The organism is Streptomyces sp. NPDC004721 (assembly GCF_053601495.1).
This window is the reverse complement of sequence record NZ_JBSGBZ010000011.1, coordinates 55,669-112,891: the sequence shown is the minus strand read 5'-3', so window position 1 is coordinate 112,891 and position 57,223 is coordinate 55,669. Positions and strand designations below refer to the sequence as shown.

Below are 57,223 nucleotides of genomic sequence, written 5' to 3'. Positions count from 1 at the left end.
TCGGCCGCGGCGTGGATGACGGGCTCGACGTCGACGCCCTTGATGTTGACCTTGGCGATGGAGTGCAGTTCGATGCGCCGGTACTCCAGGATCCGGGACATGGCGCCGCGCAGCACGCTGTAGAGCGTGACCGGATTGGGCCACTGCCGGCCGGGGCGGCCGCCGCCGATGACGGAGACGGAGTCGGCCAGGCGGCCGATCAGCGCGGTGCCGTGGTCGATGCGCAGCAGGTCGTCGAAGACCTCGGGGCTGCGGCCGTGGTCCTCCTCCATCTCCCTGAGTTCCCTGGCCTGTTGGTGCACGATCGCCTGGACGCGCCGGGCGATGCTGACGAAGGCGCGCTGGGTGGAGTCGCGGATGTTCTCCTCGTCGTCCACGATCTTGAGGATCATGCGCACCACCGCGCGCTGCGACTCGGGGATCCGGTGCCACTCGGGGTGGCCGTCGACGATGTCGCGCATCACCTCGGGAGGTGTGTGGCTGCCGCGCAGGTGGTCGATGGCGGCGGGGAGGATGTCGGAGGCGAGACGGTGGATCTCCCGGTCGTGGGCGGCCAGGCGCCCCTCCAGGTCCGCGGTGCGCCGGGCGTGCTCCGCCCGCTGGTCCCGGATGGCGCGTCCGCGGCGCACCGCTTCGGCGCCCGTGCCGAGCACCAGCAGGGTGGCGACGGCGCCGCAGCAGACGACGGCGAGGCGGGCCGAGTCCGTCACCAGGGCGACGGCGGACCCGGTGGCCGCCGCCATCACCAGGGCGGGCAGCAACAACACGCGCGCGTAGGGAAGTTCACGGCCACCGGGGGGCGATTGAACACTCACCATGTAAGCCCTCTGAGAAGAATCGGCTGGGTTCGGGCAGCTTCCAGTGGGGGTACGTCATGAAACTGACGGGACTTTCGACACGTTTGAGGACGCTTGGGAGCAAGCTCACGAACAACCTCAACTCGCTGCGCCGCGGGCGAGCATAATCCGGTCGGATCATCGCCATGTCATATTCAGCAAGGGCCTGAAACGGGGCGCACGGCAGGAGTACGCTCGGGGGATTTACACGCCGCGGATTGATTCGAACACGCACGGTGACGCAGTGCGGGCATACGAAAATCACATGGTCCCGGCGGCAGCCACCGGGGCCATGTGATCGATGCGATCGTCCTGCTCCGCCTACCCGACCGAGGAGTAGGCCACGACCCCCCGGAGCAGCCCGTCCACGGCCTTGCGCGCGTTCCTGGCCACCGACGAGCCCTCCACCGGCGCCGCCGCCGAGATCTGGCCCAGCACGTCGATCACCTGCTTGCACCAGCGCACGAAGTCGCCCGCCGGCATCTCCGCCTCGCGCAGCACCTCGTCCAGGCCCTTGCCGGAGGCCCACATGTACGCGGCCCAGGCGAAGCCGAGGTCGGGCTCGCGCTGGCCGACCCCCTCGCTCTGGTTGATGCGGAAGTCCTCCTCCAAGGCGTCCAGCCGGCCCCAGATCCGCACCATCTCGCCGAGCGCCGCCTTCGCCTTCCCGGAGGGCAGCTTGGGTGCCATGGCGTCGTCACTGACCCGCGCCTCGTACACCAACGCGGAGACGCAGGCGGCGAGTTCGGCCGGGCCCAAGCCCTCCCAGACGCGCTCGCGCAGGCATTCGCTGGCCAGCAGGTCGAGTTCGCCGTACAGCCGGGCGAGCCGCTTGCCGTGCTCGGTGACCTCGTCGCCGCGCAGGTAGTCGAGCTCGGTCAGCAGCGCGACGATCCGGTCGAAGGTGCGCGCGATGGTGTTCGTGCGGCCCTCGATGCGGTGCTCCAGCTGCTTGGTGTCGCGCAGCAGCCGGTGGTAGCGCTCGGCCCAACGGGCATGGTCCTCGCGTTCGTCGCACCCGTGGCAGGGGTGGGCGCGGAGCGCGGTGCGCAGCCGGGCGATCTCGCGGTCGTCGGCTGCCTGGGAGCGCCGCTTGCGGTGCCGCTCCGCCGGGATGTGCCCGGCCTTGGTGCGCAGCGCGGAGGCGAGGTCGCGGCGGGACTGCGGGGAGCGCGGGTTGAACGACTTCGGGATCCGCATCCGCTCCAGCGGCTCCACGGGCACCGGGAAGTCGATGGCCGCCAGCCTCTTGACCTGACGCTCGGCGGTCAGCACCAGCGGGCGCGGGCCGTCGTGGTACTCCAGGCCGCGGTGGCCGTTGGAACGGCCCGCGGGCAGTCCCGGGTCCAGCACCAGCGCCAGACCCGCGAACTTGCCGGTGGGGACGTGGATGACATCGCCCGGCTTGAGCTTCTCCAGGGCGACGGCGGCCTCCGCACGCCGCTGGACCGCGCCCTGCCGGGCCAGATCCGTCTCGCGGTCCTTCAGTTCCCTGCGCAGCCGCGCGTACTCCGTGAAGTCGCCGAGATGGCAGGTCATGGACGCCTTGTAGCCGTCAAGGCCCTCCTCGTTGCGCTGGACCTGCCGGGAGATCCCGACGACCGACCTGTCGGCCTGGAACTGCGCGAAGGAGGTCTCCAGCAGTTCGCGCGAGCGGTGCCGCCCGAACTGCTCGACCAGGTTGACCGCCATGTTGTACGACGGCTTGAAGCTGGAGCGCAGCGGGTAGGTGCGGGTGCCGGCCAGGCCCGCCAGGTGGTCGGGGTTCATGGCGCGCTGCCACAGCACCACCGCGTGGCCCTCGACGTCGATGCCGCGGCGGCCGGCGCGACCGGTGAGCTGGGTGTACTCGCCGGGGGTGATGTCGGCGTGCTGCTCGCCGTTCCACTTCACGAGCTTTTCCAGCACCACCGAGCGGGCCGGCATGTTGATGCCGAGGGCGAGGGTCTCGGTGGCGAAGACCGCCTTGACCAGACCGCGCACGAACAGCTCCTCGACGACCTCCTTGAAGGTCGGCAGCATGCCCGCGTGGTGGGCGGCGATACCGCGCTCCAGGCCCTCCAGCCACTCGTAGTAGCCGAGGACGTGCAGGTCCTCGGCCGGGATGGCGGCGGTGCGCTCCTCGACCAGGGCGCGGACCCGCGCGCGTGCCTCCTCGTCGTTGAGCCTCAGGCCCGCGTACAGGCACTGCTGGACGGCGGCCTCGCAGGCGGCGCGGCTGAAGATGAAGGTGATCGCGGGCAGCAGGCCCTCGGCGTCCAGGCGCTCGATGACCTCGGGACGGCTCGGCGTCCAGATCCGGGACCGCTGTCTGCGCTCCCGCTCGCGGTCGGCCTCGCGCATCGCGCGGCCGCGCCGACGGTCCTGGAACGAAGGGCGGCTGGCCTCCATGCGGGCCATGCGCGTGAGGTCGGGGTTGACGGCCTTGCGGTGGCCCTCGCCCTCCTCGAACAGGTCGTACATCCGGCGCCCGGCCAGCACGTGCTGGAACAGCGGAACGGGCCGGTGCTCGGAGACGATCACCTCGGTGTCGCCGCGGACGGTGTCCAGCCAGTCGCCGAACTCCTCGGCGTTGGACACGGTCGCCGACAGGGACACCAGGGTCACCGACTCGGGCAGGTGGATGATCACTTCCTCCCACACGGCGCCGCGGAAGCGGTCGGAGAGGTAGTGCACCTCGTCCATGACCACATAGCCGAGGCCGAGCAGGGTCTGGGAACCGGCGTAGAGCATGTTCCGCAGCACCTCGGTGGTCATCACGACCACCGGGGCCTCGGAATTGAGGCTGTTGTCGCCGGTCAGGAGGCCGACCTTGCCGCTGCCGTAGCGGCGGCACAGGTCGGCGTACTTCTGGTTGGACAGCGCCTTGATCGGCGTCGTGTAGAAGCACTTCCTGCCCTGCTGGAGGGCGAGGTGGACGGCGAACTCGCCCACGATCGTCTTGCCGGAGCCGGTGGGCGCGGCGACCAGTACGCCCTTGCCCGCCTCGAGCGCCTGGCAGGCCTCGATCTGGAACGGGTCGAGGCCGAAGTCGTACATCTCGCGGAATCCCGCGAGCGCGGTGGCCTGCTCGGCAGCTCGCCTGCGCGCTGCCGCGTACCGCTCGGCCGGTGAGAGGTCCTCTGTCATCGTGCTTTCGAGCGTACCGGGCCGCACCGACAACAGGACGATCATTATCCCGATCGTCCCGGGAGCGGAAAAAGCCGGCCGCTCGCGGTGCGAGCGGCCGGCCGGGAAACCTGCGGTGGTGATCAGGTCGCGTCGTCGTACCCGTTGACCCGGTCCGTCTGCTCGGGCAGGGCGCGGCGGGTGGTGACGGGTTCGACCTCGCCGATCTCCTCGGGGGTGAGGTCGAGTTCGGAGGCCTCGTCGTCCGACGGTCCCAGGGCCGCCAGGCGGTCCTTTCGGCGGTCGTTGAACAGGGCGATGATCACCGCGATGAAGTACAGCCCCCAGATCGGCGCCGCCAGCGCCAGCATCGTCAGGGGGTCGGCGCTCGGCGTGGCCACCGCCGCGAACGCCGTGATGCCGACGACCATGCCGCGCCACCAGCCGAGCATGCGTTTCCCGGACAGGATGCCGGTGAGGTTGAGCATGACGAGCAGGAGCGGCATCTCGAACGAGAGGCCGAAGACGACCACCATGCGCGAGACGAGGTCGAGCAGGTCGTCCAGCGGCAGCAGGTTGTCGACGCCCGAGGGGGTGAAGCCGATCAGCACCTTGGCGGTGGTGGGCAGCACGTTGTAGGCGAGGAAGCCGCCCCCGAGGAAGAGCGGCACGCCCGCGCCGACGAAGGCGTAGGCGTACTTCCGCTCGTGCTTGTGCAGGCCGGGAGCGACGAACGCCCACAGCTGGTAGAGCCAGACCGGCGAGGCCAGCACCACGCCGGCCATCAGCGACACCTTCAGTGCCAGGGTGAAGGGTGCCAGCAGACCGTTGATCGTGAGGTGTGCGCAGGTGGTGCTGTTACCCGATTTGGACAGTTCCTCGAAGGACTGCCCACACCCCACCGAGCTCAGCACCGGCTTGGTGATGAAGTTGACGATGTCCTTGTAGAAGAAGGCGGCGACGATCGTCACGACCAGGATCGCCAGGACACCTTTCCCCAGCCGGTTGCGCAGCTCACGGAGGTGATCCGCGAGCGACATCCGCCCCTCGGGGTCCTTCTCCTTCTTGCGGGCGGACTTGAGCAACCCACATCCTCATCTCGTGCAGCGGACCGGAAGGGCTCCGGTCCTCCCGTCAGCGCTGAGTCGTGTCCGTCGGCTCGTTGACCGGGCGCGAGCTGGTCACGTCACCGGGCGCGGCCTGGATGGTGCGCTGGGCCGGGGACTGCTGCTCCTCACCGGCCGGAGTCGCCGAGTTGGCCGCGGTGTTCGACTTCGCTTCGTCCTTCATCGCCTTGGCCTCGCTCTTCAGGATGCGCGCGGACTTGCCGAGCGAGCGCGCCATGTCCGGAAGCTTCTTCGACCCGAAGACCAGGACGATAACCAGAACCAGGAGCACCAGATGCCACGGCTCAAGTGCGTTGCGGAACATAAAGTCTTCACCTTCTCACTGAGGCGGGGCGTCGGGCATGTCCGACCACTCGGACAGGTGTCTGACCATCGTGCTGGCAGCGATCGTAACGTCCGGGGGTGAACGCTGGGCAATCCCCGTGCGTACTCCTGCTGGGCGACCCGTGCCTCTTGGTGCGGGCCATGACCAGCAGCGTACCCGGCCATAGGGGCTGGATGGCAGGGCGAGACGATCGAAAGCGCACGATGTTCGGGACTTCCCGGACTTTCCCGGCAGGACTCACCGCGACTCCAGCGACCGGGCGGCGCTCAGGCTCGCCCGCTCCAGGTCCTCGGCGGCCCGGTTGATGCGCCGCGCCGACTCCGAGACCTGCCGGCCGAGGCGCTGCGCCTCGATGAAGACCCGCACGGCGAGCACTCCGAGGACGGCCATCCCCACGAACCCCGCGGCCACCGCGAACATCGCCCAGAACATGAGCCGAGCCTAGAGGGTCGAGTGCAGGCGCAGCGTGCTGACCCCGCCGCCGGTGAGCAGTTCGACGATCCGCTCGCCGGCCGGCTTGCGGACCGCGGCCCCGCAGTCGGGGCAGGTGAACGAGTAGAAGGTGGTGCGGCTGCTGGCGCCGACGACCAGGCGCAGCGCGCTCGCGCCGAGATCGAACCGGCCCCGGCAGTCGGGGCAGGCCGCCCGGAACACCACCGGAGTCACGCTCCGCATCCCGGCGAACGCCGCCGCCACCGACATCTCGCGCACCCCAGCCGTCGCCGACTCGCTCAAAGCCCCTGCTCCTGCCTGTCGTACCGACCGTCGTGAACCACGTCCGCACCCCGGGGCTCTCCCGCCGCCACGGCGTCCGCGGGGGCCCCGGCCCCGTCGTTGTTCGCCGGCTCGTAGGCCGCCAAGGCCTCACGGGCCGCCTGCCGGGCGCTGTCGGCCAGCTCCCGCGGGGCGACGATCCGGCCGTCCCGGCCCAGGCGCAGCGCCAGCCGCCTGAGCGACGCCGGATCGGGCGTGCGCAGAGTGATACGCAGCCCGCCGTCGGGAAGCTCATCGGCGCTGTCGTGCGGGTAGTACTCGGCGACCCAGCGGCCACCGGGACCGACCTCGACGACCACCTCCGGATCCTCCGCGGCCGGCTGGACCAGGGCCTGCGACAGGTCGCGCAGCTCCATCTCCGGCGGCGCCGAGGGCTCGTCGAGGATCTTGATCTCGGCGACCCGGTCGAGCCGGAAGGTGCGCCGCGCCTCGGAGCGGCGGCACCAGGCCTCCACATAGGTGTGCCCGACGCTGACCAGACGGATGGGGTCGATCTCGCGCTCGGTGACCTCGTCGCGGGCCGGTGAGTAGTAGCGGATCCACAGCCGGCGGCGCTCGGAGATCGCCCGGTCCACGTCGGCGAAGACCCCGCCCTCGGACTCGAAGGTCACCGACAGCCGGGAGCTGGCCCCGGCGGCCTCCCCGGCCGCGGCCTCCACCTTGGCCGTGGCCCGCAGCAGGGCCTGCCGGTCGCTCTCCCGCAGTCCGGGCAGCATGGCCACCGCGCGGGCCGCCACCAGCAGCGCGGTCGCCTCGTCGGCGGCCAGCCGCAGCGGCTCGGCCGCCTCCGCCCCGAGCGCGGCGGGGTTGTGCCACCAGATGCGCTCGCCGTCGGTGTCGATGTCGAGCAGATCGCCGCCCCGGAAACTCGTACCGCACATGGGCAGTACGTCGAGGTCGGAGACCAGTTCGTCCTCGGTGATGCCGAAGGCGCGCGCCACGTCCTCGATCCGGGCGCCGGGGCGCTCCCTGAGATACGTCACCAGGGAGAGCATCCGCCGGGTCTGGTCGATGGCGCTCGCGGGCCTGACCGGTTTGCCTGCCACAGTGTCGCTCCGCTCCCCCTCAGCCCCCGGCCACGGCACGCAGCCGGTCCAGCACGTCCGCCCGCAGCTCGGCCGGCTCCAGAACCACCACGTCCGGTCCGAACTCCACCAGCCAGGCGTCCAGCCCGTGCCCGTACGGGATGTCCAACTCGTCCCAGCCGTCTCCGAGTTCCCGCACAGCGGTGGCCTTCGCCCGAAGGGGGTACCCGGCATCGGCGCGCAGCCGGATCCGCGCGGAGCGGTCGGCGCTCTCGCCCGCCCAGCTCGCCACGGTCTCGCGGACGGTGACGACGTCCGGGACCGGCGCGGTGAAGCCGCTGCCCCGCGAGCGGACCCTGCCGGTGATCCTGGAGAGCCGGAAGACCCGCTCGGCGCCCCGGTCGCGGTCGAAACCGGCCAGGTACCAGTGACCGCGCCAGCACTCCAGCGCCCACGGCTCGACGTGCCGGGTCCCGGGCTGGGCGGCGTTGGCCTTGCGGTAGTCGAAGACGACCGGCCGGCGGTCGCGGCAGGCGAGCATCAGCGGCTCGAAGGCGGCCTCGTGCACCGGGATGCGCGGCTCCAGCGCGCCGTGCGCCTCGTAGGGGTCGACGTCCTCGGGCAGCCCGGCGGCACGCAGCTTCTGCAGGGCGCCGCTGGCCGCTCCGGCCAGCCGGGCCTGCTGCCAGACCTTGGCGGCCAGACCGAGCGCGGCGGCCTCCTCGGCGTCCAGGGTGATGGGCGGCAGCCGGTTGCTGTCCCGGCGGGCCAGGTAGCCGACCTCGCCGTCCAGGCCCTCGACGGTCTCGATGACCAGCCCGAGCTCACGCAGGTCGTCCTTGTCCCGCTCGAACATGCGGTTGAAGGAGTCGTCGGACGCCGCGGCGGCACCCTTCTCCGACCCAGGGGCCACGCCCCTGTCCCGGCCGGAGGCCACGCTTCTGTCGCGGCCGGAGGCCTCGACGTAGGCCTCGATGGACTCCCGCAGCTCCCGCTTGCTCAGCGGCCGCCGCGTCCCGAGCAGGCACAGCGCCAGGTTCATCAGCCGCTCGGCCTTGGCAATGGCCATCGACGCCCTTCACCTTCCGTATGGTCCTTACGACCGATGACCGTACCGCCCCGCAGCGTACGGACAAAAGCCGAGGCCCATGCCCGGACAGGCATGGGCCACGGATGATCGGATCCCGCACGGATCCGATGCGCGACGATCAGACCGCGACCAGGTCGCAGACGAAGATCAGCGTCTCGCCCGGCTTGATCCGGCCACCCGCGCCGCGGTCGCCGTAGGCGAGGTGCGGCGGGATGGTCAGCTGACGGCGTCCGCCGACCTTCATGCCCTGCACACCCTGGTCCCAGCCGGCGATGACCTGGCCGACACCCAGCTGGAAGCGGAGCGGCGTACCGCGGTTCCAGGAGGCGTCGAACTCCTCGCCGCTGGAGAAGGCCACGCCGACGTAGTGGACGGCGACGGTGTCGCCGGCCTTGGCCACCGGCCCGTCGCCCTCCCAGATCTCCTTGATCTCGAGATCCGCCGGGGGCTCGCCGCCCGGGAAGTCGATCTCGGGCTTCTCGATGCTCACGTGTTTCTCCTGCTCATCTACGACAAGGCAACCTGCACAGTCTTACATCCCCGCCGCCTGCGCGCCCGCGCCGGGAGACCGTGGCGCGGCGCTACATCGCCGCCAGGATGTCCACCGTGAAGACCAGCACCGAGTCCTTCTTGATGCCGCTGTTGGGGGGCGGGTTGTCGCCGTAGCCCAGGGCCGGCGGGACGACGATCAGGACCCGGCTGCCGACCTTCTTGCCGGCCAGTCCGTCGGCCCAGCCCTTGACGACCTGCTGAAGGGAGAACGAGGTCAGCGCATCGCGCTTGTACGTCGAGTCGAACTCCTTGCCGCCGTCCCACAGCACGCCCTTGTACTGGACGAGCACGGTGTTCTGCGGCTTGACCACGGGACCGTCGCCCTCGATCACGTAGTCGGCCACGAGCTTCTTGGGCGCGGCCGTCTTGGGCACGGTGACGGACGGGGCCGCGCCGTCGGTGTTGGTGCCGACCTTCGGCAGGTCGGCGTTGTCCTGGGCGACCGTCTTGCCCTTGGCCGAGCTCTTGGCGTTGAAGGTGTCCTGGATGTCGACGACGAACACCAGCGTGTCGGTGCCCTTGATCCCGGCCTGGGCGTTGCCCTGCGTGCCGTATCCCCAGGTGGGCGGCACGGAGAACAGGACGCGGCTGCCCACCTTCTTGCCCGCGAGGGCATAGCGCCAGCCGTCGATGATCGTGCCCTGGGCGAGCTGGATGACCAGGGGGGCCTTGCGGTCGTAGGAGTTGTCGAAGAGCTTCGCCGAGTTCCAGATCTGGCCCAGGTAGTGCGCCTGGACGTAGTCGTTCTCCGCGATGGTGCGGCCGCCGCCCGCGATCACCGTCTTGACGGCGATGTCCTTCGACGGGTCACCACTGCCCTTGGCGACGGTCGGCTTCTCGCCGAACTTCGTGCCCGCGGTGATCGCCGGCAGCGGCCCGGAGACGATCTTCGGCGAAGGCGCCGCGGACGGCTCGGAGGGCGACGGCGACGGCGACGCGCTCTCGCTGGCCTTGCTCGAATCGGTCTTGTCGTTGCCGCAGGCGGCCAGGGTGACAAGTCCTGCGGGTACGGAAAGAAGAAGTGAGCGTCGGCGCACGGTGGGAGCCTCGTAATCGGTCGATCTTCTGATGGCGTGCGCGCAACTCTACGTCGTGAGCGGGGCGCCGTACGGTGAACGTACGGCGCCCGTGTGGCGTTCCGGTTCTCGTGCCGAACCGCTGTCCTCGTCCCGCCGGGCTCACATTCCGGCGATCAGCTTCTCCACCCGGTCGTCCACCGAACGGAACGGGTCCTTGCACAACACCGTCCGTTGTGCCTGGTCGTTGAGCTTGAGGTGCACCCAGTCGACGGTGAAGTCCCTGCGCTGCTCCTGCGCCCGCCGGATGAAATCGCCGCGCAGCCGTGCCCGAGTGGTCTGCGGGGGGACCGACTTGCCCTCGAAGATCTTCAAGTCGTTGCAGATCCGGGTGGCTTGGCCCTTCTTCTCCAGCAGGTAGTACAGGCCACGACGGCGGTGGATGTCGTGGTAGGCGAGGTCTATCTGGGCGACCCGCGGGTGCGACATGGTCATGTTGTGCTTGGCCCGGTACCGCTCGATGAGCTTGTACTTCATCACCCAGTCGATCTCGGTGCCGATGCGGTCGAGGTCCTCGCTCTCGATCGCGTCCAGCGTGCGGCCCCACAGCTCCAGCACCTGCTCCACCGTGCCGGTGCGGATACCGCGCCGCTCGCAGAAGTCCACGGCCTTCTCGTAGTACTCCCGCTGCACCTCGAGCGCGGAGGCCTCCCGGCCGCTGGCCAGGCGCACCTTGCGGCGGCCCGTGATGTCGTGGCTGACCTCGCGGATCGCCCGGATCGGGTTCTCCAGGGTCAGGTCGCGCATCACCGTGCCCGCCTCGATCATGCGCAGCACCAGATCGGTCGCGCCCACCTTGAGCAGCATCGTCGTCTCGGACATGTTGGAGTCGCCGACGATGACGTGCAGCCGCCGGTAGCGCTCCGCGTCCGCGTGCGGCTCGTCGCGGGTGTTGATGATGGGCCGCGAACGGGTGGTCGCCGAGGAGACGCCCTCCCAGATGTGCTCGGCCCGCTGGCTCACGCAGTACACCGCCCCGCGCGGGGTCTGCAGCACCTTGCCCGCCCCGCAGAGCAGCTGCCTCGTGACCAGGAACGGGATGAGGATGTCCGCGAGACGCGAGAACTCTCCGTGCCGTGCCACCAGATAGTTCTCGTGGCAGCCGTAGGAGTTGCCCGCCGAGTCGGTGTTGTTCTTGAAAAGGTAGACGTCGCCCGCGATTCCCTCCTCGTGCAGGCGTCGCTCCGCGTCCACCAGGAGTCCTTCGAGAATGCGCTCGCCGGCCTTGTCGTGGGTGACCAGTTCGATCACATTGTCACACTCGGGTGTCGCGTATTCCGGGTGTGACCCCACATCGAGATAGAGCCGGGCGCCGTTTCGCAGAAAGACATTGCTGCTGCGGCCCCATGACACGACACGGCGGAAGAGGTACCGCGCCACCTCGTCAGGCGACAGGCGGCGCTGTCCCCTGAACGTGCACGTGACGCCGTACTCGTTCTCCAGCCCGAAAATGCGGCGGTCCATGACTGAACATTACGCCCGATCCTCTGCGCTCAAACGGGGTTCGGCAGCACGATTTGGATCATTTTCCGATGAAGCGGCAACCACCGCCCGTCCAGCGGGAGCTGTGAGGACCCGCCCGGTGACCAGCAACACGAGCAGCGACACGGCCCCGGCGGCGCCCGGCACGGCGAAGCCCCAGAGCGCACCACCCTCCTCGACCACCGGGCCCGCGACACCCGTTCCGACGGACGCGCCCACGGTGAACGTCGTCACCAGCCAGGAAAAGGCCTCGGTCACCGTGCCGGCCGGAGCGTGCCGATCCACGATGATGAACGCGCAGGCGATGCACGGCGCCAGGAACACCCCGGCCAGCACCGTCAGCGCCACCATGGCCACCGCCCCGGGCATCAGCAGCAGCGGCAGGTAACACACCGCCAGAAGCCCCACCAGCAGGCGCAGTCGCCGCTCGGGCGCGCCCGCCCACTGGCGCGCGCCGTAGACGGCACCGCCGACCAGCGCGCCCAGCCCCAGGGCTGCCATCAGCCAGCCGTACACCGCGTCACCGCCGTGGTCGTCGGCGTAGGGCACCGCCGCCACCGTGATGGAGCCCATGGCGACACCGACGAAGAGGAACGCACCGAGCAGCGCCAGCAGACCGGGCGAGCGCAGCGCGCCCAGCCAGTGCGCCTCCCGGGGCGCCGAACGCCAGGCCCGCGAGGGCGGCGAGGCGACCACGGACAGTGCGCCCAGCACGCCGACGGCGTTCAGCACCACCAGCGCCGCCTGCGCCGACCACAGCGAGACGCAGAGGGTCACGAGCAACGGGCCGACGGTGAACATCACTTCCTGCGCCACGGCATCCATCGCGTACGCCGTGTGCACCTGGCCCTCCCTGCGCAGCACCGAGGGCCACAGCGCCCGCAGCCCGCCCTCCAGCGGCGGCGTGAAGAGCCCGGCGGCCGCCACGGCCGTGTACGCCACGGCGGGTGGCTGGGTGCCGTTCAGGGCGAAGACCGTCATCGCCAGCGCCGCGGCGAGCGCGGCGGGCAGCTGGACGCGGGGCTGCCCGTACAGGTCCACCAGGCGCCCGAGCACGGGCTGGCCCACCGCGTTGGCCACGCCGTACACCGCCGCCAGCGCCCCCGCGAGGCTGTACGTGCCGCCCTCCGCGCGGACGAACAGCACGATGGCGATCGCCGCGGTGGCGTTGGGCAGCCGCCCCACAAGGGTGCCGGTCAGCAGCCTGGCGGCGTGCCTCGCCCTGAGGATCTCCAGGTATCCCCCGAATCCCACGGCCATCGCCTGCCTTCCACTGGTTCGCCCGAGGTGCTGGAGCAACCTCTGGTGTTACGTATAACGTCCTCGGCCATACGTACCATGTGCGCTGTTCACCAGTCCAGACGAAGGAGCGTCCCCGCGGTGGCACCAAGCAGCACGCGCCCCACCAGCCGTGACGTCGCGCACGCCGCCGGGGTGTCCCAGGCCGCCGTCTCCCTGGTCCTCGGCGACAAGTGGCGCGGCCGGGTGTCGCAGGCGACCGCCGAACGGGTGCGCCGGGCGGCCGAGGAACTCGGCTACCGGCCCAACCTCGCCGCCCGCAATCTGCGGCTCGGCCGCACCCGGACCGTGCTCCTGGTCGTCCCCGCGCTGACCACCGAGTTCTTCGCCGGCGTCTACACCGGCGCCGCCCGCGTCGCCGCCGAGCACGGCTTCGGCGTCGTCCTCTACCCCTCCCCCGAGGGCATCGGCCCGGCCCGGAACCCGTTCGCCTCGGCCCAGGCGGCGCTGGACGGCGTGATCGCCTCCTCCATGGCCGCCGACGCGCTCACCGCGATCCGCGGCGACCAGCTGCCGCTGGTCATGCTGGACAGCGACCCCGCGGGCAGCCTGGGTGCCGCGACCGTCAACCTGGACATCGCCGACGGCGTACGCCAGGTCGCCGACCATCTGCTCGGGCTCGGTCACCGGCGCTTCCTGCACCTCGCGGCGGACGTGGCCTCCTGGACCTTCGAGGTGCGGGCCAGGGAGCTCGGCGCCCGGGTGGGCGCGGTGCCCGGCACCTCGGTGCGCACCGCCCGCGCCCCCATCTCCATCGAGGACGCCAGGGCCGCCACCGAGGCCGCCCTGAGCGCCCCCGGACCCCGGCCCACCGCGCTGGTCTGCGACGACGACAAGCTCGCCGCCGGCGCCTACAAGGCCCTGCGCCGCCTCGGCCTGCGCGTGCCCGACGACGTCTCCGTCACCGGCCTCGACGATCTCGCCCTGGCCACCGCCATCGACCCCGAGCTCACCACCGTGCGGCTGGACGCCGAGCTGTTCGGCGAACGGGGCATGCACGCCCTGCTGGCCGTCCTGGAGGGCCGCGCTCCCGCCGGCGGGGACATCCCCGTGGAACTCGTGGTACGGGGCTCCACGGTGCCGCCCGGCCCCTCCTGAAACCGCCCGGCCGCCCGAAAACGTCCGGTGCCCCGGCCTTCCAGCAGGCCGGGGCACCGGAACGGGGCTGCGGAGCGGGACTACTTCTCCTCGGAACCGTCCTCCTCGGCGCTCTCCGCCTCGGTCGCCGCGCCGTCGGCCTCGAGCAGCCTGCCCAGCTGACGGCCCACGATGCGCTTGAACTTGCGCTTCTGCGGACGCGTACGGTCCAGCACCGCCACCTCCAGGCGCTCGGCGGGGATCTCCCGCTCGCTGCCGTTGGTGTCACGGGACAGGGCCTGGACGGCCAGCTTCAGCGCCTCGGCCAGCGACATGCCGTCCCGGTGGCGCTGGTCCAGGTAGCCGCTGATCTGCTCGGCGTTGCCGCCGACCGCGACCGAGCCGTGCTCGTCCACGATCGAGCCGTCGTGCGGCAGCCGGTAGATCTGGTCGCCGTCCGGGGTCTCCCCCACCTCGGCGACCACCAGCTCCACCTCGTACGGCTTCTCGGCGGCGCTGGAGAAGATCGTGCCCAGCGTCTGGGCGTACACGTTCGCCAGGCCGCGGGCGGTCACGTCGTCCCGGTCGTAGGTGTAACCGCGCAGGTCGGCGTAGCGGACGCCGCCGATGCGCAGGTTCTCGTACTCGTTGTACTTGCCGGCGGCCGCGAACGCGATCCGGTCGTAGATCTCGCTGAACTTGTGCAGCGCGCGGGACGGATTCTCACCGACGAACACGATTCCGTCGGCGTACTGCAGCACGACCAGGCTGCGGCCACGCGCGATGCCCTTGCGGGCGTACTCCGCCCGGTCGGCCATGGCCTGCTGAGGTGAGACATAGAACGGCGTCGACACCGGTTATCCGTCCCTTTCTGTAGAAGTCACTGGATCACCCCGAACAAGAACCGGGCGCCGGCTACAGCAGCGCGGCCCGCGGGCCGTCCGGCTGCTCCAGGCGCCGCTGGAGCACCGAGCGGGCGATCTCCGAGGACTCGTCCTCGGTGAGCCGGCGGAATCCGTCCTCGGTGATCACGGTGACGATCGGATAGATCCGGCGGGCGACATCGGGACCACCGGTCGCCGAGTCGTCGTCTGCCGCGTCGTACAGGGCCTGGACCACCAGCGTCGTGGCCTCGGCCTCGGTCAGGTCCTCCCGGAAGAGCTTCTTCATGGCGCCGCGCGCGAAGATCGAGCCGGAGCCGGTGGCCGCGTAGCCGTGCTCCTCGGAACGGCCGCCCGTCACGTCGTAGGAGAAGATCCGGCCCTTCTCGCGGTCCAGGTCGTACCCCGCGAAGAGCGGGACCACGGCCAGTCCCTGCATGGCCATGCCCAGGTTGGAGCGGATCATGGTCGACAGACGGTTCGCCTTGCCCTCCAGCGAGAGCTGCGTCCCCTCGACCTTCTCGAAGTGCTCCAGCTCCAGCTGGAACAGCTTCACCATCTCCACCGCCAGACCGGCGGTGCCGGCGATACCGACGGCCGAGTACTCGTCCGCCGGGAACACCTTCTCGATGTCCCGCTGCGCGATCACGTTCCCCATCGTCGCCCGCCGGTCACCGGCCAGGACGACGCCGCCCGGGAAGGCCGTCGCCACGATGGTGGTGCCGTGCGGCGCCTCGACCACCCCCTGGGTCGGCGGCAGCTGCCGCTTCCCCGGCAGCAGCTCCGGCTGGTGCTCGGCGAGAAAGTCCATGAACGAGGCGGACCCAGGCGTCAGGAAGGCGGCCGGTAGACGCCCGGTGCTACGAGTGTTGGCTTCCACGCGTTTCCTTCCGGGTAGTCGGCAGCTCGGTCCACCGCTTCGGGATCGTCCCTCAACAGGCCGAGGCCGGAGTTGCAGTTGATGCACAGTACGCCACGGACCCTACCCGCCTCGCGGCGGTGATCCACATGATCGGCGGAAGCCCTGAAGCCGCTCCCGACGAGCCCCTCACCGAGCCCCCGCGCGGGCGGCCGGCGCCCGGAAACGAAGGCCGCGCGCGGTACGGCCTCACCGCACCGCACGCAGCTCCTCGCCAACCGGCTCGTTCGCCACCGCTCCACGCGCCTTCCTTTCGATTCTTCGACCCCGGGAAAACCAGGGAATCCAAGGGACCCGGGAAATCCAAGGGAATCGAAGGAAGAAGCGGCTTACTGACCGCTTATCGGGCGTTTACTGACCACCCTTTTGCACGAAGGACCGCACGAAGTCCTCTGCGTTCTCCTCGAGGACGTCGTCGATCTCGTCGAGGACGGAGTCCACGTCGTCGCTCAGCTTCTCGTGGCGTTCCTTGAGGTCGTCCGTGGCCTGCGCGTCCTGGGACTGTTCCTCGATCTCCTCGGTGGAACGCGTGGCCTTCTGCTGCCCGCCGCCGGTGTCCTTCGTTGCCATAACCCTCACCCCGCTCAGTTCGCCCGACATGGTCGGCATTACGGCCGATCGGTGATGTTCCGACCCTACAAGCCGGGTCCGACATCGGCCCCGCACTTTCTCCAACGTACGAGGGCCACCTCGATGATTCCCGGCGCCGGGGATTTCCACCCTGGAAGACCCGTCCGTTCCGGGATCCGCTCAGCCGCCGGAGAGCACCCTGACCAGGTCTTCGGCGGTACGGCAGCGGTCGAGGAGCTCCTTGACGTGATTACGCGTTCCGCGAAGCGGTTCCAGGGTTGGGACGCGCTGGAGCGAGTCCCGGCCCGGCAGATCGAAGATCACCGAGTCCCAGGAGGCCGCGGCGACGTCGTCGGCGTACTGCTCCAGGCAGCGGCCGCGGAAGTACGCGCGTGTGTCCTCCGGCGGCTTCCTGCGGGCCCGGTCCACCTCGGTCTCGTCCAGCAGGCGCTTGATGCGGCCCCGGGCCACCAGGCGGTTGTACAGGCCCTTGTCGGGGCGTACGTCCGCGTACTGGAGGTCGACGAGGTGCAGGCGGGCGGCGTCCCAGTCGAGGCCGTCACGGCGCCGGTAGCCCTCCATGAGCTCCCGCTTGGCGACCCAGTCCAGCTCGCCGGCCAGGCTCATGGGGTCGTTCTCGAGCCGGTTGAGCGTGTCCTCCCAGCGGGACAGCACGTCCTTGGTCTGCTCGTCGGCGTCCGCGCCGAACCGCTCCTCCACGTACTTGCGCGACAGCTCGTAGTACTCCATCTGGAGTTGCACCGCGGTGAGTGTCCGGCCGCTGCGCAGTGTGATCAGGCGCTTGAGGCCCGGGTCGTGCGAGACCTGGTGGAGCGTGCGCACGGGCTGGTCGACGGCCAGGTCCACGGCGATGAAGCCGTCCTCGATCATGGACAGGACCAGGGCGGTCGTGCCCAGCTTGAGGTAGGTGGAGATCTCGGAGAGGTTGGCGTCGCCGATGATCACATGCAGGCGCCGGTACTTCTCCGCGTCGGCATGGGGCTCGTCGCGCGTGTTGATGATCGGCCGCTTGAGTGTGGTCTCCAGACCGACCTCGACCTCGAAGTAGTCCGCGCGCTGGCTGAGCTGGAAGCCGTGCTCGTGGCCGTCCTGGCCGATGCCGACACGGCCGGCGCCCGTGATGACCTGACGGGAGACGAAGAAGGGCGTGAGGTGGCGCACGATGTCGGAGAAGGCGGTCTCCCGCTTCATCAGGTAGTTCTCGTGCGTGCCGTAGGAGGCGCCCTTGTTGTCGGTGTTGTTCTTGTAGAGGTGGATCGGCTGGGCGCCGGGCAGCTGGGCCGCCCGCTCCGCGGCCTCGGCCATGATCCGTTCGCCGGCCTTGTCCCACAGAACGGCGTCGCGCGGGTTGGTGACCTCGGGCGCGCTGTACTCCGGGTGGGCATGGTCGACGTAGAGCCGTGCGCCATTGGTGAGGATGACGTTGGCCAGGCCGATGTCCTCGTCGGTGAGCTGGCTGGCGTCGGCCGCCTCGCGGGCGAGGTCGAAGCCCCGGGCGTCCCGAAGCGGGTTCTCCTCCTCGAAGTCCCAGCGGGCCCGGCGCGCCCGGTGCATGGCCGCCGCGTAGGCGTTGACGATCTGGGATGAGGTGAGCATGGCATTGGCATTGGGGTGGCCGGGGACGGAGATCCCGTACTCCGTCTCGATGCCCATTACTCGCCGTACGGTCATGCGGCCCTCCTTGCCCGGCGGCACCCTCGGTCGTGGGCGTCGCTCAAGTACCGCTGATGCCCGGGTGCCTGTGCGGTGCCCGTCCCCGCACTGCGCAACCCGGCGGTACGAAAGAGCCTAGAACGCCTTTGCGCTGGTGGGGAGATCATTTGCGTCATTGCCTGCTCCATGCGGTGGCCCGGAAACAGCGGACTGCGGGTACCCCGTGGAGGGCACCCGCAGCCACCCTGCTTTTACAGGTACTGACCGGTGTTCGCCACCGTGTCGATGGAGCGTCCGGTGTCCGCGCCCTGCTTTCCGGTGATGAGGGTGCGGATGTAGACGATCCGCTCGCCCTTCTTTCCGGAGATCCGGGCCCAGTCGTCCGGGTTGGTGGTGTTGGGCAGGTCCTCGTTCTCCTTGAACTCGTCCACGCAGGCCTGGAGCAGGTGGGAGACGCGGAGACCCTTCTGGTTCTTCTCGAGGAAGTCCTTGATCGCCATCTTCTTGGCGCGCCCGACGATGTTCTCGATCATGGCGCCGGAGTTGAAGTCCTTGAAGTAGAGGACTTCCTTGTCGCCGTTGGCGTAGGTGACCTCCAGGAAGCGGTTCTCCTCGGTTTCGGCGTACATGTGCTCCACCGCGGTCTGGATCATGCCCTGGACCGTGGCGTCCTTGGCGCCGCCGTGTTCCGCGAGGTCGTCCGAGTGCAGCGGGAGGCGCTCGGTGAGGTACTTCCCGAAGATGTCCTTCGCCGCCTCGGCGTCCGGACGCTCGATCTTGATCTTCACATCGAGGCGGCCGGGCCGCAGGATGGCCGGGTCGATCATGTCCTCGCGGTTGGAGGCGCCGATCACGACCACGTTCTGCAGGCCTTCCACACCGTCGATCTCGGCGAGCAGCTGGGGGACGATGGTGTTCTCCACGTCCGAGCTGACACCGGAGCCGCGGGTGCGGAAGAGGGACTCCATCTCGTCGAAGAAGACGATCACGGGGGTGCCCTCGCCGGCCTTCTCACGGGCACGCTGGAAGACGAGGCGGATCTGCCGCTCGGTCTCGCCGACGTACTTGTTCAGCAGCTCCGGGCCCTTGATGTTGAGGAAGAAGCTCTTGCCCGCCGCCTGCCCGGTGACCTCGGCGACCTTCTTGGCGAGCGAGTTCGCGACGGCCTTGGCGATGAGCGTCTTGCCGCAGCCGGGGGGCCCGTAGAGCAGGACACCCTTCGGCGGGCGCAGCTCGTGCTCCTTGAACAGGTCCGGGTAGAGGTACGGCAGCTCCACGGCGTCCCGGATGGCCTCGATCTGGTTGCCGAGACCGCCGATCTGCTCGTAGCCGATGTCGGGCACCTCTTCGAGGACGAGTTCCTCGACCTCGCTCTTGGGCACGACCTCGTAGACGTAGCCGGACCTGGGTTCGAGCAGGAGCGCGTCGCCGGGGCGGATGGTGACGTCCAGCAGCGGCTCGGCGAGCCGTACCACCCGCTCCTCGTCGGTGTGCCCGAGCACCAGGGCGCGCTCGCCGTCCTCGAGGATCTCCTTGAGGGTGACGATGTCGCCGACGCGCTCGAACTCCATGGCCTCGACCACGTTGAGTGCTTCGTTGAGCATCAGTTCCTGGCCGCGCCTGAGCTCGTCGAGCTCGACGCTGGGGCTGACGTTCACCCGGAGCTTGCGGCCGCCGGTGAAGATGTCGGCGGTGCCGTCCTCGTTGGCCTGGAGGAAGACGCCGAAGCCGGCCGGCGGCTGGGCGAGCCGGTCGACCTCTTCCTTGAGGGCCACGATCTGGTCGCGGGCCTCGCGGAGCGTGTTCGCGAGGCGTTCGTTCTGCGCGGACACGCCGGCCAGGTTGGTCTGCAACTCGACGATCCGCTCTTCGAGAATCCTCGTGTGACGCGGAGAGTCGGCGAGCTTGCGGCGCAGGACGGCGATCTCCTGCTCAAGGTAGGCGATCTGCCCGGCCGGGTCGTCGGACCCGCGTCCCGGGCGGATGCCGCGGTTCATGTCGTCGTCGTGGGCTGCCACGGTCCTCACCTCCTCCAAGGGGAGCTGGACGCTTCCAGACCCTACCTGGGTGGGTGTCGATTGAAACCCCTAGATCACAAAGACTGTCGGGGTGTGTCCGATCTTCACCCTTGCGCTCTCCCTCACGCCAGGGGAATACCCACCGAACATGATTGGAAAGCGGGCAGAGGTAGGGTCGACACGTTCAACACCCGTCAGAGCTGGCCGGATTCCCGTACGGCTCGACGTGATACGGCAGGAGAGATGACCGTGCAGCAGCGGACCTCGGACGGTGGCGAGGCACTGGAGGTCTGGATCGACCAGGACCTGTGTACCGGCGACGGCATCTGCGCGCAATACGCGCCGGAGGTCTTCGAGCTGGACATCGACGGTCTGGCCTATGTGAAGACCCCGGAGGACGAGCTCCTTCAGGAGGCGGGAGCGGCAACGCCCGTGCCGCTTCCGCTTCTCACGGACGTGGTGGACTCGGTCAAGGAGTGCCCCGGCGAGTGCATCCACGTGCGCCGCGTTTCGGACAGGGTCGAGGTGTACGGACCTGACGCGGAGTGACCGCTCCGGTGCGACGCGTCACCGTTGTCTGTTTTCTCACATTTTCAGGGAGTGTCGTCAGACACCGCGTGCCCCGGCGTCCGCGGAGCGGACGAACGCGCCGTTCTGCCACCGCCACTTCACGCTGTCCTTGAGGTCGGGGCAGCAATTGGGCACGTCGGACGAGGAGTAGCCGAGCAGGGTTGCGGTAACGGCGCCGTCGCGGACGGCGAAGTCCGTGACCGAGTACCGGTCCTTGACCTCGACGAGGGTGGCGACCACGCGGGGCTCGGCGGCACCGGCGGCCTGGGTGAGGACGTAGACGGCGTCGGGCGGGGTGCCCATGGGGGCGTCGCAGTGCACGACGGCCACGGTCTCCGGTCTGCCGTCCCCGTCGAGGTCACCGGAGGCCTTCTTCGCCACCACGGCCCGCACCGGACCGCAGTCGATCGGGAAGGTCACGCCGGTGGTGCTCGGGGCCGGCCCGGTGGCGGGGGCGGACTTCGCGCGGGTGCCCTGCGGCTGGGCGGCCGTGGCCGAGCCGGGCTGCACGAGCGAGGAGAGGGCGACCACACCGGCGACCGCGGTGGCGGTGGCCATCCAGTGGATGGGGCGGGTATGCGTGTGGGCCAGTTCCGGAACGGCGGATTGCTGCACTAGGAGCATCTCCTGCGAGGGCTGTGCCGGTGGGGGTGGCCAGCATCGTGCCACACGTCACAGTGCGGGGGAACGGCGGGGTGGGGATCAACGTGAGGGCGCCGTGGCGGAGTTCCCCGCGGCCCGTCGGGAACTCCGCCACGGCGCCCCTGTGTTGCGTGCGTGGCGGGACGCGTCAGCGGGCGGCGCCGCCGTCGGCGTTGGGGCCCTCGTAGTCGTCGCCGTAGGCGCCCTTGGCGGGCCGGCGGCGGCGCATGGGCGGCTCGACGCCGTCCGCGAGCCGGCGGGCGGTGAGCAGGAAGCCGGTGTGGCCGATCATGCGGTGGTCCGGGCGGACGGCCAGGCCCTCGATGTGCCAGTTGCGGATCATCGTCTCCCAGGCGGTCGGCTCGTTGAAGCAGCCGATCTCGCGGATGGACTCCACGGTCCGGGCGAGCTGGGTGGTGGTCGCGACGTAGCAGCACAGGATGCCGCCGGGGACGAGCGCCTTGGAGACGGCCTCCAGGCACTCCCAGGGGGCGAGCATGTCGAGGATGACGCGGTCGACGTCGGTGTCGGAGAGGTTGTCCTGGAGGTCTCCGACCGTGAGCTGCCAGGCGGGGTGCGGGCCGCCGAAGTAGCGCTCCACGTTCGCCTGCGCGATCTCGGCGAAGTCGGCGCGGCGCTCGTAGCTGTGCAGCATGCCCTGGTCGCCGATGGCCCGCAGCAGGAAGCTGCTGAGCGAACCGGAGCCGACGCCGGCCTCCACGACGCGCGCGCCGGGGAAGATGTCGGCGAAGGCGAGGATCTGCCCGGCGTCCTTGGGGTAGACGACGGCTGCCCCGCGGGGCATGGACAGGACGTAGTCGGGGAGCAGGGGGCGCAGCGCGAGGTAGGCGACGTTGCCGGTGGTGCGGACAACGCTGCCCTCGGGTGCGCCGATCAGTTCGTCGTGCGGGAAGGACCCCTTGTGGGTGTGGAAGTTCTTCCCTGCTTCGAGCGTGAACGTGTAGTGGCGGCCCTTGGGGTCGGTCAGCTGTACCTGGTCCCCGACCTTGAAGGGCCCGCGGCGGCGGGCGGCACCGGTCGGTTCGGACATGTGACCAGCCTACCGGTCCCCGGCGGGCCCTCCGACCACGCTGACGGGCCCTACGCGGAGGCCGACGGGCGGGCCATGGCCTTGACGAAGGCGCGCTCCACGTCGGCCGCGGACAGCACGCCGTAGATCTCTCCGGTCTCCTCCACCACGAGGTACTCGGTCGCCGGGGTGGCGCGCAGCACGTCCAGGAGGTCCTCTCCGGCGAGTTCGACGGAGACGCGCATGCCGTCGGTGAGCTCCTGGGCGAGTTCGCTGGCGTAGACCCAGGGGCGGCGGTGCTCGGGTACGCCGACGATTGCGGACTCGCGGACGAGGGAGAGCGGCTCGCCGTGGCCGTCGACGACGACCAGGGCGCGGGCGCCGGCGGCGTTGGCGCGGCGCAGGGCCTCGGCCAGGGAGGTGTTGCCCTCGACCGGGACGGCGCGGCGGGTGAGGGCGCGGGCGCGCAGTTCGGGGAGGTGCTCGCGCAGCCGGGCCATGCGCAGGCTGTTGCCGGCGCCGGTCCAGATGATCGCGGCCAGGATGGCGGCGAGCAGGGCGTTGGTGACGGTGCCCATGCCGACGCTGTCCTCGGCGGTGGGGCCGAGTGCGCCGGACTGGGTGACCAGGGGCAGTCCGATCAGGACGGCGACCGCGAGCGCGCGGCCGACCCAGGCGGCGGCGATCGTGCCGCTCATCGGCCTGCCGGTGATCTTCCAGACGACGGCGCGGAGCATGCGGCCGCCGTCGAGGGGCAGGCCGGGCAACAGGTTGAAGGCGGCGACGATGAGGTTCGAGATCATCAGGCCGGCCAGCAGGACACCGGCGACCGTGCCGCGCTCGAGGGGCCGCAGGGCGGCGTAGAAGACACCGGCGAGGATCAGCGAGAGCAGCGGGCCGACGAAGGCGAGGACGAACTCTCGGCCGGGGGTCTCGGCCTCCTTCTCGATCTCGGAGACGCCGCCGAAGAACTGGAGCTGGATGCGCCGGACCGGGAGCTTGAAGCGGAGGGCGGCGATGGTGTGCGCGAGCTCGTGAACGAGGACGGAGCCGTAGAAGGCGACCGCGAAGAACAGGGCGACGAGGTAGCGGGCGGCACCGAGTTCGGGCAGCACCCGGTCGAGCTGTCCGCCGAACACCCAGGTGATCAGCGCGGCCACGAGGAACCAGCTGGGCGCCACGTACACGGGCACCCCGAAGGGCCGCCCCATGAGGAGCCCGCCCCTGAGGTCGCTCGGGCGCCGCGGCGGCTCCTGTCCGGCCCCGGAACGGGCGAGAGCACGGTCGGAGTGGGACTCGGGGCGCGTGCGGTCGCCGGGAGCGGGGGCGGGACCCTCGGTACGGGTACCGGCTTCGGGTCCGGCGGCCGGGTCACTGCCGTGGGCGTAACCGCGCTCGGGGTGGGCGTCGGGGCGGACGTCTTCGGTGGCGGGGGGCTCCTGCGAGGTGTCGCCGGGGCGGACGTCTTCGGTGGCGGGGGGCTCCTGCGAGGTGTCGGCGGAACGGTCCTGTTCCTCCGTTTCCTCCGGCTCCTTCGCCTCCTCCGGCTCCTTTGCCCGCTCCGTCTCCGTCGGCTCCTCCGTCGGCTCCTCCGTCCCGCCCTCTGCTTCGGGGGCAGGGGTGGCGGTCGGCGAGGCCGGCTCGGGCGGGGCCGCGTCGGCCGGCTCGACGCCCGGGCCCACGGAGTCGGGGGCCGGGTCCACCGGGCCCGTGCGGCGATCTGCCGAATCGTCCTTGCCGGAACGCGGCTGTCCGCTCCCGCCGCTCACGTCCACGGTGTCCCCTCGTTCGAAGCACGTCTTCCGTGCCTGACGGCCGGAAGGTCTCGGGTCGATGGTATGCGGCCGTGCCGAGCGGTCACGCCCGGCACCCCTATGTGTTTTCCCCTCCTCGCGCACAACATGACCGTCCCCGGGTCACTGTCAGTGGTGGGCCGTAGGGTCTGGGGCATGGAGACGAGCACGGAGGGCGAGCCCGGCACCCCGCACGACGCCGCCGGACCGGCCCGGTCACGCCACAGCGCGCCGCGGGCCGCCGAGTTGCAGCCCGCGCCGGAGTCGGCTCAGTCGCCGGACGCGGCGGGGACGACGGTCCCCGCACAGGCGGGTGTCGCCGATCTCGTGGCTGCGGACAGCCCAAGAGTCGACGGGGCCGTCACGACTGGTCCGGGCGCGGGTGACGTGGGCGCTCACGGAGCCGCCGCGCAGGCTGCGGCGACCGGCGGGGGCGACGCGGGCCCAGTGGCTGCGGGCGGTGCGGGCGGTCCCGACGGCGGTGAAGCGGATGTGCGCGAGGCGGCCGCGGCGCCGGGTGCGGATGTGCCGGGTGGCGACGGGGGCTCGGGCGTGGAGGCCCGCCGGGCTGTCGTACCGCCCAGTTCGCTGTCTCCCTCGCGGGCCGGGGACTTCATGCAGTGTCCGTTGCTGTACCGGTTCCGGGTGATCGACCGGTTGCCGGAGAAGCCGAGTGAGGCGGCGACGCGGGGCACGCTGGTGCACGCCGTGCTGGAGCGGCTGTTCGACGCGCCCGCCGCGGAGCGGACCGCGCCACGGGCCAAGGAACTGGTCCCGGGCCAGTGGCAGCGGCTGCGCGAGGCGCGGCCCGAGCTGGTGGAGCTGTTCGCCGACGACAGCGACGGCGAGCGGCTGGCGAGCTGGCTGGCGGAGGCGGAGCGGCTGGTGGAGCGCTGGTTCACGCTGGAGGACCCGACCCGGCTGGAGCCCGCCGAGCGGGAGCTGTTCGTCGAGGCGGAGCTGGACTCGGGGCTGACGCTGCGCGGGATCATCGACCGGGTGGACGTGGCGCCCACGGGCGAGGTGCGGATCGTCGACTACAAGACGGGCAAGGCGCCCCGTCCCGAGTACGCCGAGGGCGCGCTGTTCCAGATGAAGTTCTACGCCCTGGTGGTGTGGCGGCTGAAGAGGGTCCTCCCGCGGCGGCTGCAACTGGTGTACCTGGGCAGCGGCGACGTACTGACCTACGACCCGGTCCTCGCCGACCTGGAGCGGGTGGAGCGCAAGCTGCTGGCGCTGTGGGAGGCGATCCGGCTGGCCACTGAGACCGGTGACTGGCGGCCGCGCCCCACCAAGCTGTGCGGCTGGTGCGACCACCAGGCCCACTGCCCGGAGTTCGGCGGCACTCCCCCGCCCTATCCGCTGCCGGTGAGGGCGGCGGAGTCCGGCACAACGGCGCAGGGCAGAATGGGGCCGGACTAGCGAAGGAGACTCACGTGGCCATCCGCGTCCTACTGGTCGACGACCAGCCGCTGCTGCGCACCGGGTTCCGGATGATCCTGGAGGCCGAGCAGGACATCGCGGTCGTGGGCGAGGCCGGAGACGGTCTGCAGTCCCTGGACCAGGTGCGGGCCCTTCAGCCCGACGTGGTCCTGATGGACATCCGCATGCCGCGGATGGACGGCGTGGAGGCGACCCGGCAGATCACCGGACCGGAGCGGAACGGTCCGGCGAAGGTGCTGGTGCTGACCACCTTCGACCTCGACGAGTACGTGGTGGAGGCGCTGCGCGCCGGTGCGAGCGGCTTCCTGCTCAAGGACGCGCCCGCCAACGAGCTGGTGCAGGCGATCCGGGTGGTCGCGGCCGGCGAGGCGATGCTGGCGCCGAGCATCACGCGTCGGCTGCTGGACAAGTACGCCACGCATCTGCCCTCCGGGGAGGAGCCGGTGCCGGACACGCTGCACACCCTCACCGACCGTGAGGTGGAGGTGCTGAAGCTGGTGGCGCGCGGCTTGTCCAACGCGGAGATCGCCGCCGATCTGTTCGTCAGCGAGACGACGGTCAAGACGCATGTCGGGCACGTGCTGACGAAGCTGGGGCTGCGCGACCGTGTGCAGGCCGCGGTGTACGCGTACGAGAGCGGACTGGTACGCCCCGGCGCGCAGTAGCGGCGGCCGCCCCCGCGGCGCGACGCAACGGCGAAGGGCGCCCCTCCCGGAAGTCCGGGAGGGGCGCCTTCGCCGTAGGTGGTGGCGGATCAGCCGCTCACACCGCGGCCGAGCTCCCAGAGCTGAAGCGTCGCGGAGGAGTTGAGGGCGTACGCGGTGCCCGTGATGTTGTCGCGGGCGGCGACGTATTGCTTGCCCTGCCAGAGCGGGATCAGCGGAACGTCGCCGGCGATGATGTCCTGAATCTTCGTCAGGCTCGCGGACGCGGAGAGCCGGTCGGCCTGGCGACGGGACTCCGGGATCAGGTTGCGGCGGATGTCGCTGTTGGCGTAGGGGGTGTTGAGGGTGTTGCCCTTGTCGAGGAACGGTGCCAGGTAGTTGTCGGCGTCCGGGAAGTCAGGGAACCAGCCCATGCCGTAGACGTCGTACTGGCCCTTCTTCTCCGCCGGGCGGAAGGTGTCCCAGGGAGTGCCCTGGATGTCGATGTCGAACAGGCCGCTGCTGTTGAGCTGCTGCCGAAGGATCTCGAACTCCTTCTTGGTGGCAGGCCCGTAGTGGTCCGTCGTGTAGTGCATCGTCAGCTTCACCGGGGTGGTGACACCGGCCTTCTCCAGCAGCGAACGGGCGTTGGCCACGCTGGGGTCGCCGTACCGGTTGAAGAAGGCGTTCGAGTGGCCGGTGATGGTGGCCGGGACCATCGAGTACAGCGGCTCGGCCTGGGTGCCGTAGACCTCGGAGACGAGTTCGCTGCGGTTGATGATCTGGGCCATGGCCTCACGCACCGCCTTGGACTTCACCGTCGGGGCGTCGGTGTTGAAGGCCAGGTAGCGGATCTCCAGGCCGGCCGTCTCGACGACGCCGACCTTGCTGTCCTTGGCGGCCGACAGCTTGCGGATCTGCTCGGGCGACATGCTGCGGGTCATGACGTCGATGTCGCCCTTGTCCAGCGCGTCGCCCATGGCATCGGCGTCCGCGAAGGAACGCATCTGCACCTTGTCGTTGTTGAGCTTCAACGTCCCCTGGTAGTTGGGGTTCTTGGTGAAGACCCCGTCGACCATCTCGCCGTTCTTGACGTTGGCCTTCAGGGTGTACGGGCCGGAGCCGTCCACGGCGAAGCCGTCGCGGAGCTTGTCCTTCTCGTAGTCCTTGGGGTTGACGATGGCCGCGACGGGCGTCGACAGCTTGTACGGGAAGATGGCGTCGGCCGTGTTGAGGTGGAAGATGACCTCGCGGTCGCCCTGGGTCTCCACGGTGTCCACGGTGGAGAGCAGGCCGGACACACCGCTGTCGGCGTTGATGGAGAGGGCGCGGTCGACGGAGAACTTCACGTCGGCCGCGGTGATGGGCTCGCCGCTGGCGAACTTCAGGCCCTCACGCAGGGTGCAGGCGTAGCGCTCGTTGCCGCTGTCCGTGAAGCCGCACTTCTCGGCCGCCTCCGGGACGGGGTCGCCGTCGCCCTTGGGCTGGATCATCAGGGTCTGCACGGTCTGGCGCAGGATGTTCCAGGTGCCGACGTCGTAGGCGTACGCCGGGTCCAAGGGTGCCGGGGCGTCCTTCGAAGCGGTGAACCGGTCCGTGGTGCCGACGACGATGGCGTCGCCGCTCTTGCTGCCGCTGTCGGAACCGCCGCACGCGGCGAGTACCGGCGCGAGCAGACCGACCACGGCCGGCAGCACCAAAGTCTTGCGGTTCATGCTCGAGTTTCTCCAGAGCTGTCTTGTCCGTGTATCCGGCATGCAGGGTGTTGCTACGGATCACGGTGGCAGGGTCGATGTTCTCGCGACGAGATTAGTCCTCCCCCGCAGGACCGTTCGCGGCCACCGGAGTTGAGCTCCCATCACGCAGCGGAACCGGGCGCGGACGGACCGGAAACCCGTCACCGGAAGGATTCGTGCAGCGTTCCACCAAACGGGACACAAGGGCGCGCGCACGGCATCCGAGAGGAGGCGGGCAGCACGCCCCGGACTCGTTGTCGACCCCTCGGGGAGTGGGGAACGTCACACACACAAGTAGGGGAACAGCTGCCGGAATTCAGCCAATACGGCGAGCTTTGAATTCGCTCGGACATCCGGTTCGGGGGCCTATTCCGCGGGACTTGGCACGCTGGGTGAACGGTTAGCGCATTTCTGTCATCAGGTCGCGCAGAAATGACAGGTTCACGTCTTCGAGGGTGGGGACGACGGTCCGCCGGAAGGCCGGGGGGATGGGGGCGACCGAGGGGATGGCGACGACCCGGCAGCCGGCGGCCTCCGCCGCGGCGACTCCGGTGACGGTGTCCTCGATCACGGCGCACCGGGTGGGGTCCGCGCCGAGGCCCGCGGCGGCCAGCAGGTAGGGATCGGGGTGTGGCTTGGTGCGGGAGACCTCGTCGCCGGCCACGGACAGGGCGAAGTGCTGAGGGCCGAGCGAGGTCAGGACCCGGTCGATGATGCGGCGGTGGGAGGCGGAGACCAGTGCGGTGGGGATCCGCTGCTCGGACAGTTCGGCCAGCAGCCGCGCGGCGCCCGGCATCAGGGGCAGCGCGCCGTCGATACGGGCCTCGAAGCCCTCGTTCAGCAGGGTGGTGACCTCGGCGAGGGTGACGGCTGCGCCGGTGGCCTCGATGAGGAAGCCCGCGCTGCGGGTCATGGGGCCGCCGACGACGACGTGTCTCCAGGAGTCGTCGAGCCTGTGTCCGAGGGCGGCGAACACCTCCACCTCGACGTCCCACCAGAAGCCCTCGGTATCCACCAGGGTTCCGTCCATGTCCAGGAGCACGGCCTGCAAGGCTGAGCCTTCGGCCATACGGGTTCCGAGCGCCGGTACCGTACTTGTCATCCGCGCATACCTCCTTGAGGGACGATCAGGCCGGTTCCCACACGGGGAACCGGCCTGCGATGGACCGACAATTGTACGACGCCCGCAACCGAAACGCCCGCACGAACCGCCCACACCGGCATCATCGGCGCACAACGGCACCGGGACCGCTCGCCGCGACGGCCGGTCCGCGGTCCGCTGCCCTCCGCACAAGCCCGCAGGACCTCTCGACCGCGCCGGTGACCAGGGGAAACCCAGGGTCAGCGGGCGTTGAAGTACTTGGCCTCCGGGTGGTGGATGACGATGGCGTCGGTGGACTGTTCGGGGTGGAGCTGGAACTCCTCGGACAGGTGGACGCCGATCCGCTCGGGGCGGAGGAGGTCGGCGATCTTGGCGCGGTCCTCCAGGTCGGGGCAGGCGCCGTAGCCGAGGGAGAAGCGGGCGCCCCGGTACTTCAGGGCGAACATGTCCTCGATGTCGGCGGGGTCCTCACCGGCGAAGCCCAGCTCGGCGCGCACCCGGGCGTGCCAGTACTCGGCGAGCGCCTCGGCCAGCTGCACGGACAGCCCGTGCAGCTCCAGATAGTCGCGGTAGGAGTCGGCGGCGAACAGCCGCGCGGTCTCCTCGCCGATCCTGGAGCCGACGGTGACGACCTGGAAGCCGACCACGTCCCTCTCCCCCGACTCCTCCGGGCGGAAGAAGTCCGCCAGGCACAGCCGGCGGCCGCGGCGCTGGCGCGGGAAGGTGAAGCGGGTGCGCTCGTTGCCCTGGTCGTCCAGGATGATCAGGTCGTCGTCCTTGGACACGCACGGGAAGTAGCCGTGGACCACCGCGGCCTCCAGCAGGCCGTCCGTCTGGAGCCGCTCCAGCAGGCCGCGCAGCCGGGGCCGGCCCTCGCTCTCGACGAGTTCCTCGTAGGTGGGCCCGGCACCGGTGCGCGCCTGCTTGAGCCCCCACTGGCCCTTGAACAGGGCGCCCTCGTCCAGCCAGGACGCGTACTCCTTGAGCTGGATGCCCTTGATCACCCGCGTGCCCCAGAACGGCGGCTCGGGGACCGGGTTGTCGGTGGCCACGTCGGAGCGGACGTGCCCCTCCTCCGGCCGCTGCTCCTCGGCCACCTGCGCGGTGGCGGCCCGCACCCGGCGCTGCCGGAGCTCGGGCAGCTTCGCCCCGGGCACGCCGCGCTTGACCCCGATCAGGGCGTCCATCAGGCGCAGGCCCTCGAACGCGTCGCGGGCGTAGCGGACCTCCCCGTCGTACAGCTCGTGCAGGTCCTGCTCGACATAGGCGCGGGTCAGGGCGGCGCCGCCGAGGATGACCGGGTAGCCGGTCGCCAGGCCGCGGGCGTTGAGCTCCTCCAGGTTCTCCTTCATGATCACCGTGGACTTCACCAGCAGCCCGGACATGCCGATCACGTCGGCCCGGTGCTCCTCGGCCGCCTCCAGGATCGCCGAGACCGGCTGCTTGATGCCCAGGTTGACCACGTTGTAGCCGTTGTTGGACAGGATGATGTCGACGAGGTTCTTGCCGATGTCGTGCACATCACCGCGGACGGTCGCCAGCACGATCGTGCCCTTGCCCGCCTCGTCGGTCTTCTCCATGTGCGGCTCCAGGTGGGCGACCGCGTTCTTCATCACCTCGGCCGACTGGAGCACGAACGGCAGCTGCATCTGCCCGGAGCCGAACAGCTCGCCGACCACCTTCATGCCGTCCAGCAGGGTGTCGTTGACGATGTCCAGGGCCTTGCGCGTCTGCAGGGCCTCGTCCAGGTCCTGCTCCAGGCCGTTCTTCTCGCCGTCGATGATCCGCCGCTTCAGCCGCTCCTCCAGCGGCAGCGCGGCCAGCTCCTCGGCCTTGCCCGCCTTCAGCGACTTCGCCGTGGCGCCCTCGAACAGCTGCATGAGCTTCTGCAGCGGGTCGTAGCCCTCGCGGCGGCGGTCGTGGATCAAGTCGAGCGCGGTGGTGACCTGCTCCTCGTCGAAGCGGGCGATCGGCAGGATCTTGCTGGCGTGCACGATCGCCGAGTCCAGGCCTGCCTTGACGCACTCGTCCAGGAACACGCTGTTCAGCAGGATCCGGGCGGCCGGGTTCAGACCGAAGGAGATGTTCGACAGGCCCAGCGTGGTCTGCACGTCCGGGTGCCGCCGCTTCAGCTCCCGGATGCCCTCGATGGTGGCCACACCGTCGCCCCGGGACTCCTCCTGGCCGGTGCAGATGGTGAAGGTCAGGCAGTCGACGAGGATGTCCTCCTCACGGATGCCATAGTTGCCGGTCAGGTCCGCGATCAGCCGCTCGGCGATCTCCACCTTCTTCTCGGCGGTACGGGCCTGGCCCTCCTCGTCGATGGTCAGCGCGATCAGCGCCGCCCCGTGCTCCCGCGCCAGCGCCGTCACCCGCGCGAACCGCGACTCGGGTCCGTCGCCGTCCTCGTAGTTCACCGAGTTGATCACCGCGCGGCCGCCCAGCTGCTCCAGCCCGGCCCGGATCACGTCCACCTCGGTGGAGTCCAGCACGATCGGCAGCGTCGAGGCCGTGGCGAACCGGCCCGCCAGCTCCCGCATGTCCGCGACCCCGTCCCGGCCGACGTAGTCCACGCACAGATCCAGCATGTGCGCGCCCTCGCGGATCTGCTCGCGCGCCAGCTCCACGCAGTCGTCCCAGCGGCCCTCGAGCATGGCCTCACGGAACTTCTTGGACCCGTTGGCGTTCGTCCGCTCCCCGATCGCCAGGTAGGAGGTGTCCTGGCGGAAGGGCACGGTCTGGTACAGGGAGGCCGCGCCCGGCTCCGGGCGCGGGCTGCGCTCCACCGGGGACAGGTCCCGCACCCGCTCGACCACCTGGCGCAGGTGCTCCGGCGTGGTGCCGCAGCAGCCGCCCACCAGGGACAGTCCGTAGTCGCGGACGAAGTGGCCCTGCGCGTCGGCCAGCTCCGGCGCCGTCAGCGGGTAGTGCGCGCCGTCCTTGGTGAGCACGGGGAGACCGGCGTTCGGCATACACGACAGCGGGACGCGCGCGTGGCGGGACAGATAGCGCAGGTGCTCGCTCATCTCGGCGGGGCCGGTCGCGCAATTCAGGCCGATCATATCGACGCCCAGCGGCTCCAGCGCCGTCAGCGCGGCGCCGATCTCCGAGCCCAGCAGCATGGTGCCGGTCGTCTCCACCGTCACCGACACGATCAGCGGGACCTCGTACCCGGCGGTCTCCATCGCGCGGCGGGCCGCGATGACGGAGGCCTTGGTCTGGAGCAGGTCCTGGGTGGTCTCGACCAGCAGCGCGTCCGCGCCTCCGGCGAGCAGGCCCTCGGCGTTCTGCCGGTAGGCGTCGCGGATGGCGGCGAAGGTGGTGTGGCCGAGCGTCGGCAGCTTCGTGCCCGGGCCCATGGAGCCCAGCACCCAGCGGGGGCGGCCGTCCGAGGCGGTGAACGAGTCCGCCGCCTCACGGGCGATACGGGCGCCGGCCTCGGACAGCTCGGCGACCCGCTCGGCGATGTCGTACTCGCCCAGGGCGGTCAGGTTGGCCCCGAACGTGTTGGTCTCCACGCAGTCCACTCCGACCTCGAAGTAGGCGGAGTGGACTGAACGGACGATGTCGGGGCGGGTGACGTTCAGGACCTCGTTGCAGCCCTCCAGCTGCTGGAAGTCGTCCAGCGAGGGCTCCTGGGCCTGGAGCATGGTGCCCATCGCTCCGTCGGCTACCACCACACGGGTGGCGAGTGCCTCGCGCAGGGCGGACGCACGGGTCCGGCTGTCGGCGGAAGGGGTCGGCGGCAACGAGGCCATAAAGGGGCTCCCTTGGGCTGCGACGGCTGTCGGCTTTGCGCGTTCCCGGGAGGCGAGCACAGCGCTGCCCGGGCGAGGCGCACGCCGCCAGGGTAGCCGGGACCGGCCCCTGACGGTCACGGCGTCCACCAAGCGGACGAGGATGACGGTCGGAACACCCCGGGTGGCGGGGTTCGCGCGACAGGCGACGGCCGACCATTGGCGGGGGATCGGTACGGACCGGTAGTGTTCGGCATTGCCGAACGGGCGCCACGACGAGAGTCGTCCGCCGGCGGTCGAAGGGGACGGAGGCAGGACGGCGATGGCACGGAACATCCAGTCGCTCGAGCGGGCGGCCGCGATGCTGCGGTTGCTGGCGGGCGGTGAGCGGCGGCTGGGCCTGTCGGACATCGCCTCCTCACTGGGCCTCGCCAAAGGCACCGCCCACGGCATCCTGCGCACCCTCCAGCACGAGGGCTTCGTCGAACAGGACGAGGCCTCCGGGCGGTACCAGCTGGGCGCGGAACTGCTGCGCCTGGGCACCACCTACCTCGACGTGCACGAACTGCGGGCCCGCGCGCTGGTGTGGACGGACGACCTGGCCCGGTCCAGCGGGGAGAGCGTGTACCTGGGCGTACTGCACCAGCACGGCGTGCTGATCGTGCACCACGTCTTCCGCCCGGACGACAGCCGGCAGGTGCTGGAGATCGGGGCGATGCAGCCGCTGCACTGCACGGCTCTGGGCAAGGTGCTGGCGGCGTACGACCCGGTGGCGCACAGCGAGGCGGTCGAGGCCGACCGCAAGGCGTTCACCGACCGGACCGTGTGCGGGATCGACGACTTCGAGCACATCCTCGACCTCACGCGCGCGCGTGGCTACGCCGCCGACGTCGAGGAGACGTGGGAGGGCGTCGCCTCCATCGCCGCGCCCATCCACGACCGGCGGCGGATGCCGGTCGGCGCGGTCGGCATCACCGGCGCCGTGGAGCGGGTGTGCCGGGAGGGCGAGCTGCGCCACGAACTCGTCGCGGCGGTCCGCGACTGCGCCCGCGCGGTCTCCCGCGACCTGGGCGCCGGACGCTTCTGACCCCCTACAGAAAGCCACGGGACCGCTGGGCGCGTCCCGTGCGACAGGGCGCGGGGCCGCTGAGCACCTCCCCTGCGACCGGGCCGGTACGCCTCGGGGCGCCGTCCTTTGCCGGGCCCGCGCGCCTGGCCGCCGTGCCCGCCGACCGGCATCACCAGCCCCGTGGCACGGGTGTGCCGAGAGGGCGAGCTCCGCCACGAACTCGTCACGGCGGTCCGGGACCGTGCTCGCGCGGGACCTGGGCGCCGGGCGCTTCTGACCGCCGCACATAGCTGCAGGCCCGCTGGGCCCATCCCGTGCGACCAGGCGCGGGCCACTGAGCGCCTCCCGTCCAACCAGGCGGCACGCCTCGGGGCGCACCGGCCTCCGGCCTGCCCGCGCACGGCCGATCGCCATGCGTCCTCGGCCCGCCGCCGTGCCCACGCAGCCGGCATCGCCGGCGCCGAGAAGCGGTAGCGCCGAGACGGCGGGCTGCGCCGCGAACTCGTCACGGCGGTCCGGGACCGTGCTCGCGCGGTCTCCCGGGACCTGTGCGCCACACGCCTCTGACCGCCGCACAAAGCCACGGGACCACTGCGCGCGCCGCATGCGACCTGGCCGGTACGCCTTCGGGTGCACCGGCCTTCGGCCTGCCCGCTCGGCCCGCCACCATGCCCACGCAACCGGCATCACCGGCGCCGAGGAGCGGGAGCGCCGAGACGGCGGGCTGCGCCACGAACTCGTCACGGCGGTCCGGGACCGTGCCCGCGCGGTTTCCCGGGACCTGGGCGCCAGACGCTTCGCCACGGGACCGCTGCGCGCGTCCCATGCGGCCGGGCGCGGGCGCACTGCCCGCCTCGACACCTCCAGAGGCACCGGCCTTCGCCATGCCCGCTCGGCCTGCGAATGCCCTCGCGATCCACCACCGTGCGCGCTCAACAGACCGCCGGCCCGGTCGCCCGGCGCGATCAGTAACGATCGCGGTTTCGGTACCGGGGCCCTTGACGCCTGCGTGGTGCGAAGCGAGACTCCCGTCCAACGGTCGGCATTGTCGAACACCTTGCGGTAATACGCGCTAGAGTGTGACAACGCCATGGGCCGGCATCGCCCTCACCCCCGAGGGCGCGAGCTCCCGGACGGAGGGACCCGGGGTTCGGCTACCTCTGGACGAAGGACAAAGGAGTCGCGGGTGTCCAGCTCCGACATCTTCATCGGCGAGACCATCGGTACCGCCGTACTCATCCTGCTCGGCGGCGGCGTCTGCGCCGCGGTGACGCTGAAGGGTTCCAAGGCCCGCAACACCGGCTGGCTCGCCATCGCCTTCGGGTGGGGTTTCGCCGTGATGACGGCCGTGTACATCTCGGGCCCGCTCTCCGGTGCGCACCTCAACCCGGCCGTGACGGTCGCCCTGGCCATCAAGAACAGCGACTGGAGCAACGTGCCGACCTATCTCGGCGGCCAGATGCTCGGCGCCATGATCGGCGCGACCCTGGTCTGGGTCGCCTACTACGGCCAGTTCCACGCGCACCTCACCGACCGGGAGATAGTCGGCGGCCCCGGCGCCCAGACCACCGCCGCCAAGGCGGTCGAGGCCCAGGAGAAGGGCGCGGGCCCCGTCCTCGGCATCTTCTCCACCGGCCCGGAGATCCGGCACGCGGCGCAGAACCTCGCCACGGAGATCGTCGGCACCGTCGTGCTGATCCTCGCGGTCCTCACCCAGGGCCTGAACGACCAGGGCAACGGCCTCGGTGTGCTCGGCGGCCTGATCACCGCCCTCGTCGTGGTCTCCATCGGCCTCTCCCTCGGCGGTCCCACCGGCTACGCCATCAACCCGGCCCGCGACCTCGGCCCCCGCATCGTCCACGCCCTGCTTCCCCTGCCCAACAAGGGCGGCTCCGACTGGGGCTACGCCTGGATCCCGGTGGTCGGTCCGCTCATCGGCGGCGCCATCGGCGCGGGCATCTACAACGCCGCCTTCGCCTGACGGGCACCGCCCTCCGAGCCCTCGCGCGCAGCGCACCGCGCCGCACCCCGAACGCCGTACCCGCCCCATCGACCACGGACCCCAGGAGCAGACAGTGACGGACGCCCACACCGCCGGCCTCGCATCCCACGGCCAAGGGCCCTTCATCGCCGCCATCGACCAGGGCACCACCTCGAGCCGCTGCATCGTCTTCGACCGGGACGGCCGGATCGTCTCCGTCGACCAGAAGGAACACGAACAGATCTTCCCCAAGCCGGGCTGGGTCGAACACAACGCCACCGAGATCTGGACCAACGTGCAGGAGGTCGTCGCCGGCGCCATCGCGAAGGCCGGCATCACCCGCGACGGCATCAAGGCCATCGGCATCACCAACCAGCGCGAGACCACCGTGCTGTGGGACCGGAACACCGGCGAGCCCGTCCACAACGCCATCGTCTGGCAGGACACCCGTACCGACGCCCTGTGCAAGGAACTGGGCCGCAACGTCGGCCAGGACCGCTTCCGCCGCGAGACCGGCCTCCCCCTCGCCTCCTACTTCGCCGGTCCCAAGGCCCGCTGGCTGCTCGACAACGTCGAGGGACTGCGCGAACGCGCCGAGGCGGGCGACCTGCTGTTCGGGACCATGGACACCTGGGTCATCTGGAACCTGACCGGCGGCACGGACGGCGGCAAGCACGTCACCGACGTCACCAACGCCTCCCGGACCCTCCTGATGAACCTGCACACCATGGAGTGGGACCAGAAGATCGCCGAGTCGATCGGCGTACCGACGCGGATCCTGCCCGAGATCCGCTCCTCCGCCGAGGTCTACGGCGAGATCAAGGGCGGCAAGCTGGGCGACCTGCTCGGTGGCATCCCGGTCGCCTCCGCGCTCGGCGACCAGCAGGCGGCCCTGTTCGGCCAGACCTGCTTCTCCGAGGGCGAGACCAAGTCGACGTACGGCACCGGCACCTTCATGGTGATGAACACCGGCGACAAGATCATCAACTCGTACAGCGGGCTGCTGACCACCGTCGGCTACCGGATCGGCGACGACAAGCCGGTCTACGCCCTGGAGGGCTCGATCGCCGTCACCGGCTCCCTGGTGCAGTGGATGCGCGACCAGATGGGCCTCATCTCCACCGCCGCCGAGATCGAGACGCTCGCGCTGTCGGTCGAGGACAACGGCGGCGCCTACTTCGTGCCGGCCTTCTCCGGCCTGTTCGCCCCGTACTGGCGCTCCGACGCCCGCGGTGTGATCGCCGGCCTGACCCGGTACGTGACCAAGGCGCACCTCGCGCGCGCCGTCCTGGAGGCCACCGCCTGGCAGACGCGGGAGATCGCGGACGCCATGACCAAGGACTCCGGTGTCGAGCTGACGGCGCTGAAGGTCGACGGCGGTATGACCTCCAACAACCTGCTGATGCAGACGCTCGCGGACTTCCTGGACGCCCCCGTGGTGCGCCCGATGGTCGCCGAGACCACCTGCCTCGGTGCCGCCTACGCCGCCGGTCTCGCCGTCGGCTTCTGGAACAGCACCGACGACCTGCGCGCCAACTGGCGCCGGGCCGCCGAATGGACCCCCCGCATGGACGCGGACATCCGCGACCGTGAGTACAAGAACTGGCTCAAGGCCGTCGAGCGGACCATGGGCTGGCTCGACGACGAGAGCTGACGAGGAGCAAGAACAAGCGATGACCGGTCAGTCCACCCTGCAGTCCGTGCCCGCCCTGGGTACGGTTCCGTCCTTCGGCCCGAACCCGAGCCGTGCCGAGACCCGGGAGCAGCTCTCGAAGGCGGCCTACGACCTCCTCGTGATCGGCGGCGGCATCCTGGGCATCTCCACCGCCTGGCACGCCGCGCAGTCCGGTCTCAGGGTGGCCCTGGTCGACGCCGGCGACTTCGCCGGCGCCACCTCCTCCGCCTCCTCCAAGCTGCTTCACGGGGGTCTGCGCTATCTGCAGACCGGCGCGGTGAAGCTGGTGGCGGAGAACCACTTCGAGCGCCGTGCGGTCTCCCGCCAGGTGGCTCCCCATCTGGCGAACCCGCTCACCTTCTACCTCCCCGTGTACAAGGGCGGGCCGCACGGCGCTGCGAAGCTCGGGGCGGGCGTGTTCGCCTACTCCGCGCTGTCCGCCTTCGGCGACGGCGTGGGCCACCTGCTCAGCCCGGCGAGGGCCGCGCAGGACGTGCCGGAGCTGCGCACCGAGAACCTCAGGGCGGTGGCCGTCTACGGCGACGACCAGATGAACGACGCGCGCATGGCGCTGATGACGGTCCGCGCCGCCGTCGAGTCCGGCGCGGTCGTCCTCAACCACGCCGAGGTGACGGGTCTGCGCTTCACCCGGGGCCGGGTCACCGGCGCCGAGCTGAGGGACCGGCTGTCCGGCGAGGAGTTCGGGGTGGACGCCCGTCTGGTGCTGAACGCGACCGGCCCCTGGGTCGACCACCTGCGCAGGATGGAGGACCCGAACGCGGCGCCGTCGATCCGCCTGTCCAAGGGCGCGCACCTGGTGCTCAAGCGCACCTCCCCGTGGAAGGCCGCGCTGGCCACGCCGATCGACAAGTACCGCATCACCTTCGCCCTTCCCTGGGAGGACATGCTGCTGCTCGGCACGACCGACGAGGAGTACGAGGGCGACCCGGCCGATGTCGCGGTCGACGACAAGGACATCGCCCAGATACTCGACGAGGCCGCTTTCTCCGTACGCGGCCGGCAGCTCGACCGCGACCTGATCACGTACGCGTTCGCCGGGCTGCGGGTGCTGCCGGGCGGCCCCGGGGACACGGCCAAGGCCAAGCGCGAGACGGTGGTGACGGAGGGCAGGGGCGGCATGCTGTCCGTGGCGGGCGGCAAGTGGACCACCTTCCGGCACATCGGCCGGACGGTGATGAAGAAGCTGGAGTCCCTGCCGAGCGCCCCGCTGGGCGAGGACTTCGAGCCGATCTCCTCGCTGCCGAAGAGGCTGCCGCTGCCCGGCATCGCCAACCCGCGGGCGGTCGCCCACCGGCTCCTCGTGGACCGGCCGGCGCCCGGTCCGCGCATGGCGGCCGACACCGCCAAGCACCTGGCCACGCACTACGGTTCGCTGGCCTTCGACGTCGCCCGGCTGGCCAACGAGAACCCGGAGCTCGGCGAGCGGGTCCACCCGGACGCCCCGGAGATCTGGGCGCAGGTCGTCTGGGCCCGGGACCACGAGTGGGCCCAGACGACGGACGACGTGCTGCGCCGGCGTACGACGCTGACGATCCGCGGCCTGGCCACGGACGGGGTACGGGCGAAGGTGCGGGACCTGCTCGACCGGAGTCAACCCGAGGGGCAGTGAGCAAAGCCGCCGGGACGGCGTCGCGGCCGGCTCCCCGCAAGGGTGCCGGCCGCCACGCTGAGCTGTGCGTTTTCCTCCCGGGCCGGTCCGGGAAACCTCCATAATGGTCCGAGACATCCGATGTCTGAAGGGACTGGGGAGGCCGGTCATGGCGGTGACCGACGAGGCGATCGAGAAGATCAAGGGGATGATCGTCTCCGGTGCGCTGCGCCCCGGCGACCGGCTGCCCAAGGAGAGCGAACTCGCCGCCGAACTGGGGCTGTCGCGCAACTCCCTGCGGGAGGCCGTGCGGGCGCTGTCCCTGATCCGGATCCTGGACGTGCGGCAGGGCGACGGCACCTACGTCACCAGCCTGGATCCCCAACTGCTGCTGGAGGCACTGGGTTTCGTCGTGGACTTCCATCGCGACGACACGGTGCTGGAGTTCCTGGCGGTGCGCCGCATCCTGGAGCCGGCCGCGACCGCGATGGCGGCGTCCCGCATCGGCGAGGAGCAATTGGACGCGCTCGACGCCCGGTTGGACGCGCTCGACGACGATCCCTCGGTGGAGGAGCTGGTCGCCTGCGATCTGGAGTTCCACCGGGGCATCGCGCGGGGCTGCGGCAACTCGGTGCTGTGCTCCCTGCTCGACGGGCTGTCCGGGCCCACCACCCGGGCCCGCGTCTGGCGCGGACTGGCCCGGCGGGACGCGGTCGGCCGCACCCTGCGCGAGCACCGCGCGATCCTCGGCGCACTGCGCGACCGGGACGCGGAGGCGGCGCGGTCGTATGCGACGGTGCACATCGCGAGCGTGGAGCAGTGGCTGCGCTCGGCCCGGTGACCCATCGGAGGTGTGGACCGGCGGACGGGCGGGGCCGCGGGGGCGGCGATCATGGGTGTTCGAAGGACTCGGACGGGGCAGTGATCCGTTCACTCCCCCGTGCAAGGGGGCTGCGGGCGCCCCCGCCGAACGCCGTAAGGTTGGTGGGTCAGGCGAGGGCACGTCGGAAGGAGGCGCTGGGTGATCGAGCTCGAGGGGGTTCCCGAGCTGATCGACCCGGTCATGGTGGCCGCGTTCGAGGGCTGGAACGATGCCGGCGACGCCGCCTCCACCGCGGTCGCGCATCTGGAGAAGGAGTGGAAGGGCGAGGTGTTCGCGGCGCTGGACGCCGAGGACTACTACGACTTCCAGGTCAACCGTCCCACCGTGTTCATGGACGGCGGCGTGCGCAAGATCACCTGGCCGACGACCAGGTTGTCGGTGGTCCGGGTCGGCGGGGAGAAGCCGCGTGACCTGGTGCTCGTCCGTGGCATCGAACCGTCCATGCGCTGGCGCTCGTTCTGCAACGAACTGCTCGGCTTCGCGCACGAACTGGGCGTGGAGCTGGTGGTCATCCTGGGCGCCCTGCTCGGCGACACCCCGCACACGCGGCCGGTCCCGATCAGCGGGACCACGTCGGACGCGGATCTGGCCCGCCGCATGGACCTGGAGGAGACCAAGTACGAGGGGCCGACGGGCATCGTCGGGATCCTCCAGGAGGCCTGCACGCACGCGGGTGTCCCGGCCGTCTCGCTGTGGGCGGCGGTCCCGCACTATGTGTCGCAGCCGCCGAACCCGAAGGCCACGCTGGCCCTCCTCAACCGTCTGGAGGACCTGCTGGACCTGCGCATTCCGCTGGGCGAGCTGCCGGAGGACGCGCGTGCCTGGCAGGTGGGCGTGGACCAGCTGGCCGCCGAGGACAGCGAGGTGGCGGAGTACGTCCAGACGCTGGAGGAGGCCCGGGACACCGCCGAGCTGCCGGAGGCGTCGGGCGAGGCGATCGCCCGCGAGTTCGAGCGGTATCTGCGGCGCCGGGACGGCGGCGGCCCGTCGCCGGGCGGCCACGCCACGGCGGACGGCGGCGACGGCGGCTCGTATCTGCGGGACAGCCCCGGCGGCCGGCCCCGGCCACCGCGACCGCCGAAGGCGGAGTCGGACGACGGGGACGCCGGGAACGACCCGTCGGAGGAGTGAACGGATCAGGGGCGGTGCGCGTGACGCGCACCGCCCCTGATGCCGTGTCCGGCCGGATGGGTCAGAGAGCCACGCCCAGGAGGGCGTCCACGGCGCGCGAGACGAGGCCGGGGGCACCGATGTCCTCGCCGCCGCGCTCCTGCTGGAGGGCCACCCAGCGGTCGACCGCGGCGAGGGCTGCCGGGGCGTTCAGGTCGTCGGCGAGGGCGTCGCGGATCTCCTCGACGAGCGCGTCCGCGGAGGGGCCGTCGGGACGGGAGACGGCCGCGCGCCAGCGGCCCAGACGCTCGACGGCTTCCTGGAGCACCCGGTCGGTCCACCCCCAGTCGGAGCGGTAGTGGTGGGCGAGGAGCGCGAGGCGGATGGCGGCGGGGTCGACGCCGTCGCGCCTGAGCTGCGAGACGAAGACCAGGTTGCCCTTGGACTTCGACATCTTCTCGCCGTCGAGCGCGACCATGCCGGCGTGGACGTACGCCTTGGCCATCGGGAACTCGCCGGTGAGCACCTGGGCGTGCGAGGCGCCCATCTCGTGGTGCGGGAAGGCGAGGTCGGAGCCGCCGCCCTGCACCTCGAAGCCCATGCCGAGGTGGTCCAGGGCGATGGCCACGCACTCGATGTGCCAGCCGGGCCGGCCGCGGCCGAGGGAGCCCCCGTCCCAGCTCGGCTCGCCGTCCCGGGCGGCCATCCACAGCATCGGGTCGAGCGGGTTCTTCTTGCCCGGGCGGTCCGGGTCGCCGCCGCGCTCGGCGGACAGCAGCCGCATGGCCGCCGCGTCGAGGCGGGAGACCTCGCCGAAGTGGGGGTCGGACTCGACGGAGAAGTACACGTCCCCGTCGAGCTCGTACGCCGCCCCCAGGTCGCGCAGTCTCTCGACCAGCGGGACGATGCCGGGTATGGCCTCCACGGCGCCGATGTAGTGCCGGGGCGGCAGCATCCGCAGGGCCGTCATGTCCTCACGGAACAGGGCCGTCTCCTGCTCGGCCAGCTCCACCCAGTCGACGTCGTCGCGCTGCGCCCGCTCCAGCAGGGGATCGTCGACGTCGGTCACGTTCTGGACGTAGTGCACCTGGCGCTTGGTGTCGAGCCACACGCGCTGCACGAGGTCGAACGCGTTGTAGGTCGCCGCGTGCCCCATGTGGGTCGCGTCGTACGGCGTGATGCCGCAGACATAGATACGGGCGACGGGACCGGGGTCGAGAGTGACCGGGCCACCGGTCGCGGTGTCGTGGATCCTGAGGTCGCGGCCCTCACCAGGCAGGGCGGGGACTTCGGAAGCGGGCCAGGCATGCATGTCATGAGCGTAACCGGACCGCGGTCCCATCTACGAACCGGACCACCCCGGATGGCCGGTTGACCCCTGTGCTCTCAGACAGGCGGCCATGGGATCGCCGGCCACTCCCCGCTCGGCTCGGGGTGTGTGCCGGAGGCGAGCAGCGTGGTCACGCGTGCGCGGGTGGCGTCGAGTTCGGCCGGGGTGATCAGGGCGGCCAGCCGGGCAGCGAGGGGCGCGCCGTCGCGGAGGGTGTCCTCCAGGGCCTTGAGGACGGCCAGGACCTCCGGCGGGAGCGGTTCGCCCGCCCAGCCCCACAGGAGGGTGCGCAGCTTGTTCTCGACGTTGAAGGTGACGCCGTGGTCGATGCCGTAGAGGTGTCCCTCCGGCGTCGGCAGCAGGTGGCCGCCCTTGCGGTCGGCGTTGTTGATCACCGCGTCCAGCACGGCCATCCGGCGCAGCCGCTCGTCGTCGGCGTGCACCAGCAGTGCCGTGCGCCCCTCGCCGACCTCGGCGAAGCCGATCGCCTTCCAGCCCGGGCCGGGTTCCTCGGCGTCCAGCAGCGCGAGCAGTTCGGCTTCCGGGGTCGCCTCGACCCACAGTTGGACCATGCCCTCGCCGTACGGGCCGTCGCGCAGCACGGTGGGCGGCACCAGGGACCAGCCGGTCGCCTCGGAGACCTCGTACGCCGCCACCTCACGGGCGGCGAGGGTGCCGTCGGGGAAGTCCCACAGCGGCCGCTCCCCGGCGACCGGCTTGTACACGCACGACGCCTCCAGGCCGTCGTACGCGACCGTGCAGAACAGCGCCGCGTTGGAGGCCTCGCGGATGCGGCCGCGCACGGTCAGCTCACCCTGGGCGAGCAGCTCGGCGGACTCGGCGCCGGGCTTCACGCTCCGCGGCGGTATCCGTTCTGGCGCGGGCATACGTGTCCTTCCGGGTCGAGCGGGAGGCTGCACAGCGGGCACGGCGGTCGTCCGGCGTTGACGACGTCGAGGGCGCGCTTGGCGAAGGCCCTGGCCTGCGCGCCGGTGAGGCGGACCCGCAGCATCGGAGGACCGTTCTCCTCGTCCTGGAGCAGCCGCTCCTCGGCCTCGGCGAGGTCCTCCTCGGACTCCGCGTCGAGCTCGACGAGCGCCTGCGCCTCGACGATCATGCGCTGTTCCTCGCCGTCCCAGGCGAGCGCCATGGTGCCCACCCGGAACTCCTCCTCGATGGGAGTGTCCAGCGGGCCGGTGTCGGAGATCTCGCTGGGCGCCATGGCGGGCACGGCGGCGCTGCCGCCGCTGCGGCGCAGCACCTCGTCCAGCAGTTCGTCCATGCGCTCGGCGAGCGCGGCGACCTGGGTCTTCTCCAGGGCCACGCTGGTCACCCGGGGGCCTGCGGTGGCCTGGAGGAAGAACGTACGGCGCCCGGGCAGTCCGACCGTGCCGGCCACGAAGCGGTCCGGGGGGTCGTAGAGGAACACCTGACGGGACACGTCCTGTCTCCATGGGAATCGTAAGAACGTCTGAATCGGGAAGTCGAGGGCGACCGCTTCACCCTACTGCGGCCGACGATCACGGTGCGCCCGCGCCGCCCCCGACCGGTGCGTCATCGCCTTCGGGCTCCTCGCGCGGCGCCAGGGACGCGAAGTCCCCGGTGTCGCCGAGCCGTACCAGGAAGGGCCGCAACCTGGTGTAGCGGATCGCGGTGACGGAACAGGGTTCGACGGAGATCCTCTGGAAGAGGTCCAGATGAAGGCCGAGCGCGTCCGCGACGAGGGACTTGATGATGTCACCGTGGGAGCACATCAGGTAGACGGCGTCGGCGCCGTGGTCGCGCTCCACGCGCGCGTTCCACTCGCGCACCGCCTCGGCGGCGCGGGTCTGCATCGCGCGCATGGACTCGCCCCCCGGGAACGCGGCCGCCGAGGGGTGCGCCTGCACCACCTCCATCAGCGGCTCGTCCTTGAGCTCGGCGAGCTTGCGGCCGGACCAGTCGCCGTAGTGGCACTCGCCGATCCGCTCGTCCGTGTGCGCGGTCAGTTCCGGCCGGGCGTCCAGCAGCGGTCGTACGGTTTCCCGGCAGCGCTGCAGCGGACTGGTGACGACTTCGGCGATCGGCAGTCCGTCGAGCCGCCCCGGCAGCGCCGCGGCCTGCGCGGTGCCGCGTTCGTCCAGGGCGACCCCGGGGGTCCAGCCGGCGAGCAGCCCGGCGGTGTTGGCGGTGGAGCGTCCGTGCCTGACGAGGATCAGCGTGGGCATGCGGCCAGGGTAGGCGTACGGCCGCTTCGGGTGGCGACCGGACGAAGGGAGAACACACTCCGTGATCGTCGACTGCGCCGTCTACCGTGACGGCCACCGCACACCGGGCTTCGCCGACCTCTCCGACGCCCTCACCGCGGCGCGGGCCGCCGGGGGTTTCGTGTGGGTGGGGCTGCACGAGCCGAGCGAGGAGGAGTTCGACCTGGTCAACGAGGAGTTCGCGCTGCATCCCCTGGCGGTCGAGGACGCCCTGAAGGCGCATCAGCGGCCCAAGCTGGAGGTCTACGACGACTCGCTGTTCGTGGTGCTCAAGCCCGTGGTGTACGAGCCGCGCAGCGACGCCGTCTCCACCGGCGAGATCATGATCTTCCTGGGCGACTCGTTCGTGGTGACGGTCCGCCACGGCGAGAGCGACGGGCTTGCCGCCGTACGGCGCCGTCTCGAACAGGAGCCGGAGATACTCGGCCACGGCCCGACCTCCGTGCTGTACGCCATCGCAGACACCGCTGTCGACCACTACCTGGACGTGGCCGCCGAGCTCCAGACGGACCTGGAGGAGCTGGAGGCGGAGGTCTTCGCGCCGGACGGCGGCTCGCGGAACTCCGCCTCACGGATCCATGCCTTCAAACGCCGGATCACGGAGTTCCGGCGGGCGACGGGCCCGCTGGCGCTGCCGATGTCCCGCTTGGGCGGCACCGGCACGAGCCTGTTCACCCCGGCCGTGCCCTTCGTGGACGACAAGGCGCGGCCCTTCTTCCGGGACGTCAGCGACCATCTGACCCGGGTCAACGACTCGGTGGAGAGCCTGGACCGGCTGGTCTCGGACATCCTGTCGGCGCACCTCGCGCAGACCGGCGTCCAGCAGAACGACGACATGCGGAAGATCTCCGCGTGGGCGGCCATGGCCGCGGTGCCCACGATGATCGCCGGTATCTACGGCATGAACTTCGCGCACATGCCGGAGCTGCGCCGGCTCTGGTCCTACCCGGCGGTGATCCTGCTAATGGCCGCTCTGGAGATGCTGCTGTACCGGCTGTTCAAGCGGCGGGGCTGGCTGTAGGTCCCGCGTCGCCCGTCAGGCGAACCCGGGCGCCGGGGCGGCGGGCCCGCCGAGGGCGTCGCGGCGCTCGGGCGTGCGCAGGGTCACCATCCGGCGCCGGCCCACCAGCCGCTCGTAGGCGTACACGGCGTGGATGCCGGCCGCGAGGAGCGCCGACCTGGCCGCGGACCAGCCGAGGATGCGACCCATCCGGGACATGACCGCGAGGCTGACGTCGCGGTGGACGCGGATCTCGGCGAGCGCGCACGCGTGCAGCGTCCACTGGATGGTCCGGCCGTACCCCGCGGCGGCGAGGCGCAGCAGTTCCTCGTGGCAGTAGGCGAGGTGGTTGTCCTCGTCGTCGGCGATCATCCGCAATGCCCGCCCGATGCCGGGGTGGTCGCCGAAGTGCCTGCACAGCAGCCTCATCTGCTCGCAGGCGCGCTGTTCGGTGACCCGGCTGTGGGCCAGGTAGACGACGAGGTCCTCCACGGTGAGCGGCTCGTCAGTGCGGAGCCGGTCGTGCGGGAGTCCGATGCCCCGCCGTTCCAGGAGCATCGTGTAGTCCGTCTCCGGGGGCACCGGCACGGGTTCCAGACCGCGCTTGCGCAGCAGGGCGCGGAAGATCCGGCCGTGCTTGTCCTCGTCCGCCCCGTGACGGGCGATCTTCGGGGCGAGGCCGCGCTCGCCCGGCGGTACGAGCGCCGCGATCCGGCCGTTCTCCCAGCCGCCCTGCGCCTCCCCGCCGGCCGCGATGGAGCAGAACAGCCGGAAGGACTCGTCGTGGTCGACGATCTCCTGGAACAGGCTTCTGGGCGAAAGCACCGCGGGCCACCTCCCTGCCTGACTGCCGCGCAGCACGAGTCAAATGCGACCGCGCGGGTGCCGCAACAGGGGTGCGGGCGCACTGCGCCGAACGGAGGAGCGCGCGTCGGGCGGCGGGGCGACCGGAACGGGGCCGGACACGGGCGTAACCGCGCGGCGGCGGGCGCGTTGTTCTCCGTGACGGCCGTGGCGGGGAAGACCCCCGAGCCCCCACCACGGCCGCGAAAAGCCACGAACGTACCGCCCGCCGCCTGCCGTGTCGCGGCGGGCGGTCACGCCAGCCCTCACGCCAGCCCGGCGCGCTCCAGGGCCTCGGTTCCGGCCCGTAGCGAGGCCAGCCGCTCCTCCAGCGTGAAGCCCGCGGGGGCAAGGGTCAGCGTGGTCACCCCGGCCGCCGCGTAGGCCTTCATGCGGTCCGCGATCCGGTCGACGGAGCCGAGCAGTGTGGTCTGGTCGATGAGCTGCTGCGGTACGGCGGCCGCGGCGCCCTGCTTGTCGCCGGACAGGTACTTGTCCTGGATCTCGGCGGCCTCCTTCTCGTAGCCCATGCGGCAGGCGAGTTGGTTGTAGAAGTTCTGCTTGCGGCTGCCCATGCCGCCGACGTACAGCGCGGTGTAGGGGCGGAAGGTGTCGGCGAGGCGGGGCACGTCCTTGTCGTCGCCGACGGCCAGCGGCAGGGTCGGGCAGACGTCGAAGCCGTCCAGGGTCATGCCGGCCTTCTCGCGGCCCGCGCGCAGGTACTTGACCGCCGTCTCCTCGAGGTGGTCGGCGGAGGGGAAGATGAGCAGCGCCCCGTCGGCGATCTCGCCGGTCTGCTCCAGGTTCTTCGGGCCGATGGCGGCGATGTAGAGCGGGATGTGCTCGCGCTGCGGGTGCACGGTGAGCTTGATCGGCTTGCCGGGGCCGCCCGGCAGGGGCAGCGTCCAGTGGTCGCCGTCGTACGTCAGCCGCTCCCGCGTCATCGCCCTGCGGACGATCTCGACGTACTCGCGGGTGCGGGCCAGCGGCTTGTCGAACTTCACGCCGTACCAGCCCTCGGACACCTGCGGTCCGGAGACGCCGAGGCCGAGCCGGAAGCGGCCGCCGGACAGCGAGTCCAGTGTGGCGGCCGTCATCGCCGTCATCGCGGGCTGCCGGGCGGGGATCTGGAAGATGGCCGAGCCCACGTCGATGCGCTCGGTCTGCGCGGCGACCCAGGTGAGCACGGTGGCCGCGTCCGAGCCGTAGGCCTCGGCGGCCCAGCACACGGCGTATCCGAGCCGGTCCGCCTCCTGCGCGACGGCCAGGTTGTCCGCGTCCATGCCGGCACCCCAGTAGCCGAGGTTGATCCCGAGCTGCATGCCGTTCCCCTTACCGATCAGTAACGTCCGTTGTGCGGGGAACACTAGCGCGGCCCCGCGGCACATGGCAGTGCACGACCTGCGGGACGGCCGGTTCGCGGCGCCGCCCCGGCGGGCGGAGACCGGGTTGTCCACAGGTCACCCACGTACCTGCCGTGGCCAGTAATCTCGGCGACCATGGAGCAGAGGCATCTCGGCCGTACGGGCCTGCGCGTGTCCCGCATCGGCCTCGGCACCCTCACCTGGGGCCGGGACACCGACGAGCACGACGCCGCGGACATGCTGAAGGTGTTCTGGGAGGCGGGCGGCACCCTCGTGGACACGGCGGACGTGTACGGCGACGGAGAGGCCGAGTACCTGCTCGGGCGGCTCATGGACGGCCTCGTGCCCCGCCGTGACCTGGTCGTCTCGACCAAGGCGGGCAGCGTGCCGGACCCGGACCGGCGCTTCGACGGCTCTCGCGGCCATCTGCTGGCCGCGCTGGACGCCTCCCTCGCCCGCCTCGGCACGGACTACGTCGACGTGTGGCACGTCCACGCCTTCGACCCGCACACGCCGTTGGAGGAGACCCTCCACGCGGTCGACCTCGCCGTCGGCAGCGGCCGGGTGCGCTACGCGGGCGTCTCCAACTTCTGCGGCTGGCAGCTGGCCAAGGCGGCGACCTGGCAGCTCGCGGCGCCCGGCGCCCGGACGCGGCTGGCGAGCACGCAGATGGAGTACTCGCTGCTGCAACGCGGCGTGGAGCGCGAGGTGCTGCCCGCCGCGCTGGACCTGGGCGTCGGCCTGCTGCCGTCCTCACCGCTGGGCCGCGGCGTGCTGACCGGCAAGTACCGCAACGGGACGCCGCCGGACTCGCGGGGCGCCTCGGAGCACCTGGCGCCGTTCGTCGAGCCGTACCTGGACGACACGGCGGGCCGCATCGTGGACGCGGTGTCCACGGCGGCGGACGGGCTGGCGGTGACCCCGCTCGAGGTGGCCCTCGCCTGGGTCCGCGACCGGCCGGGCGTGGCGGCGCCGATCGTCGGTGCCCGCAACGCGCAGCAGCTCACGGCGGTGCTGTCAGTGGAGGCGCTTAGTCTTCCTGACGAGATCTGCCGGGCGCTCGACGACGTGTCGGAGCCCGTGCACCGCTATCCCGATCACGACTGGAGCACGCTGTGAGCACGGAGCCGGAGACCACGGAACAGACGGGGCCTGGCACCCCGGACCCCGGGGCGGACGACGGCCTCCGCCACGACGGCCCGGTCGGGGAGGGCGGTACGTCGGGCGGCGGGGTGTCGGGGAACAGCGCGCCGGAAGGCGGGGCGGCCGCGGAGGGGGACGCCCCCGGGGCCGGAAGGAGCGCGAGGGGTGGCGCCTCGGAAGCCGATGGGGCCGCGGAAGGCGGCACCTCGGACGGCGAGGAGGCCCGGGGAGGCGGCACCTCGGAAGGCCGGACGGACTCGCGAGGTGGCGCCTCGGAAGGCGCGGCGAGCACGAAAGGCGGCGCCTCCGAGGTCGGTGCGGCCTCGGGTGGGGGCGTCGCTCCGGATGCGGGCAGCGACCCGGAGGACGGCGCGGAGGCGGAACCCTCGGACGACTCTGACGACTCTGACGGCTCTGACGACTCGGACGGCTCGGACGGCCCGGGCGGGGCCGAGAAGTCCGAGGCCGAGGCCGAGTTGGCGGCTCAGCGGGTCGAGCGGGAACGGATCGAGCAGCGGAAGGCCGAGCGGAAGGGGCCAATCGAGAGCGGCGGCAAGCTCAGCGGCCAGGCGGCCGACCTGCTGGCCGCCGTGCGGGCCGTGGAGAGCGGTGAGAAGCCCTCGGCCACCGTCTTCGCCGAGCCCGAGCCCGCACCGCGCCGTCCCGCCCCCGAACCGGCACCGCGGCCGAGGACTGTGGAACCCGAGGCCGCCACCGCGCCCGCCGGGCCGGCGCCGGAGACCGTCCAGGCGGTGAGCCGGGTGCTGGCCCGAGGCGGCGCCCCGGAGACGCTCGCCCCCCAGGTCGCCGCGGCCCTCGGCGAGGCCGCGGAGGAGCGGCTGCACGCCGACCCCTGGCAGTTGCTGCACGTCACCGGCGTACGGCCGGAGCAGGCCGACGGATTCGCGCGCGCCCTGCTCGGCGCGGAGTGCGGCCCTGACGACGAGCGCCGCGGCCGGGCGTTCACCGTGTGGCTGCTGGAGCAGGCCGCCCTGGCCGGGCACACGGCCCTGGAAGCCCCGGCCCTGACCGCCGCCCTGGCCCAGCGGGCGGTGCCCGACCCCGAAGCGGCCCTGAACGGCACGCTGGCGGAGGGCGAGGCCCTGGTGTTCCAGGACGCCCTGGACGACGCCCCGGCCACCGAGGAGGCGGACGAGGACGGCGAGCGTCCGGTGCGCGTCCTCGTCGGACTGGAGCGGTACGCGCTCGCCGAGGAGAGTCTGGCCGACGGACTCGCACGCCTGATCAACTCCGCGCCGAAGGAAGGCGGTTCCGCGTCGGACTGGGAGCGGGCCGCCGCCTCCGCCGAGGGCTCCGCCGCCGAGTTGCTCCGCGCCGTCGCCGGGCACGGACTGGTGCTGCACACCGGCGGGGAGGCGTCCCGCGTCGAGCCCGCACGGCTGCTGGGCGAGGCGGGTCGCCTCGGGCTGCGCGCCTGGGCCGCCGCCCACAGCCCGCTCGGCCGGGACGGCTTCGGGCAGCTCCTCCGGCGGCTCCCGCGGGAGCAGGAGCCCTCGGAGGCGCCCGCGCCCCCCGTGGCCACGGTGGCCGGACTGCTGTCCGGCGCCGAGGGCCCCGGCCGGGACGAGGACGGTTCGCTCGCGCTGGACCTCCTCGTCGTGCTCGACGCTCCCCAACTGGACGTGGAGACGGCGGCGCTGCTGGTCGAATCGCTACCGGACGGGGCGCGGCTGGTGCTGGCCGGGGATCCGGCGGTGCTGTGGTCCGTGGGCCCTGGACGGGTGTTCGCGGATCTGCTGGCGGCGCGGGTGTGCCCGCAGATCGCCTCGCGTCTGCCGGATCCGGGCCCGCTGGGTGAACTCGTCTCCGGTATCGGTGTCGGCGAGCTGAACCAGGTGGCGGCGCCCGGCAAGGAGGTCGTGATCGTCCCGGTGCGGGACGCGGGCGAGGCCGTGCACCGGACCGTGCAGCTCGTCGCGGACTCGGTGCCGCGGGCGATCGGCGTCCCGGCCGAGCAGACCGTGGTGATCACCCCAGGTCACGGCGGCGCGGCCGGCACGCGTGCGCTGAACGCGGCGCTGAAGGAGCGGCTCAACCCGGGCCCCGGCCGCTTCGGCGGTTTCGACCCCGGCGACCGGATCGCCTACTCCCCCGCTCCGGGCCGTACGCTGCCCGGTCAGGTGGTGAAGGCCGACGCCGAGGGGCTGCACCTGTCCTGCTCGGGCGCCCACGTGGTGGTCCCGAAGGAGCGGGTGGAGACGCAGCTGCGGCACGGGTGGGCGCTGACCGCGCACCAGGCCGTGGGCGGCCGGTGGCCCGCGGTGGTCGTCGTGCTGCCCGGCGACGCGGCGCAGGCGCTCAGCCGCCCGTGGGTCTACACGGCGTTCAGCCGGGCCGCCCGGCATCTGTCCGTGGTGCACGGCGTGGAGCAAGCGCTGCCCCGTGCCGTCGCCGAGATCCCGGCCAGGCCCCGTACGACCCGTCTGCCCGCCCTGCTCCAGCCGCCGGCGCAGGACCCCGGGACACAGGAGCGGACGGCCGGCTGACGGCCCAGAACTTCTGGGACTCCTGGAACTCCCACAACTCCCGGAACACACGCGTCGGCCGCCGCGGATCCGCCCGGCATGCGAGCGGGCGGACCGGCAAGTGCCGGTCCGCCCACGGCGTCAACGGTCGTTCGCGTCCAGCGGTTCCAGGTCCTCGTCGTCGAGCGGCGCGTTGAAGTCGTCCTCGTCGAGGTCGTCTTCCTCGTCGAGGTCGTCGTCCAGCGCGTCGTCCTCGTCGTCGAAGACCGCGCTGACGTCGAAGCGGCAGACGACCCGCTCCGGGTCGACGTGCTCGAAGGGGGCGTCAAGCCAGTCGCCCGGGTCGGCGGGCTCGTCCGCGGCGGTGACCCACAACGTGGAGTCGCCCTCCTCCAGGCCGAACTCCTTGTGCCGGGAGGCGATCTCGTCCGGTTCGAACTCGCCGAACAGGACGCCGATCGCCCCGTGCACCGTGCCGGAGGCGCCCTCTGCGGTGCCCAGGACGGCCTCGGAGTCCGCGGCCTCCACCCGCTGGGCCTGCGCCAGCAGCCGCTGCGGCTCGGCCACGGCGTAGTCGCGGCGGATCAGCACGCTGATCGCGTTCGGCTCCTCGGGACCCGTGTACGGCGGCAGCGAGTCGTCACCGGGGATCTCGAAGGGCGTGACCTCGTCGTAGCGGTCGTAGAGCAGTTCGTCGTACGCCTCCGCCGCCGCGGCCAGCTGGTTGAACGCCTCGTAGACGGCCGGGTCTTCGTCCCCCGACCTGCGTTCGACCGCGGCCAGGTGGCGGTCGAGCGCGGTCTTGACCGCCTCGGCGGCGGCGCGTACCTCGGCAGCGGTGGGCTGCGCAGCATCAGACATAGTGCAGACGCTATCCGTACCGGGCCCCAGCCCGCACAATAGATGCGATGCCGGAATACGAATTTGTCGACGTGTACGTCCCGCGCGGGGTGTCCCGCAAGGAGACGGCACGTCTGCTGACGGACCACGCCGAGTACGGACACTGGGAGTTGTACCGTCTGAGCCTGCTGCGCGACGGCAGCCGCAGGGTGCGGTTGCGCCGGCGGATCATTCGCCAGGTGCGCGCCACGTGGTGAGCTGAGGCGGCCGACCGAGCCACAGCGGGCCCCGCCGACGCGGGGCCCGCTCTGTCCTGCGCATCGCCGATTTCGGGCTACCTGGCGGAGGCCCGTGCCTTGCGGTACAGCACCGCACCCGCGAGCAGCGCGCCCGCGCCCACCGGGAGGACGGTGCCCATCGGCAGTTCGCTGCCGGTGTGGGCGAGCTGCGCACGGCCGCTGGTCGCGGCGACGGACTGCGCCTCCGGCTGGTTCCCCCGCGTCGAACCACCGGGGGTGCTGCCGCCGCCCGGGGAGGGCGGCGTGGCCGGGGTAACGGGGGTGCCAGGTGTGCCGGGTTGACCCGGAGTACCCGGGTGACTGGGCGTACCGGGCGTACTCGGATGCCCCGGGGTCCCGGGGTGGCCCGGGTGGCCCGGGTGCCTCGGTGTGCCGGGCGGGTTCTCCCGGTCGCCACCGGGAGGCGTGATGCGGCTCCCGCCGCCGTTGGCGCAGTGGTTGCCCATGGCCGGGTTGGCCACACCGATCACGTCGACGCTGTTGCCGCAGACGTTGACGGGGACGTCGACCGGCACCTGCACCGTGTTGCCGGAGCCGACGCCCGGCGAGCCGCTGGTGCGCCCCTCGGCGTGGGAGCCTCCGTTGTTCCCGGACGAGCTGCCGCCGTGCTGGGCGCAGGTGTTGCCCGCCGCCGGGTTGAGCAGACCGACGACGTTGATCGTGTTGCCGCAGACGTTCACCGGTACGTGCACCGGCACCTGCACCGTGTTGCCGGACAGCACGCCCGGTGAGCCGGCCGCGGCGCCGGACGCGCCCGCGTCGGCGTGGGCGTAGCCGCTGGCCGCGGCGAGCACGCCGGTGGCTGCGGCCACCGTCATCAGGCCCTTGCGGGTGACCTGTCGCATTTACTGAATCCCTGCCTTCGACCTTCTCGAACCTTCCGGAACGCGCGGTCGCATCCGTCGGAATTCCGCCGTCGCAACCGCGCCGATGAACCGGTCGGCCCCGGAGCGCATGGCGGGCGCTCCGGGGCCGACGGGTTCAGACCCCCCACGGAGTCGGTGGAGTCAGACCCTCACGGGGCGGGGCACAACGTCAGTGGTTGACGCAGGTGTTGCCGAAGGCGGGGTTCAGCAGCCCGATCACCGAGATCGTGTTGCCGCACACGTTCACCGGCACGTGAACGGGCACCTGGATGACGTTGCCGGAAACGACGCCCGGGGACTGCACGGCAGCACCCTGGGCGCCCGAGTCTGCGGCGGCCATCCCGGCGCCCGCGAGAACCAGTCCACCAGTGGCGACCGCGGCAGCGACGACCTTCTTGATCATTATTCCTCCTCGTTGACAAAGGCGATCTCATGTTGCTGATCGCATCACCTGTAACGAGGAGGAACTAATCGGGATACGAGCTTATGGTCGCATTCACCCTTCCGGTCACTCCCGCACGCCCGGTCGATTACCGGGGTCAATCCGTTGATGACGAATGCGGGCGGAACTCAGGACGCGTCGATGAACCGGTCGAGCACGCGCACGCCGAACTTCAGGCCGTCCACCGGCACCCGCTCGTCCACGCCGTGGAACATGCCCGCGAAATCCAGCTCCGGCGGCAGCTTCAGCGGCGCGAAGCCGAAGCCCCGGATGCCCAGGTCGTCGAAGGACTTGGCGTCGGTGCCTCCGGAGAGCATGTACGGGATGGCCTTCGCGGCCGGGTCCTCGGCCACCAGCGCGGACTGCATCGCCTCCACCAGGGCCCCGTCGAAGGTGGTCTCGACGGCCTTGTCGGAGTGCACGTCCTCGCGCTTGACCTTCGGTCCCAGGATCCGGTCGAGGTCGGCGAGGAACTCCTCCTCGAAGCCGGGCAGGAACCGCCCGTCGACGTGCGCGGTGGCCTCGCCCGGGATGACGTTGACCTTGTAACCGGCGCCCAGCTGCGTGGGGTTGGCGGTGTTGCTCAGGGTGGCGCCGATGAGCTTGGCGATGCCGCCGAGCTTCGCGATCGTGCCGTCCATGTCCTCCGGGTCGAGCTTGGTGCCGAGCGCGTCGCCGAGTTCGTCCAGGAAGGCGCGGGTGGTCTTGGTCACCCGCACCGGGAACCTGTGCCGCCCGAGCCGGGCGACGGCCTCCGACAGCTCGGTGATCGCGTTGTCCCGGTGGATCATCGAGCCGTGCCCCGCGGTGCCGGCCACGGTCAGCTTCATCCAGTGCATGCCCTTCTCGGCCGTCTGGATCAGGTACAGCCGCCGCTGTTCGCTGACGGTGAAGGAGAACCCGCCGACCTCGCTGATCGCCTCGGTGACCCCCTCGAACAGGTCCGGGTGGTTGTCCACCAGGTACCGGGCGCCGTACGTGCCGCCGGCCTCCTCGTCGGCGAGGAAGGCGAGCACGATGTCCCGCGGGGGCCTGCGGCCGCTGCGCAGCCGGTCGCGCACGACCGCCAGCGTCATCGCGTCCATGTCCTTCATGTCGACCGCGCCGCGGCCCCACACGCACCCGTCCGCGACCTCCCCGGAGAAGGGGTGGTGGGTCCAGTCGTCGGCGTTGGCCGGTACGACGTCGGTGTGGCCGTGGATCAGCAGCGCCGGCCGGGAGGGGTCCTCGCCCTCGATGCGGGCCACCGTCGAGGCCCGGCCCGGGTGCGACTCGAAGATCTTCGGCTCCAGGCCCACCTCGGCGAGCTTCTCGGCGACGTACTCGGCCGCCCTGCGCTCACCCGGTCCCGAGTGGTCGCCGTAGTTGCTGGTGTCGATCTGGATCAGTTCGCGGCAGAGGTCCACGACCTCGTCCTCGCCGGTGACGCCCCTGGCCGTGCCCGTCTCGCTCACGCTGCTTCCTCCCGCTGTGTGCTGGTGGCCACCCCGTGTGCCGGTGGTCCAGTCATCCTCCCCCTCCCCCGCGCCAACCCCAAGAGAGCCTCGGGCCCCGCCCGCCGCCGCCCGCCCCCGGCTCGCCCGCGCGCGGCCTCCTGGGACGGGACGGGTGATCGGGCCTGCCCGAAAGCCTGGTAATGTTTGCTTCGTCGCCGCGGGAAGGCCCGCACGACAGACACCCCGTCCGGGTGGCGGAATGGCAGACGCGCTAGCTTGAGGTGCTAGTGCCCTTTATCGGGCGTGGGGGTTCAAGTCCCCCCTCGGACACCACCGGAAAACGGTGTCGACCAGTATCGGTCGGCACCGTTTTTTCGCGTTCCCACCGCGTGCGGCATGCCGCATACCGCACGCCGCACCAGGGCTAGACGTGCGCCGCCGCCATGTGGTCCGTGAACCAGTCCCGGGCCAGGTCGGTCACCGTCTCCAGGGCTCCGGGCTCCTCGAAGAGATGGGTGGCGCCGGGGACGACGCCGAGGTGGCTCTCGCAGCGCAGACGGGCCTGCGCCTGGCGGTTGAGGTCGAGGACGACGGTGTCGGCGCCGCCGACGATGAGCAGGGTGGGGGCGGTCACGTCCGGCAGACGCGGCCCCGCGAGGTCCGGACGGCCGCCTCGGGAGACCACGGCGGCTATGTGCGCGCCGGGTTCCGCCGCGGCCCAGAGGGCGGCGGCCGCGCCGGTGCTGGCGCCGAAGTAACCGACCGCCATCCGCTCGACGCCGGGCCGGCCGCGCAGCCAGCCGGTGGCCGCGGTGAGCCGGGCGGCCAGCAGCGTGGTGTCGAACACGTTGGCCCGCTCCCGCGCCTCCTCCTCGGTGAGCAGGTCGAACAGGAGGGTGCCGAGGCCGGCCCGGTTCAGGCCCTCGGCGACGAAGCGGTTGCGCGGGCTGTGCCGTCCGCTGCCGCTTCCGTGCGCGAAGACCACGATGCCGACGGCTTCGGGGGGCACCGTCAGATGGCCGCCGAGCCGCACGGCGCCGGCCGCCACCTCCACCTCGCGGTCGGTGGGGAACCGGTGCGAGCGGCCCGCCGCCCGGCGGAGGCAGGCGACGACGTCCTCGTCGTCGAGCTGGGCGAAGTCGGCGTAGAACTGGCCGACCGCGAAGAAGTCCGGCGGGGTGGCCAGGCACACCAGCTCGTCGGCCTCGCCGCCGAGCCGGTGCGTCCAGTCCGGCGGTGCGACGGGGACCGCCAGCACGGTCCGCGCGGCCCCGCGGGCGCGTACCGTCCGGCAGGCCGCCCGCGCCGTCGAGCCGGTGGCCACGCCGTCGTCGACGACCACGACGGTCCGGCCCGCGACCGCGACCGGTGGCCGCTCGCCCCGGTAGCGCTCGGCACGCCGCTGGAGCTCGTCGCGTTCGCGCTCCTCGACGCGCGCGAGTTCCGCGGGTGTGACGCGTGCCTCGCGCAGCACGTCCTCGCCGAGTACGCGTACGCCGTCCTCGCCGATCGCCCCCATGCCCAGCTCCGGGTGGAAGGGCACGCCCAGTTTCCGTACCAGGCACACGTCCAGCGGGGCGCCGAGCGCCTCCGCGACGACCTCGGCCACGGGGACGCCGCCACGGGGCAGACCGAGCACCACGACGTCCTGGCCGGTGAGGTGTTCCAGGCGGGCGGCCAGCCGCCGTCCCGCGTCGAGACGGTCCGTGAAGAGCACTGTTCGGCTCCTTCACTCCCTCGATGTCCACAGGGGGACGGGAGGCGTCGCCTCCGGTGCTCCCACCGCGTCGATGTCGCCCGCGGCGGCGCGCAGAAGCTCGCGGCCCAGCGCGATCAGCGCACGGCCGGCCGCGAGTTCGTCGCCGATCTCGGGCACCGCCATGTCGTACGGATTGCGGCGGGCCTCCGCCCGGGTCTCCAGGACGTTGTCGCCGGTGTCCAGGACGATCCGGGCCGTGGTGTCCGGATCGTGTTCGGACAGATACAGATTGAGCCGCCACTCCTTGACGGACGGAGGCCGGCTGCCGACGGGTCGAGTCATCGTCCGTGTCTCCTCAACTCCGGTGGGAGG

The 57,223-nt window shown here is 71.3% G+C and carries 49 protein-coding genes, 1 tRNA gene and 2 pseudogenes (1 of these 52 cut by a window edge); 16 read left to right on the top strand and 36 right to left on the bottom strand.

What is annotated here, in order from left to right; translation table 11 throughout:
• The 12 genes from ACWEK3_RS12865 to ACWEK3_RS12810 all read right to left on the bottom strand — a co-directional run.
• Positions 1–818, bottom strand: the 5' portion of a protein-coding gene (locus ACWEK3_RS12865; protein ID WP_453249671.1) for an ATP-binding protein. The gene continues 808 nt to the left of window position 1, outside the view; only the first 818 of its 1,626 coding nucleotides appear in the window; its start codon is at positions 816–818; its stop codon lies off the left edge, out of view.
• A 339-nt stretch (positions 819–1,157) separates the two neighbouring features.
• A complete protein-coding gene (locus ACWEK3_RS12860) occupies positions 1,158–4,010 on the bottom strand; it encodes a DEAD/DEAH box helicase (RefSeq protein ID WP_390724423.1) in 2,853 nt (950 codons plus the stop codon).
• A 77-nt stretch (positions 4,011–4,087) separates the two neighbouring features.
• Positions 4,088–5,029, bottom strand: coding sequence for a twin-arginine translocase subunit TatC (tatC, locus tag ACWEK3_RS12855; protein ID WP_390724424.1), 942 nt, complete (start codon positions 5,027–5,029; stop codon positions 4,088–4,090).
• Between the two features lie 49 nt (positions 5,030–5,078).
• Positions 5,079–5,375 (bottom strand): Sec-independent protein translocase subunit TatA, encoded by a 297-nt coding sequence (gene tatA / locus ACWEK3_RS12850; protein ID WP_376399158.1) that lies wholly within the window; start codon positions 5,373–5,375, stop codon positions 5,079–5,081.
• A 258-nt stretch (positions 5,376–5,633) separates the two neighbouring features.
• Complete coding sequence (locus ACWEK3_RS12845; RefSeq protein ID WP_450538671.1) at positions 5,634–5,828, bottom strand: hypothetical protein; 195 nt, start codon at positions 5,826–5,828, stop codon at positions 5,634–5,636.
• A 9-nt stretch (positions 5,829–5,837) separates the two neighbouring features.
• Positions 5,838–6,131, bottom strand: coding sequence for a hypothetical protein (locus ACWEK3_RS12840; protein WP_450538672.1), 294 nt, complete (start codon positions 6,129–6,131; stop codon positions 5,838–5,840).
• Positions 6,128–7,216, bottom strand: coding sequence for a helix-turn-helix transcriptional regulator (locus ACWEK3_RS12835; protein ID WP_453249670.1), 1,089 nt, complete (start codon positions 7,214–7,216; stop codon positions 6,128–6,130). The genes ACWEK3_RS12840 and ACWEK3_RS12835 overlap by 4 nt, the downstream gene beginning before the upstream one ends.
• Positions 7,217–7,235: 19 nt before the next feature.
• Positions 7,236–8,264 carry a helix-turn-helix transcriptional regulator gene (locus tag ACWEK3_RS12830; protein ID WP_453249669.1) on the bottom strand — a complete coding sequence of 343 codons (1,029 nt, stop codon included), beginning with the start codon at positions 8,262–8,264 and terminating at the stop codon, positions 7,236–7,238.
• 139 nt (positions 8,265–8,403) lie between these two features.
• Positions 8,404–8,775: an FKBP-type peptidyl-prolyl cis-trans isomerase gene (locus ACWEK3_RS12825; protein ID WP_361412844.1), complete on the bottom strand. Its 372-nt coding sequence runs from the start codon at positions 8,773–8,775 to the stop codon at positions 8,404–8,406.
• Between the two features lie 91 nt (positions 8,776–8,866).
• A complete protein-coding gene (locus tag ACWEK3_RS12820; RefSeq protein WP_450538678.1) occupies positions 8,867–9,874 on the bottom strand; it encodes an FKBP-type peptidyl-prolyl cis-trans isomerase in 1,008 nt (335 codons plus the stop codon).
• A 141-nt stretch (positions 9,875–10,015) separates the two neighbouring features.
• Positions 10,016–11,377, bottom strand: a complete 1,362-nt coding sequence (gene pafA / locus ACWEK3_RS12815; RefSeq protein WP_059125684.1) for a Pup--protein ligase — start codon at positions 11,375–11,377, stop codon at positions 10,016–10,018.
• Between the two features lie 9 nt (positions 11,378–11,386).
• Complete coding sequence (locus tag ACWEK3_RS12810) at positions 11,387–12,655, bottom strand: MFS transporter (protein ID WP_450538680.1); 1,269 nt, start codon at positions 12,653–12,655, stop codon at positions 11,387–11,389.
• Between the two features lie 120 nt (positions 12,656–12,775).
• Here ACWEK3_RS12810 and ACWEK3_RS12805 point away from each other — a divergent pair, with 120 nt between their 5' ends.
• Entirely contained in the window at positions 12,776–13,792 is a 1,017-nt protein-coding gene (locus ACWEK3_RS12805; protein WP_450538682.1) for a LacI family DNA-binding transcriptional regulator, read from the top strand.
• 80 nt (positions 13,793–13,872) lie between these two features.
• Here ACWEK3_RS12805 and prcA read toward each other — a convergent pair whose 3' ends face one another.
• The 6 genes and pseudogenes from prcA to arc all read right to left on the bottom strand — a co-directional run bounded on the left by prcA (position 13,873) and on the right by arc (position 19,833).
• Positions 13,873–14,625, bottom strand: a complete 753-nt coding sequence (gene prcA / locus ACWEK3_RS12800) for a proteasome subunit alpha (RefSeq protein ID WP_141362525.1) — start codon at positions 14,623–14,625, stop codon at positions 13,873–13,875.
• Between the two features lie 61 nt (positions 14,626–14,686).
• A complete protein-coding gene (prcB, locus tag ACWEK3_RS12795) occupies positions 14,687–15,532 on the bottom strand; it encodes a proteasome subunit beta (protein ID WP_361412849.1) in 846 nt (281 codons plus the stop codon).
• Positions 15,484–15,675 (bottom strand): annotated as a pseudogene (locus ACWEK3_RS12790) (endonuclease domain-containing protein); the annotation flags it as partial. The pseudogene ACWEK3_RS12790 and the gene prcB, both read right to left, overlap by 49 nt.
• Before the next feature lie 247 nt (positions 15,676–15,922).
• Entirely contained in the window at positions 15,923–16,141 is a 219-nt protein-coding gene (locus tag ACWEK3_RS12785; RefSeq protein ID WP_225076130.1) for a ubiquitin-like protein Pup, read from the bottom strand.
• Between the two features lie 180 nt (positions 16,142–16,321).
• Positions 16,322–17,833 (bottom strand): depupylase/deamidase Dop, encoded by a 1,512-nt coding sequence (dop, locus tag ACWEK3_RS12780; RefSeq protein ID WP_376551663.1) that lies wholly within the window; start codon positions 17,831–17,833, stop codon positions 16,322–16,324.
• A gap of 233 nt (positions 17,834–18,066) precedes the next feature.
• Positions 18,067–19,833 carry a proteasome ATPase gene (gene arc / locus ACWEK3_RS12775; protein WP_361412851.1) on the bottom strand — a complete coding sequence of 589 codons (1,767 nt, stop codon included), beginning with the start codon at positions 19,831–19,833 and terminating at the stop codon, positions 18,067–18,069.
• Between the two features lie 243 nt (positions 19,834–20,076).
• Here arc and ACWEK3_RS12770 point away from each other — a divergent pair, with 243 nt between their 5' ends.
• Positions 20,077–20,382 (top strand): ferredoxin, encoded by a 306-nt coding sequence (locus ACWEK3_RS12770; protein WP_365425432.1) that lies wholly within the window; start codon positions 20,077–20,079, stop codon positions 20,380–20,382.
• Between the two features lie 57 nt (positions 20,383–20,439).
• Here ACWEK3_RS12770 and ACWEK3_RS12765 read toward each other — a convergent pair whose 3' ends face one another.
• The 3 genes from ACWEK3_RS12765 to ACWEK3_RS12755 all read right to left on the bottom strand — a co-directional run bounded on the left by ACWEK3_RS12765 (position 20,440) and on the right by ACWEK3_RS12755 (position 23,850).
• Positions 20,440–21,018 carry a hypothetical protein gene (locus tag ACWEK3_RS12765; protein ID WP_450538686.1) on the bottom strand — a complete coding sequence of 193 codons (579 nt, stop codon included), beginning with the start codon at positions 21,016–21,018 and terminating at the stop codon, positions 20,440–20,442.
• 175 nt (positions 21,019–21,193) lie between these two features.
• The gene (locus tag ACWEK3_RS12760) at positions 21,194–22,096 is read right to left on the bottom strand and encodes a tRNA (adenine-N1)-methyltransferase (RefSeq protein ID WP_361412854.1); all 903 of its coding nucleotides are present in this window, start codon (positions 22,094–22,096) and stop codon (positions 21,194–21,196) included.
• Between the two features lie 50 nt (positions 22,097–22,146).
• Positions 22,147–23,850, bottom strand: a complete 1,704-nt coding sequence (locus ACWEK3_RS12755) for a site-2 protease family protein (RefSeq protein ID WP_453249668.1) — start codon at positions 23,848–23,850, stop codon at positions 22,147–22,149.
• 543 nt (positions 23,851–24,393) lie between these two features.
• On the opposite strand from ACWEK3_RS12755, the gene ACWEK3_RS12750 reads away from it, so the two are divergent.
• Positions 24,394–25,290, top strand: coding sequence for a RecB family exonuclease (locus tag ACWEK3_RS12750; protein ID WP_450538788.1), 897 nt, complete (start codon positions 24,394–24,396; stop codon positions 25,288–25,290).
• Positions 25,291–25,304: 14 nt separating this feature from the next.
• Positions 25,305–25,976: a response regulator gene (locus ACWEK3_RS12745; protein WP_453249667.1), complete on the top strand. Its 672-nt coding sequence runs from the start codon at positions 25,305–25,307 to the stop codon at positions 25,974–25,976.
• Between the two features lie 89 nt (positions 25,977–26,065).
• On the opposite strand, the gene ACWEK3_RS12740 is transcribed toward ACWEK3_RS12745, so the two are convergent.
• From ACWEK3_RS12740 to metH, 3 genes are all read right to left on the bottom strand, one after another.
• On the bottom strand, positions 26,066–27,670 hold the full coding sequence (locus ACWEK3_RS12740) for an ABC transporter substrate-binding protein (RefSeq protein WP_450538690.1): 1,605 nt from the start codon (positions 27,668–27,670) through the stop codon (positions 26,066–26,068).
• A gap of 421 nt (positions 27,671–28,091) precedes the next feature.
• Complete coding sequence (locus ACWEK3_RS12735; protein ID WP_450538692.1) at positions 28,092–28,793, bottom strand: HAD family hydrolase; 702 nt, start codon at positions 28,791–28,793, stop codon at positions 28,092–28,094.
• Between the two features lie 239 nt (positions 28,794–29,032).
• Positions 29,033–32,551 (bottom strand): methionine synthase, encoded by a 3,519-nt coding sequence (gene metH / locus ACWEK3_RS12730; protein WP_450538694.1) that lies wholly within the window; start codon positions 32,549–32,551, stop codon positions 29,033–29,035.
• Between the two features lie 301 nt (positions 32,552–32,852).
• Here metH and ACWEK3_RS12725 point away from each other — a divergent pair, with 301 nt between their 5' ends.
• From ACWEK3_RS12725 to ACWEK3_RS12695, 7 genes and pseudogenes are all read left to right on the top strand, one after another.
• On the top strand, positions 32,853–33,617 hold the full coding sequence (locus ACWEK3_RS12725; protein ID WP_225076121.1) for an IclR family transcriptional regulator: 765 nt from the start codon (positions 32,853–32,855) through the stop codon (positions 33,615–33,617).
• A 658-nt stretch (positions 33,618–34,275) separates the two neighbouring features.
• Positions 34,276–34,398, top strand: a pseudogene (locus ACWEK3_RS12720) (IclR family transcriptional regulator); the annotation flags it as partial.
• A 387-nt stretch (positions 34,399–34,785) separates the two neighbouring features.
• Positions 34,786–35,580: an MIP/aquaporin family protein gene (locus ACWEK3_RS12715; RefSeq protein ID WP_376399200.1), complete on the top strand. Its 795-nt coding sequence runs from the start codon at positions 34,786–34,788 to the stop codon at positions 35,578–35,580.
• Positions 35,581–35,674: 94 nt separating this feature from the next.
• Positions 35,675–37,234, top strand: a complete 1,560-nt coding sequence (gene glpK, locus ACWEK3_RS12710) for a glycerol kinase GlpK (protein WP_450538697.1) — start codon at positions 35,675–35,677, stop codon at positions 37,232–37,234.
• 19 nt (positions 37,235–37,253) lie between these two features.
• Positions 37,254–38,885 carry an FAD-dependent oxidoreductase gene (locus tag ACWEK3_RS12705; protein ID WP_450538699.1) on the top strand — a complete coding sequence of 544 codons (1,632 nt, stop codon included), beginning with the start codon at positions 37,254–37,256 and terminating at the stop codon, positions 38,883–38,885.
• A 148-nt stretch (positions 38,886–39,033) separates the two neighbouring features.
• Complete coding sequence (locus tag ACWEK3_RS12700) at positions 39,034–39,705, top strand: FadR/GntR family transcriptional regulator (protein ID WP_450538701.1); 672 nt, start codon at positions 39,034–39,036, stop codon at positions 39,703–39,705.
• Positions 39,706–39,885: 180 nt separating this feature from the next.
• Positions 39,886–40,878: a PAC2 family protein gene (locus tag ACWEK3_RS12695; RefSeq protein WP_453249666.1), complete on the top strand. Its 993-nt coding sequence runs from the start codon at positions 39,886–39,888 to the stop codon at positions 40,876–40,878.
• A gap of 61 nt (positions 40,879–40,939) precedes the next feature.
• Here the strand turns inward: ACWEK3_RS12695 and mshC are convergent, their stop codons facing one another.
• From mshC to ACWEK3_RS12675, 4 genes are all read right to left on the bottom strand, one after another.
• Complete coding sequence (gene mshC / locus ACWEK3_RS12690; protein WP_453249665.1) at positions 40,940–42,169, bottom strand: cysteine--1-D-myo-inosityl 2-amino-2-deoxy-alpha-D-glucopyranoside ligase; 1,230 nt, start codon at positions 42,167–42,169, stop codon at positions 40,940–40,942.
• Between the two features lie 74 nt (positions 42,170–42,243).
• The gene (locus ACWEK3_RS12685; RefSeq protein WP_450538706.1) at positions 42,244–43,074 is read right to left on the bottom strand and encodes an SCO1664 family protein; all 831 of its coding nucleotides are present in this window, start codon (positions 43,072–43,074) and stop codon (positions 42,244–42,246) included.
• Positions 43,038–43,628: a DUF3090 domain-containing protein gene (locus ACWEK3_RS12680; protein WP_361412867.1), complete on the bottom strand. Its 591-nt coding sequence runs from the start codon at positions 43,626–43,628 to the stop codon at positions 43,038–43,040. Before ACWEK3_RS12680 ends, ACWEK3_RS12685 begins: the two co-directional genes overlap by 37 nt.
• Before the next feature lie 79 nt (positions 43,629–43,707).
• Complete coding sequence (locus ACWEK3_RS12675) at positions 43,708–44,394, bottom strand: histidine phosphatase family protein (RefSeq protein ID WP_225076113.1); 687 nt, start codon at positions 44,392–44,394, stop codon at positions 43,708–43,710.
• A 61-nt stretch (positions 44,395–44,455) separates the two neighbouring features.
• Here ACWEK3_RS12675 and ACWEK3_RS12670 point away from each other — a divergent pair, with 61 nt between their 5' ends.
• The gene (locus ACWEK3_RS12670; RefSeq protein WP_453249664.1) at positions 44,456–45,454 is read left to right on the top strand and encodes a magnesium and cobalt transport protein CorA; all 999 of its coding nucleotides are present in this window, start codon (positions 44,456–44,458) and stop codon (positions 45,452–45,454) included.
• Positions 45,455–45,469: 15 nt separating this feature from the next.
• Here the strand turns inward: ACWEK3_RS12670 and ACWEK3_RS12665 are convergent, their stop codons facing one another.
• Positions 45,470–46,258 (bottom strand): ferritin-like domain-containing protein, encoded by a 789-nt coding sequence (locus tag ACWEK3_RS12665; RefSeq protein ID WP_450538712.1) that lies wholly within the window; start codon positions 46,256–46,258, stop codon positions 45,470–45,472.
• Between the two features lie 284 nt (positions 46,259–46,542).
• Positions 46,543–47,598, bottom strand: a complete 1,056-nt coding sequence (locus tag ACWEK3_RS12660) for an LLM class F420-dependent oxidoreductase (protein ID WP_453249663.1) — start codon at positions 47,596–47,598, stop codon at positions 46,543–46,545.
• A 177-nt stretch (positions 47,599–47,775) separates the two neighbouring features.
• On the opposite strand from ACWEK3_RS12660, the gene ACWEK3_RS12655 reads away from it, so the two are divergent.
• Both ACWEK3_RS12655 and ACWEK3_RS12650 read left to right on the top strand, forming a co-directional pair.
• Positions 47,776–48,759 (top strand): aldo/keto reductase, encoded by a 984-nt coding sequence (locus ACWEK3_RS12655; RefSeq protein WP_361412870.1) that lies wholly within the window; start codon positions 47,776–47,778, stop codon positions 48,757–48,759.
• Positions 48,756–51,290, top strand: coding sequence for a helix-hairpin-helix domain-containing protein (locus ACWEK3_RS12650; protein ID WP_453249662.1), 2,535 nt, complete (start codon positions 48,756–48,758; stop codon positions 51,288–51,290). Before ACWEK3_RS12655 ends, ACWEK3_RS12650 begins: the two co-directional genes overlap by 4 nt.
• A 120-nt stretch (positions 51,291–51,410) precedes the next feature.
• Here the strand turns inward: ACWEK3_RS12650 and ACWEK3_RS12645 are convergent, their stop codons facing one another.
• A complete protein-coding gene (locus tag ACWEK3_RS12645) occupies positions 51,411–52,130 on the bottom strand; it encodes a hypothetical protein (RefSeq protein ID WP_453249661.1) in 720 nt (239 codons plus the stop codon).
• Between the two features lie 47 nt (positions 52,131–52,177).
• On the opposite strand from ACWEK3_RS12645, the gene ACWEK3_RS12640 reads away from it, so the two are divergent.
• Positions 52,178–52,366 (top strand): DUF5703 family protein, encoded by a 189-nt coding sequence (locus ACWEK3_RS12640; protein ID WP_030244084.1) that lies wholly within the window; start codon positions 52,178–52,180, stop codon positions 52,364–52,366.
• Positions 52,367–52,443: 77 nt separating this feature from the next.
• Here the strand turns inward: ACWEK3_RS12640 and ACWEK3_RS12635 are convergent, their stop codons facing one another.
• The 3 genes from ACWEK3_RS12635 to ACWEK3_RS12625 all read right to left on the bottom strand — a co-directional run bounded on the left by ACWEK3_RS12635 (position 52,444) and on the right by ACWEK3_RS12625 (position 55,170).
• Positions 52,444–53,253, bottom strand: coding sequence for a chaplin family protein (locus ACWEK3_RS12635; protein ID WP_453249660.1), 810 nt, complete (start codon positions 53,251–53,253; stop codon positions 52,444–52,446).
• A gap of 190 nt (positions 53,254–53,443) precedes the next feature.
• Positions 53,444–53,677 carry a chaplin ChpH gene (gene chpH, locus ACWEK3_RS12630; protein WP_141362476.1) on the bottom strand — a complete coding sequence of 78 codons (234 nt, stop codon included), beginning with the start codon at positions 53,675–53,677 and terminating at the stop codon, positions 53,444–53,446.
• Between the two features lie 167 nt (positions 53,678–53,844).
• On the bottom strand, positions 53,845–55,170 hold the full coding sequence (locus ACWEK3_RS12625; protein ID WP_384424511.1) for a M20/M25/M40 family metallo-hydrolase: 1,326 nt from the start codon (positions 55,168–55,170) through the stop codon (positions 53,845–53,847).
• Positions 55,171–55,397: 227 nt separating this feature from the next.
• Between ACWEK3_RS12625 and ACWEK3_RS12620 the strand changes: the two genes are divergently transcribed.
• A tRNA-Leu gene (locus tag ACWEK3_RS12620) sits at positions 55,398–55,485 on the top strand.
• Between the two features lie 91 nt (positions 55,486–55,576).
• On the opposite strand, the gene ACWEK3_RS12615 is transcribed toward ACWEK3_RS12620, so the two are convergent.
• Both ACWEK3_RS12615 and ACWEK3_RS12610 read right to left on the bottom strand, forming a co-directional pair.
• Positions 55,577–56,869 carry a phosphoribosyltransferase family protein gene (locus ACWEK3_RS12615; RefSeq protein ID WP_453249659.1) on the bottom strand — a complete coding sequence of 431 codons (1,293 nt, stop codon included), beginning with the start codon at positions 56,867–56,869 and terminating at the stop codon, positions 55,577–55,579.
• 12 nt (positions 56,870–56,881) lie between these two features.
• Positions 56,882–57,193, bottom strand: a complete 312-nt coding sequence (locus ACWEK3_RS12610; RefSeq protein WP_361412877.1) for a dsRBD fold-containing protein — start codon at positions 57,191–57,193, stop codon at positions 56,882–56,884.
• Between the last annotated feature and the right edge of the window lie 30 nt (positions 57,194–57,223).

What these genes read in the sequence shown, in the direction of transcription:
- ACWEK3_RS12740 (WP_450538690.1), bottom strand. Translation starts at nt 27,670, where the DNA reads ATGAACCGCAAGACTTTGGTGCTGCCGGCCGTGGTCGGTCTGCTCGCG.
- ACWEK3_RS12655 (WP_361412870.1), top strand. Translation starts at nt 47,776, where the DNA reads ATGGAGCAGAGGCATCTCGGCCGTACGGGCCTGCGCGTGTCCCGCATC.
- ACWEK3_RS12760 (WP_361412854.1), bottom strand. Translation starts at nt 22,096, where the DNA reads ATGTCCGAACCGACCGGTGCCGCCCGCCGCCGCGGGCCCTTCAAGGTC.
- ACWEK3_RS12640 (WP_030244084.1), top strand. Translation starts at nt 52,178, where the DNA reads ATGCCGGAATACGAATTTGTCGACGTGTACGTCCCGCGCGGGGTGTCC.
- ACWEK3_RS12845 (WP_450538671.1), bottom strand. Translation starts at nt 5,828, where the DNA reads ATGTTCTGGGCGATGTTCGCGGTGGCCGCGGGGTTCGTGGGGATGGCC.
- ACWEK3_RS12685 (WP_450538706.1), bottom strand. Translation starts at nt 43,074, where the DNA reads ATGCCCGCGCCAGAACGGATACCGCCGCGGAGCGTGAAGCCCGGCGCC.
- ACWEK3_RS12860 (WP_390724423.1), bottom strand. Translation starts at nt 4,010, where the DNA reads ATGATCGTCCTGTTGTCGGTGCGGCCCGGTACGCTCGAAAGCACGATG.
- mshC (WP_453249665.1), bottom strand. Translation starts at nt 42,169, where the DNA reads ATGCATGCCTGGCCCGCTTCCGAAGTCCCCGCCCTGCCTGGTGAGGGC.
- ACWEK3_RS12810 (WP_450538680.1), bottom strand. Translation starts at nt 12,655, where the DNA reads ATGGCCGTGGGATTCGGGGGATACCTGGAGATCCTCAGGGCGAGGCAC.
- metH (WP_450538694.1), bottom strand. Translation starts at nt 32,551, where the DNA reads ATGGCCTCGTTGCCGCCGACCCCTTCCGCCGACAGCCGGACCCGTGCG.
- ACWEK3_RS12610 (WP_361412877.1), bottom strand. Translation starts at nt 57,193, where the DNA reads ATGACTCGACCCGTCGGCAGCCGGCCTCCGTCCGTCAAGGAGTGGCGG.
- ACWEK3_RS12725 (WP_225076121.1), top strand. Translation starts at nt 32,853, where the DNA reads ATGGCACGGAACATCCAGTCGCTCGAGCGGGCGGCCGCGATGCTGCGG.
- ACWEK3_RS12675 (WP_225076113.1), bottom strand. Translation starts at nt 44,394, where the DNA reads ATGCCCACGCTGATCCTCGTCAGGCACGGACGCTCCACCGCCAACACC.
- ACWEK3_RS12735 (WP_450538692.1), bottom strand. Translation starts at nt 28,793, where the DNA reads ATGACAAGTACGGTACCGGCGCTCGGAACCCGTATGGCCGAAGGCTCA.
- ACWEK3_RS12705 (WP_450538699.1), top strand. Translation starts at nt 37,254, where the DNA reads ATGACCGGTCAGTCCACCCTGCAGTCCGTGCCCGCCCTGGGTACGGTT.
- tatA (WP_376399158.1), bottom strand. Translation starts at nt 5,375, where the DNA reads ATGTTCCGCAACGCACTTGAGCCGTGGCATCTGGTGCTCCTGGTTCTG.
- dop (WP_376551663.1), bottom strand. Translation starts at nt 17,833, where the DNA reads ATGACCGTACGGCGAGTAATGGGCATCGAGACGGAGTACGGGATCTCC.
- ACWEK3_RS12700 (WP_450538701.1), top strand. Translation starts at nt 39,034, where the DNA reads ATGGCGGTGACCGACGAGGCGATCGAGAAGATCAAGGGGATGATCGTC.
- chpH (WP_141362476.1), bottom strand. Translation starts at nt 53,677, where the DNA reads ATGATCAAGAAGGTCGTCGCTGCCGCGGTCGCCACTGGTGGACTGGTT.
- ACWEK3_RS12830 (WP_453249669.1), bottom strand. Translation starts at nt 8,264, where the DNA reads ATGGCCATTGCCAAGGCCGAGCGGCTGATGAACCTGGCGCTGTGCCTG.
- ACWEK3_RS12645 (WP_453249661.1), bottom strand. Translation starts at nt 52,130, where the DNA reads ATGTCTGATGCTGCGCAGCCCACCGCTGCCGAGGTACGCGCCGCCGCC.
- ACWEK3_RS12785 (WP_225076130.1), bottom strand. Translation starts at nt 16,141, where the DNA reads ATGGCAACGAAGGACACCGGCGGCGGGCAGCAGAAGGCCACGCGTTCC.
- ACWEK3_RS12770 (WP_365425432.1), top strand. Translation starts at nt 20,077, where the DNA reads ATGACCGTGCAGCAGCGGACCTCGGACGGTGGCGAGGCACTGGAGGTC.
- pafA (WP_059125684.1), bottom strand. Translation starts at nt 11,377, where the DNA reads ATGGACCGCCGCATTTTCGGGCTGGAGAACGAGTACGGCGTCACGTGC.
- ACWEK3_RS12635 (WP_453249660.1), bottom strand. Translation starts at nt 53,253, where the DNA reads ATGCGACAGGTCACCCGCAAGGGCCTGATGACGGTGGCCGCAGCCACC.
- ACWEK3_RS12660 (WP_453249663.1), bottom strand. Translation starts at nt 47,598, where the DNA reads ATGCAGCTCGGGATCAACCTCGGCTACTGGGGTGCCGGCATGGACGCG.